The organism is Empedobacter sp. UBA5987, assembly GCF_002429865.1.
Lineage (GTDB): Bacteria > Bacteroidota > Bacteroidia > Flavobacteriales > Weeksellaceae > Empedobacter > Empedobacter falsenii_B.
In genome coordinates, this window is sequence record NZ_DJBB01000031.1 from 57,672 (window position 1) to 115,342 (window position 57,671).

Annotated in this window: 52 protein-coding genes, 1 tRNA gene and 1 pseudogene (1 of these 54 only partly in view); 20 read left to right on the forward strand and 34 right to left on the reverse strand. The window is 30.7% G+C overall.

All coding sequences use genetic code 11. The annotated features are described in order from the left end of the window. Positions 1-361 precede the first annotated feature (361 nt). Positions 362-967: a hypothetical protein gene (locus B3J26_RS05075; protein ID WP_291073563.1), complete on the reverse strand. Its 606-nt coding sequence runs from the start codon at positions 965-967 to the stop codon at positions 362-364. 898 nt (positions 968-1,865) lie between these two features. Here B3J26_RS05075 and B3J26_RS05080 point away from each other — a divergent pair. The 4 genes from B3J26_RS05080 (at position 1,866) to B3J26_RS05095 (ending at position 8,253) form a co-directional block, all read left to right on the forward strand. Then, positions 1,866-4,025: a S9 family peptidase gene (locus B3J26_RS05080; protein ID WP_291073564.1), complete on the forward strand. Its 2,160-nt coding sequence runs from the start codon at positions 1,866-1,868 to the stop codon at positions 4,023-4,025. Between the two features lie 170 nt (positions 4,026-4,195). Next, positions 4,196-5,680, forward strand: a complete 1,485-nt coding sequence (locus B3J26_RS05085) for a peptide MFS transporter (RefSeq protein ID WP_291073565.1) — start codon at positions 4,196-4,198, stop codon at positions 5,678-5,680. 29 nt (positions 5,681-5,709) lie between these two features. After that, positions 5,710-7,794 (forward strand): peptide MFS transporter, encoded by a 2,085-nt coding sequence (locus tag B3J26_RS05090; protein WP_180905446.1) that lies wholly within the window; start codon positions 5,710-5,712, stop codon positions 7,792-7,794. Between the two features lie 15 nt (positions 7,795-7,809). After that, the gene (locus B3J26_RS05095; protein WP_125348917.1) at positions 7,810-8,253 is read left to right on the forward strand and encodes a thioredoxin family protein; all 444 of its coding nucleotides are present in this window, start codon (positions 7,810-7,812) and stop codon (positions 8,251-8,253) included. On the opposite strand, the gene B3J26_RS05100 is transcribed toward B3J26_RS05095, so the two are convergent. Next, the gene (locus B3J26_RS05100; RefSeq protein ID WP_291073566.1) at positions 8,243-10,207 is read right to left on the reverse strand and encodes a ComEC/Rec2 family competence protein; all 1,965 of its coding nucleotides are present in this window, start codon (positions 10,205-10,207) and stop codon (positions 8,243-8,245) included. The two genes, B3J26_RS05095 and B3J26_RS05100, sit on opposite strands and share 11 nt — an antisense overlap. Positions 10,208-10,283: 76 nt before the next feature. On the opposite strand from B3J26_RS05100, the gene B3J26_RS05105 reads away from it, so the two are divergent. Next, on the forward strand, positions 10,284-10,721 hold the full coding sequence (locus B3J26_RS05105; RefSeq protein WP_260391932.1) for a DUF2141 domain-containing protein: 438 nt from the start codon (positions 10,284-10,286) through the stop codon (positions 10,719-10,721). 16 nt (positions 10,722-10,737) lie between these two features. Here the strand turns inward: B3J26_RS05105 and B3J26_RS05110 are convergent, their stop codons facing one another. The 4 genes from B3J26_RS05110 to lpxB all read right to left on the reverse strand — a co-directional run bounded on the left by B3J26_RS05110 (position 10,738) and on the right by lpxB (position 14,444). Further along, the gene (locus B3J26_RS05110; protein WP_291073567.1) at positions 10,738-12,087 is read right to left on the reverse strand and encodes a hypothetical protein; all 1,350 of its coding nucleotides are present in this window, start codon (positions 12,085-12,087) and stop codon (positions 10,738-10,740) included. Next, positions 12,074-12,631: an RNA polymerase sigma factor gene (locus B3J26_RS05115; RefSeq protein ID WP_038333274.1), complete on the reverse strand. Its 558-nt coding sequence runs from the start codon at positions 12,629-12,631 to the stop codon at positions 12,074-12,076. The genes B3J26_RS05110 and B3J26_RS05115 overlap by 14 nt, the downstream gene beginning before the upstream one ends. Positions 12,632-12,644: 13 nt before the next feature. Then, entirely contained in the window at positions 12,645-13,085 is a 441-nt protein-coding gene (locus B3J26_RS05120) for a hypothetical protein (protein WP_180905443.1), read from the reverse strand. A 246-nt stretch (positions 13,086-13,331) separates the two neighbouring features. Further along, the gene (gene lpxB / locus B3J26_RS05125) at positions 13,332-14,444 is read right to left on the reverse strand and encodes a lipid-A-disaccharide synthase (protein WP_291073569.1); all 1,113 of its coding nucleotides are present in this window, start codon (positions 14,442-14,444) and stop codon (positions 13,332-13,334) included. A 100-nt stretch (positions 14,445-14,544) separates the two neighbouring features. On the opposite strand from lpxB, the gene B3J26_RS05130 reads away from it, so the two are divergent. Then, positions 14,545-15,054: a DUF2480 family protein gene (locus B3J26_RS05130; RefSeq protein WP_221855726.1), complete on the forward strand. Its 510-nt coding sequence runs from the start codon at positions 14,545-14,547 to the stop codon at positions 15,052-15,054. A gap of 54 nt (positions 15,055-15,108) precedes the next feature. On the opposite strand, the gene clpB is transcribed toward B3J26_RS05130, so the two are convergent. The 3 genes from clpB to epsC form a co-directional block, all read right to left on the reverse strand. After that, entirely contained in the window at positions 15,109-17,721 is a 2,613-nt protein-coding gene (clpB, locus tag B3J26_RS05135; protein ID WP_180905441.1) for an ATP-dependent chaperone ClpB, read from the reverse strand. Positions 17,722-17,878: 157 nt separating this feature from the next. Then, positions 17,879-18,787, reverse strand: a complete 909-nt coding sequence (gene cysK, locus B3J26_RS05140) for a cysteine synthase A (protein ID WP_038333247.1) — start codon at positions 18,785-18,787, stop codon at positions 17,879-17,881. A gap of 12 nt (positions 18,788-18,799) precedes the next feature. Next, positions 18,800-19,573 (reverse strand): serine O-acetyltransferase EpsC, encoded by a 774-nt coding sequence (gene epsC, locus B3J26_RS05145; protein WP_125348924.1) that lies wholly within the window; start codon positions 19,571-19,573, stop codon positions 18,800-18,802. 332 nt (positions 19,574-19,905) lie between these two features. On the opposite strand from epsC, the gene B3J26_RS05150 reads away from it, so the two are divergent. Both B3J26_RS05150 and B3J26_RS05155 read left to right on the forward strand, forming a co-directional pair. Next, entirely contained in the window at positions 19,906-20,331 is a 426-nt protein-coding gene (locus B3J26_RS05150) for a DUF2147 domain-containing protein (protein ID WP_038333244.1), read from the forward strand. 149 nt (positions 20,332-20,480) lie between these two features. Continuing rightward, complete coding sequence (locus B3J26_RS05155; RefSeq protein ID WP_180905440.1) at positions 20,481-22,313, forward strand: ABC transporter ATP-binding protein; 1,833 nt, start codon at positions 20,481-20,483, stop codon at positions 22,311-22,313. 57 nt (positions 22,314-22,370) lie between these two features. Here the strand turns inward: B3J26_RS05155 and B3J26_RS05160 are convergent, their stop codons facing one another. The 11 genes from B3J26_RS05160 to B3J26_RS05210 all read right to left on the reverse strand — a co-directional run bounded on the left by B3J26_RS05160 (position 22,371) and on the right by B3J26_RS05210 (position 33,853). Then, entirely contained in the window at positions 22,371-23,600 is a 1,230-nt protein-coding gene (locus tag B3J26_RS05160; RefSeq protein ID WP_291073571.1) for a 3-phosphoshikimate 1-carboxyvinyltransferase, read from the reverse strand. A 2-nt stretch (positions 23,601-23,602) separates the two neighbouring features. Further along, positions 23,603-23,929: a nucleotide pyrophosphohydrolase gene (locus tag B3J26_RS05165; RefSeq protein WP_038333238.1), complete on the reverse strand. Its 327-nt coding sequence runs from the start codon at positions 23,927-23,929 to the stop codon at positions 23,603-23,605. A gap of 88 nt (positions 23,930-24,017) precedes the next feature. After that, a complete protein-coding gene (locus B3J26_RS05170) occupies positions 24,018-26,036 on the reverse strand; it encodes a DUF3857 domain-containing protein (protein WP_291073572.1) in 2,019 nt (672 codons plus the stop codon). A 7-nt stretch (positions 26,037-26,043) separates the two neighbouring features. Continuing rightward, the gene (locus B3J26_RS05175; RefSeq protein ID WP_291073574.1) at positions 26,044-27,936 is read right to left on the reverse strand and encodes a DUF3857 domain-containing protein; all 1,893 of its coding nucleotides are present in this window, start codon (positions 27,934-27,936) and stop codon (positions 26,044-26,046) included. A 19-nt stretch (positions 27,937-27,955) separates the two neighbouring features. Further along, positions 27,956-28,405, reverse strand: coding sequence for a D-aminoacyl-tRNA deacylase (gene dtd / locus B3J26_RS05180; protein ID WP_115002146.1), 450 nt, complete (start codon positions 28,403-28,405; stop codon positions 27,956-27,958). Between the two features lie 134 nt (positions 28,406-28,539). Continuing rightward, positions 28,540-28,812 (reverse strand): hypothetical protein, encoded by a 273-nt coding sequence (locus B3J26_RS05185; RefSeq protein WP_221854400.1) that lies wholly within the window; start codon positions 28,810-28,812, stop codon positions 28,540-28,542. 103 nt (positions 28,813-28,915) lie between these two features. Then, complete coding sequence (gene rsgA, locus B3J26_RS05190) at positions 28,916-29,836, reverse strand: ribosome small subunit-dependent GTPase A (RefSeq protein WP_291073576.1); 921 nt, start codon at positions 29,834-29,836, stop codon at positions 28,916-28,918. 6 nt (positions 29,837-29,842) lie between these two features. Beyond that, positions 29,843-30,922: a bifunctional 3-deoxy-7-phosphoheptulonate synthase/chorismate mutase type II gene (locus B3J26_RS05195; RefSeq protein ID WP_115002148.1), complete on the reverse strand. Its 1,080-nt coding sequence runs from the start codon at positions 30,920-30,922 to the stop codon at positions 29,843-29,845. Positions 30,923-31,047: 125 nt separating this feature from the next. Further along, positions 31,048-31,896, reverse strand: a complete 849-nt coding sequence (locus B3J26_RS05200) for a prephenate dehydrogenase (RefSeq protein WP_291073578.1) — start codon at positions 31,894-31,896, stop codon at positions 31,048-31,050. Next, positions 31,893-33,035 carry a pyridoxal phosphate-dependent aminotransferase gene (locus B3J26_RS05205; protein ID WP_291073580.1) on the reverse strand — a complete coding sequence of 381 codons (1,143 nt, stop codon included), beginning with the start codon at positions 33,033-33,035 and terminating at the stop codon, positions 31,893-31,895. The genes B3J26_RS05200 and B3J26_RS05205 overlap by 4 nt, the downstream gene beginning before the upstream one ends. Continuing rightward, positions 33,032-33,853, reverse strand: a complete 822-nt coding sequence (locus tag B3J26_RS05210; RefSeq protein ID WP_291061255.1) for a prephenate dehydratase — start codon at positions 33,851-33,853, stop codon at positions 33,032-33,034. The genes B3J26_RS05205 and B3J26_RS05210 overlap by 4 nt, the downstream gene beginning before the upstream one ends. A 243-nt stretch (positions 33,854-34,096) precedes the next feature. On the opposite strand from B3J26_RS05210, the gene B3J26_RS05215 reads away from it, so the two are divergent. Next, positions 34,097-34,792 (forward strand): ABC transporter ATP-binding protein, encoded by a 696-nt coding sequence (locus tag B3J26_RS05215; RefSeq protein WP_291061257.1) that lies wholly within the window; start codon positions 34,097-34,099, stop codon positions 34,790-34,792. An 877-nt stretch (positions 34,793-35,669) separates the two neighbouring features. After that, a complete protein-coding gene (locus tag B3J26_RS05220) occupies positions 35,670-36,548 on the forward strand; it encodes an IS982 family transposase (RefSeq protein WP_291073582.1) in 879 nt (292 codons plus the stop codon). A gap of 149 nt (positions 36,549-36,697) precedes the next feature. Here B3J26_RS05220 and B3J26_RS05225 read toward each other — a convergent pair whose 3' ends face one another. The 3 genes from B3J26_RS05225 to B3J26_RS05235 all read right to left on the reverse strand — a co-directional run bounded on the left by B3J26_RS05225 (position 36,698) and on the right by B3J26_RS05235 (position 40,515). Then, the gene (locus B3J26_RS05225) at positions 36,698-37,099 is read right to left on the reverse strand and encodes a lipocalin family protein (protein WP_291061501.1); all 402 of its coding nucleotides are present in this window, start codon (positions 37,097-37,099) and stop codon (positions 36,698-36,700) included. Between the two features lie 118 nt (positions 37,100-37,217). Further along, positions 37,218-39,365 (reverse strand): TonB-dependent receptor, encoded by a 2,148-nt coding sequence (locus tag B3J26_RS05230; RefSeq protein WP_291073584.1) that lies wholly within the window; start codon positions 39,363-39,365, stop codon positions 37,218-37,220. 208 nt (positions 39,366-39,573) lie between these two features. After that, the gene (locus tag B3J26_RS05235; RefSeq protein WP_291073586.1) at positions 39,574-40,515 is read right to left on the reverse strand and encodes an endonuclease/exonuclease/phosphatase family protein; all 942 of its coding nucleotides are present in this window, start codon (positions 40,513-40,515) and stop codon (positions 39,574-39,576) included. A gap of 62 nt (positions 40,516-40,577) precedes the next feature. Between B3J26_RS05235 and B3J26_RS05240 the strand changes: the two genes are divergently transcribed. The 3 genes from B3J26_RS05240 to B3J26_RS05250 are packed head-to-tail and all read left to right on the forward strand — an operon-like array spanning position 40,578 to position 42,532. Continuing rightward, positions 40,578-41,708 (forward strand): 5-(carboxyamino)imidazole ribonucleotide synthase, encoded by a 1,131-nt coding sequence (locus B3J26_RS05240; RefSeq protein ID WP_115002166.1) that lies wholly within the window; start codon positions 40,578-40,580, stop codon positions 41,706-41,708. Between the two features lie 5 nt (positions 41,709-41,713). Beyond that, the gene (gene purE / locus B3J26_RS05245) at positions 41,714-42,217 is read left to right on the forward strand and encodes a 5-(carboxyamino)imidazole ribonucleotide mutase (RefSeq protein ID WP_115002168.1); all 504 of its coding nucleotides are present in this window, start codon (positions 41,714-41,716) and stop codon (positions 42,215-42,217) included. A gap of 12 nt (positions 42,218-42,229) precedes the next feature. Beyond that, the gene (locus B3J26_RS05250) at positions 42,230-42,532 is read left to right on the forward strand and encodes a hypothetical protein (RefSeq protein ID WP_115002170.1); all 303 of its coding nucleotides are present in this window, start codon (positions 42,230-42,232) and stop codon (positions 42,530-42,532) included. 119 nt (positions 42,533-42,651) lie between these two features. On the opposite strand, the gene B3J26_RS05255 is transcribed toward B3J26_RS05250, so the two are convergent. The 4 genes from B3J26_RS05255 to B3J26_RS05270 form a co-directional block, all read right to left on the reverse strand. Beyond that, positions 42,652-43,095, reverse strand: coding sequence for a hypothetical protein (locus B3J26_RS05255; protein WP_115002172.1), 444 nt, complete (start codon positions 43,093-43,095; stop codon positions 42,652-42,654). 87 nt (positions 43,096-43,182) lie between these two features. Beyond that, positions 43,183-45,342, reverse strand: coding sequence for a SurA N-terminal domain-containing protein (locus B3J26_RS05260; protein WP_291073591.1), 2,160 nt, complete (start codon positions 45,340-45,342; stop codon positions 43,183-43,185). A 114-nt stretch (positions 45,343-45,456) separates the two neighbouring features. After that, positions 45,457-46,041, reverse strand: a complete 585-nt coding sequence (gene lptC / locus B3J26_RS05265) for an LPS export ABC transporter periplasmic protein LptC (protein ID WP_291073593.1) — start codon at positions 46,039-46,041, stop codon at positions 45,457-45,459. Positions 46,042-46,058: 17 nt separating this feature from the next. Next, positions 46,059-47,342 carry an OmpP1/FadL family transporter gene (locus B3J26_RS05270; protein ID WP_260392519.1) on the reverse strand — a complete coding sequence of 428 codons (1,284 nt, stop codon included), beginning with the start codon at positions 47,340-47,342 and terminating at the stop codon, positions 46,059-46,061. 247 nt (positions 47,343-47,589) lie between these two features. On the opposite strand from B3J26_RS05270, the gene B3J26_RS05275 reads away from it, so the two are divergent. Next, positions 47,590-47,662 (forward strand) — tRNA-Phe (locus B3J26_RS05275). Positions 47,663-47,733: 71 nt separating this feature from the next. Here the strand turns inward: B3J26_RS05275 and B3J26_RS05280 are convergent. The 3 genes from B3J26_RS05280 to B3J26_RS05290 form a co-directional block, all read right to left on the reverse strand. Continuing rightward, positions 47,734-48,525, reverse strand: a complete 792-nt coding sequence (locus B3J26_RS05280) for a T9SS-dependent choice-of-anchor J family protein (protein WP_115002179.1) — start codon at positions 48,523-48,525, stop codon at positions 47,734-47,736. Positions 48,526-48,669: 144 nt separating this feature from the next. Further along, entirely contained in the window at positions 48,670-49,761 is a 1,092-nt protein-coding gene (gene ychF / locus B3J26_RS05285; RefSeq protein ID WP_125348936.1) for a redox-regulated ATPase YchF, read from the reverse strand. A gap of 82 nt (positions 49,762-49,843) precedes the next feature. Next, the gene (locus tag B3J26_RS05290) at positions 49,844-50,245 is read right to left on the reverse strand and encodes a hypothetical protein (RefSeq protein ID WP_280037818.1); all 402 of its coding nucleotides are present in this window, start codon (positions 50,243-50,245) and stop codon (positions 49,844-49,846) included. Between the two features lie 62 nt (positions 50,246-50,307). Between B3J26_RS05290 and B3J26_RS05295 the strand changes: the two genes are divergently transcribed. Beyond that, entirely contained in the window at positions 50,308-50,820 is a 513-nt protein-coding gene (locus B3J26_RS05295) for a thioredoxin family protein (protein ID WP_291073596.1), read from the forward strand. Positions 50,821-50,983: 163 nt separating this feature from the next. On the opposite strand, the pseudogene B3J26_RS14895 reads toward B3J26_RS05295, so the two are convergent. Both B3J26_RS14895 and B3J26_RS05300 read right to left on the reverse strand, forming a co-directional pair. Continuing rightward, positions 50,984-51,072: pseudogene (locus B3J26_RS14895) on the reverse strand (IS982 family transposase); the annotation flags it as partial. 181 nt (positions 51,073-51,253) lie between these two features. Beyond that, positions 51,254-52,099 carry an alpha/beta fold hydrolase gene (locus B3J26_RS05300; RefSeq protein WP_291073598.1) on the reverse strand — a complete coding sequence of 282 codons (846 nt, stop codon included), beginning with the start codon at positions 52,097-52,099 and terminating at the stop codon, positions 51,254-51,256. A gap of 52 nt (positions 52,100-52,151) precedes the next feature. On the opposite strand from B3J26_RS05300, the gene B3J26_RS05305 reads away from it, so the two are divergent. Further along, complete coding sequence (locus B3J26_RS05305) at positions 52,152-52,598, forward strand: lipocalin family protein (RefSeq protein WP_221855703.1); 447 nt, start codon at positions 52,152-52,154, stop codon at positions 52,596-52,598. An 88-nt stretch (positions 52,599-52,686) separates the two neighbouring features. After that, positions 52,687-53,139, forward strand: a complete 453-nt coding sequence (locus B3J26_RS05310) for a lipocalin family protein (RefSeq protein WP_286496161.1) — start codon at positions 52,687-52,689, stop codon at positions 53,137-53,139. Between the two features lie 34 nt (positions 53,140-53,173). On the opposite strand, the gene nth is transcribed toward B3J26_RS05310, so the two are convergent. After that, on the reverse strand, positions 53,174-53,794 hold the full coding sequence (gene nth, locus B3J26_RS05315; protein WP_286496167.1) for an endonuclease III: 621 nt from the start codon (positions 53,792-53,794) through the stop codon (positions 53,174-53,176). Positions 53,795-54,081: 287 nt separating this feature from the next. Between nth and bcp the strand changes: the two genes are divergently transcribed. The 3 genes from bcp to B3J26_RS05330 all read left to right on the forward strand — a co-directional run bounded on the left by bcp (position 54,082) and on the right by B3J26_RS05330 (position 56,557). Then, positions 54,082-54,537, forward strand: a complete 456-nt coding sequence (gene bcp, locus B3J26_RS05320; RefSeq protein WP_286496165.1) for a thioredoxin-dependent thiol peroxidase — start codon at positions 54,082-54,084, stop codon at positions 54,535-54,537. Positions 54,538-54,548: 11 nt separating this feature from the next. Then, entirely contained in the window at positions 54,549-55,598 is a 1,050-nt protein-coding gene (recA, locus tag B3J26_RS05325; RefSeq protein WP_291062172.1) for a recombinase RecA, read from the forward strand. Positions 55,599-55,702: 104 nt separating this feature from the next. Continuing rightward, positions 55,703-56,557 (forward strand): retropepsin-like aspartic protease, encoded by an 855-nt coding sequence (locus tag B3J26_RS05330; RefSeq protein ID WP_291073600.1) that lies wholly within the window; start codon positions 55,703-55,705, stop codon positions 56,555-56,557. A 404-nt stretch (positions 56,558-56,961) separates the two neighbouring features. Here the strand turns inward: B3J26_RS05330 and B3J26_RS05335 are convergent, their stop codons facing one another. Continuing rightward, a protein-coding gene (locus B3J26_RS05335) for a TonB-dependent receptor (protein WP_291062176.1) crosses the window boundary here: on the reverse strand, positions 56,962-57,671 show its 3' end. 733 nt of this gene lie beyond the right edge of the window; 710 of the gene's 1,443 nt are visible here — the last part of the coding sequence; its start codon lies off the right edge, out of view; its stop codon occupies positions 56,962-56,964.

Genomic DNA, 57,671 nt, shown 5'->3' on the forward strand with positions numbered 1-57,671 from the left:
AATATCCACTTCAAAATTGATATTCTAAAATATAAAAAACACCTTTTACTTAACATAAAAGGTGTTATAGATATTTTTTGAATTATTATTAGGTCATTCTACGAAAGGTGAAAAAATAAGATTATTTTTAGTGAAAATATTAAAACAATAAGAAATTATAATATAGAATTAATAGCATTGGCAAGCAATGCTCTATAAATGATCTTTATTACAAAAGATTTTTTTTAAAAAAAAAATAACAGAAATAATAAAAATTATTACACATAAAATTTTTATATATAAATTTTCTCTAAAATTAAAATAAATTAACAATAGTAGAATTGTAGAAGATATAAATTTAGAAATATTATTCAACATAATTTTATCCCAAACATCCTAAAGCTAAAACACCGACAATAGCACCACCTGCTATACCACAGGCAACACACCCAGCACCACCAGCAGCACCTAAAATACCTACGGTTGTAGCGAAATCTCTATTTTGAAAACCATCTCCCATACATTGCCACCAACTTCTTCCATCTCTACTTTGAATTATATTATCCGATTTTTCTAATAGGTTGTAATTTAATACATTATCATTAGAGTCTATATTTTGAACGTACTCTATATACTTCTTTTGGTCTTGATTTTCAACAATTGATAGAAATTGATTTTCATTTTTTAAGTTTTTAAAAGTAGTTACTTTAACTATTGTATTATTAGCATTTTTTAAAATAATCTCTACACCATTATTGTCATATTCGTTTTGATTATTTTTATTAGAAATCTTCTTATTTAAAGAGATAGATTTCTCACTTAATAAAGAAACAGAACCGTTACTTATTTTATCTACAAAAGTTGATGTAGAGAATTCTTTATTTATTATTTCATTTTTTTTAAATGAGTCATCATCATTACTACAAGATGATATAAAAGAACTTGTTGTTAATAATAAAGTAAGACTTAATAAAGTAAATTTTTTCATAGTAATAAATTTTAAAATTGATTTTTAATTGTCCTAACGATTAGGTTCTAACAATGATATAAAGATTTTTTTAAGAAAAAAAACAATAAGTATAAATTAGAAAAATCATCTATTTAAGTAATTAAAAAAGGATAATTTTCTATGTATTTATTAATATAAGACTATTAAACATAATCATTATTATACACCTCTTTTAAATGGCTTAAAACTTTGATATTGTGAGAGTGCAGTTTTGAACAAACAAGTTTGTAATTTAAAATGCTCTGAAAGAAGCATTTAATCGTTGAGTGAAGGTATTCATATCAGACAAAATTATTTTTCTTTCGTACTAATTTTTTACTGCAACGTTATTATTTTTTTTATAACTCTCTATAGAGTTTATTCGTGTTTTCTTCGACAGTTCTTCGACCATTGTCCTCGCAAAGGTGCATTTTTCCGCAAGTTCGTCGAAGGACGGTCGAACAAAGGTCGAACGATGGTCGAACAAGAGTAAAATGAGCTATTTTTCGATATGATGTGAAACATAGATATACAGAGGTTTGTATAGGAGTTTCAATTAACTAAAACATATTGTTGATAAAAATACTGGAGGACAGAAGTGGACAAATGTGGACAAAACCGGACATTTGTGGTCACTTTTTGTGAAAAATGTAATTTGTATTGTTTAAATGATTATATTACAAATATTTGATTATTTTAAATTGTTTTGATTGAATTAATAATATTCTTGATAAAAATGATGAAATACGATTATCTGTAAATTGTTTAAAATATAAAATAGTGAAGAGTTTTTCGTTTATATGAACGATTATAATGGATTATTCGAGGAAATGTGTTATTTGAGAAAATAGAATTGTTTATATTTGATTGTTTGAACTCACATGATTAGAAAATTAATATGAAAAAATTTATTTTAAGTTTGGCTATCCTTGCGATGGGTGCTTATTCTTATGCACAACAAATAACCATTGAAGGGATATATGGCGGAAAATACCGCGAAAATTCTTTGTACGGTGTGAACTCATTGAACGATGGAGAAAATTATACTATTCTGACAAAAGACGGATTGGTAAAACGTTCGTATGAATCGACATTGAAAAAAGGTCAGACTTCTGATGTAGTTGTCGTTCCTGGAAAGTTTGAAGGTTATGAATTTAGTTCTGATGAGCGTTACGTTTTATTGCAAACTAATTCGCACCAAATTTATCGCCATTCGTTTACAGCAAAGTTTGAAGTGTATGATACACAAACAAAATCGAAAGTATTGTTATTTGATGGAAAAGGAATTCAAGAGCCTTTGTTTTCGCCAGATGCTTCTAAGGTAGCTTTTGCTTTTGAGAATAATTTATACATTCAAGACTTAAAATCGAACAAGGTAATTCAAGTTACAACGGATGGTAAAAAGAATAATATTATCAACGGGATCAACGATTGGGTTTATGAAGAAGAGTTTGGTTTCGTAAGAAATTTTGATTGGAATGCTGATGGAACGTCTTTGGCTTATGTTCGTTTTGACGAATCGAAAGTCAAAGAAATTAATATTCCGATTTACCACAATAATCTTTATCCACAAGAATTACGTTACAAATATCCAAAAGCAGGACAAGACAATTCGGAAGTTTCGTTACATGTTTTTGATACGAAGAATAACTCAACTGCAAATGTTAATTTAGGCGGAGTTCAGAATTATTATATTCCTAAAATTAAGTTCTCTACAAAAGCGAATTTATTAACGGTTGTAACGTCTAACCGTCATCAAAATAATGTAGATGTTTCGTTTTATGATATCAACACGAAAAAAGTAAATAAATTATTTACTGAAACAAATAAAGCGTGGATAGAAACGGATAATTTAACGTTAGAGTTTTTAGCAGATAATTCGTTCTTATGGACTTCTGAGCGCGATGGAAATAACCATATTTACCATTATGCAGATAGCGGAAAGCTAATTAACCAAGTGACGAAAGGAGATTGGGAAGTAACGAATTACTACGGATATAATCCTGGTAATAAAACACTTTATTATCAATCTAACTCGAATAATGGAAAACGTATTTCGACAGAAAGACAAATTTCTTCGGTTAGTTTAGATGGTAAGAAAACAACAATGTTGACGAAAAATAATGGAACAAATTCGGCTGCTTTCAGTAAGAATTTTACGTATTTCATTAATACTTTTTCGAATACAACAACTCCAAAAACAATTAGTTTGGTTGAATCTAAATCTGGAAAAGATTTGGGTGTTATCGTTGACAATACTTCTTTAAAAGATAAATTGACTACAGATAATATTGGAACAAAAGAATTATTTGTGTTGAAAACGACAGCAGGAAACGAATTAAATGCTTACGTAATCAAACCAAAAAACTTTGATCCAACCAAAAAATATCCAGTTTTGATGTATCAATATTCTGGACCAGGTTCTCAGAATGTAAATAATGCGTATTTCAACACGAATGATTATTGGCACATGATGTTGGCGCAAGAAGGTTACATTGTTTTCTGTGTTGACGGTCGTGGAACGGGATACAAAGGAGAAGCTTTCAAGAAACAAACGTATTTACAATTAGGAAAATATGAGGTAGAAGATCAAATTGCTGCGGCAAAAGAGATTGGTAAATTACCTTATGTGAACAAATCGCGTATTGGAATTTGGGGTTGGTCTTACGGAGGATTCATGGCTTCGAATGTATTATTCAAAGGAAATGATGTGTTCAAAGCGGCAATTGCAGTTGCTCCTGTAACGAATTGGCGTTATTATGATTCTGTTTATACAGAGCGTTTTATGCGTACTCCAGAAGAAAATGCGGCTGGTTATGACGATAATTCACCAATTAATTATGCAAATGAGTTGAAAGGTAATTTCTTATTAATTTCTGGTTCTGCTGATGATAATGTACATCCACAAAACACATTCGAATTATCGGAAGCGTTGGTACAAGCGAACAAAGATTTTGATATGGCAATTTATACCGATAAAGATCATGGGATTTATGGTGGGAATACGCGTATTCAGCTTTACCGAAAAATGACAAACTTTATCAAGAAGAATTTGTAAGAAAAAAGCTGTATTTATTAGAATACGCCAATGAATAAGATAAAACATTATTCAAATTGAAAAAATCATACATTAAATAAAAAAAACCTCTGCATTGTCGGAGGTTTTTTTTATTTTCGTTGATTGCTAATAAAATCTAAATGATATATTAGTGCTTAGTTAAAGAAATTATGAGTCAAAAATTAACTTTAGAGCAAATTCAAAACTTTGAAGGGAAATACCCAAAACAGCTTTGGCATTTGTTTATGGTAGAAATGTGGGAGCGTTTCTGCTTTTACGGAATGAGAGGAGTTCTTGCCATTTTTATGGTAGATATGTTGGGTTTAACGGATGCTGAATCAAATTTAAAATATGGAGCAATCCAAGCTTTTGTTTACGCATTTACTTTTATTGGAGGTATTTTTGCAGATAGAATCTTAGGGTTCAAAAAATCATTAGTCTTCGGAGGGTTGGTAATGATTGCAGGAAACTTATTAATTGCAACAGATCCTCATCAATTTTTCTTTTACGGAATTACATTAAGTATTATTGGAACAGGTTTTTTCAAACCAAATATTTCTTCGATGGTTGGAGAACTGTACAAAGCAGATGATCCAAGACGTGATGCCGGATTCGGTTTATTTTATTCAGGGATTAACATAGGTGCATTTTTAGGAGGTATCGTATGTGTTTATTTAGGTAAACAAGTTGGTTGGAATTATGCTTTCTTAGCGGCTGGTATCGTAATGATAATTGGAGTTGTTTTATTCTTATTTATCCGTAACGAGTTAGGACCAATCGGAGATTCTCCATTAGAAAAGATGGATCCTAAGAAAAGATTAATTAGAGAAGTAGCTGTATATGTAGGAGCATTGGTTTGTATTCCTTTAATTTTTATCATGATTCATAATACAGCATACACAGATATGTTTATGTTTACTGTAGGACCATTGGCTATTATTTATTATTTAATTCAATTATATAAAATACCAAATTCTAAAGAAAAAAGTAAGTTTATCGCTGCTTTTATCATGATTACTTTCTCTATTTTATTCTTTGCAATTTTTGAGCAAGCAGGAGGTTCTTTAGCTTTGTTTGCAAACAAAAACTTACATTCAACTTTATTTAGCGTTCCATTAGATCCAAATATTGTAAATAATAGTGCAAACTCATTGTATGTTATTATTTTCTCACCTTTATTGGGATTAGTTTGGTTATGGATGGCGAAAAAGAAAATTGAGCCAAATACAGTTGTAAAATTTGGTTTAGCTTTCTTGATGTTAGCAGGGGCTTATTATATCTTCTATTCATTAAGATTCTTTGCTGACGAAAATGGATTATCATCATTAGAAATATTTGCATTAGCATATTTTGCAGTTACAATTGCAGAGTTGTGTTTATCACCAATTGGATTATCAATGGTAACAAAATTATCTCCAAAACACTTAGGAGGAATGATGATGGGATTATGGTTCTTAGCATCTGCTTACGGACAATATCTAGCAGGAATCTTAGGAGCTGGAATGTCAGATCCTAGTCCAACAGCATCTTTAACAGATAAATTAATGGCATATACAGATGGTTATCAACAATTGGCAATTTACTCTTTAGTTGCAGGTGTTATTGTCATCGTATTGTCTCCATTTATTCGCAAATTAATGCAAGACGTAAAATAACTTTTAAGATATACTTTTAACAAACAAACATGAGTTCAAAATCGGAAAATTTCTTTGATTCAAAAGTACTTGGACACCCGTCGGGATTGTTCGTGCTTTTCTTTACAGAGATGTGGGAGCGTTTTTCATTCTACGGAATGCGCGTTTTATTAATTCAGTTTTTAACAGCTGCAGTTATTGGGTTAAATCCAGGTTGGGAATGGTCTATAGAAAAAGCAACCGCTTTATATGGAACATACGCAATGTTACTTTACATTACGCCCATCTTTGGAGGGATTATTGCCGACAAATACATAGGTTATCGTTGGGCAGTAGTAATTGGTGCGATTATTATGACTCTTGGTCACGCATTCATGGCTTTTGATACACCTATCTTTTTATATTTAGGATTGGCGTGTTTGGTTATTGGAACAGGATTCTTCAAACCAAATATGACATCTATCTTATCAGAAATGTACAAAGACTTTCCTGAGAAAAAGGATGGTGCTTATACAATTTTCTACATGGGAGTTAACGCTGGTGCATTCTTCGGAATGATGTTGTGTGGATTCTTAGCAGAAAAAGTAGGATGGCACTGGGGATTCGGTTTAGCTGGTATCTTCATGTTATTAGGTACATTACAATTCTGGTTAGCAAAACCATTATTTGGGCATATTGGTGAGGTTCCTTCTAAAACAGGAAATCAAATTACGGCTGACGATGATACACCAAAATACGAACCAGGAGAAAAACCAAATCCTTTTACAGTTTTAGATCAAATCTTAATCGTTATTATGACGCTTTTAGGATTAGGCTATGCGTTCAATGATCCGTTAAATGCAATTGGTGGAATTAACTTATTCCCATTCTCTATCGGAGGTTTATCAGGACAAAATGTTGTTATTTTAGTAGCATTATTCTTGTTCTTTTTTGTGGTAATTCGTCGTTTGGCAAATTATACAAAAGTAGTTCGTGACCGTATGATTGCGGTAATTATCTTTGCATTCTTCGTTATCTTCTTCTGGATGTCTTTCGAGCAAGGAGCTACATCATTGGTAATCTTTGCGCGTGATAATACAGAACGTAACTTGATTGGAGGTGCTGCAATGGCATTCAATGTTTTCAATACATTATTAACAGTTGTTCCATTATTGTTCATCTCGTATGTATTGATTTTATTAGCAAAACAAACATTTAAAAAAGCGGCTTTATCTAATGTTGTTTTAGCGTTTACTTTCTTAGGAATTTGGGCTGCTGCAATTTGGATGTTAAACTATAACTGGACTTCTCACTCTTACGATGTTTCTTACCAAGCAATTGAAACGGCTAAATTAGACGACTCTGGTAAACAAGTGATGAACGAAGAAGGTCAACCTGTTTTTGATAAAACACCAGTTACGGCTTCTTATGTTGCAAATTCTACAGATAAAATTGTTACTGAAACAATTAATTTAGCTTCTCAAGACGCTTTAACAAAAGGTTCAGATATTAGCATTCACAAAGAAGGAGACAAATTTGTATTAGTTTCTCCAGAAAGTTTAGTGAAATTAGATACTGAATATAAAAATCAAAACAAACCATCTGAAGTTGTTCCTGCGAAAGTAGCAGAGATTAAAGATTCTCAAGTAGAAATTACCGTTTCTTGGTTCTCTACATTAAACTCTTTCTTCATCATTGCATTAGCTTCATTAGTTTCTCGTGTTTGGGATTCTAAATACAACCCATCAGCTTCTGTAAAATATGGTTTAGGATTAATCATTATGGCAATCGGATTCGGATTCTTAGCTTTCGGTTCTTACGGAATTTCAGAAGGCGTTCGCGTTTCTATCATCTGGTTAGTATTAGCTTATTTGTTCCATACATTGGGCGAGCTCTGTTTATCTCCAGTTGGACTTTCGTACGTATCAAAATTAGTTCCAGCACGTATGATTGCATTTATGTTCGGAATGTGGTACCTTGCAATTGCAATTGGTAACAAATTGGCAGCCATTTTAGGAGGTCAAATCGAAAATATTACAAAAGAATATTCGTTATCAACTTTCTTCTTAATTTTTACAATTGTACCAATTGTAGCAGGTTTAATCGTTATCGCATTAAATCCAGTTATGAAGAAATTGATGCACGGAGTTAAATAATAAAGATTGAAATTTATGAAATCAAGCTTAGCAATCGCTGCCCTAATTTTATCATCATTTCTTTTCGGACAAGAAATTAAATGGTTATCATTAGACGAAGCAACAAAGGAAATAAAAGCACATCCAGAAAAACCTGTATTGATTAATTTTTATACAACTTGGTGTGGATTCTGTAAGCGTTTGGACAAAGAAACTTTTACAGATAATAAAGTCGCAGATTATGTAAACAAAAATTATATTGCGGTAAAATTTGATGCAGAAACAAAGGATATGGTAAAATTTATGGGAATTCAGTATACATATATTGCGCCTGCTAAAGCGAATTATATGGCATATGCCTTTACAAACGGACAATTGAGTTATCCTGCAACTGTTTTGATGAACGGAAAAGGAGATATCAACAAAGTCGTTTTGGGTTATCGTAGTTCAACAGATTTCATAAACGATATCAAAATTTAATCGAGAAATAACCTTGTTGAGAGGTTTTCCATAAAACAGAATCAGAAGTTTTTTCGAGTTCTGTAACAATAGAAGGGTAGTTGCTGGCATCAGCAATTACCCTTTTTAAATTTTCATTATTTTCGAAAGGATAAAGCCTTGATTGATGAATTAACACATAAAAAGGAATATCAGAATGTTCTTCATTTAATAAGAGCTTAAATGACTTCGTTTCAATAGAATTTGGATGTTTGATAAAATGTTGATGTTTAAAGTCTGAATCATAAGAGTAGAAACTAACATCTTTTATTCTTTCGTGAATTTTATAAGGTTTAATAGTAAAATTATATGTTTTTTCATCCAAAGGATTTTCACTTAAAATTGCTAAACTTCGTTGATTTCTTATTCCGATAATACTATTTTTATATTGATTAAAAACGATCAATTCATTCGAATGATTGAGTTGATAAACTTGATAATATCGTTCAGATTCAATTAGAAATAAAGAAATTAAACAAACAAATAATGCTAGTTTAGATTTTTTTAGGAATAATGGTTTTGATGCATATAAAATAACGCCAATCAAAATCGCGGTAAATAAACTGATGTAAACATCTTTTGCAATAAACTTGAAGTTCGCTAACCAATAAATATATTGATTTGAGTAATAGATAAAATGATTGAAAATCCACGTATAGATTGGAATATTAAGATCAAAAATGATGAGAAGAATGCTAATTATACCGCCACAAATCATAAAAAAGGAAGCAGGAATCAAGACTAAATTTCCAAATAAAAACAATCCTGAAAATTGATTAAAATACAAGACCGAAATTGGTAAAGTTCCTAATTGAGCAGATAAACTTGTTTCAATCATAATCTTGATTTTCTTCAGGAAACTATTTTTAACTTTCCAATAATACTCAAAAATTGGATTGAGCCAAACAATGAAAAAGACCGCTGAAAAACTCAATTGAAAGCCAACATCAAACAAATAATTAGGTTGAAAAACTAGAATGATAAAAGCAGAAAGTGAAAGTGTGTGGAAAATATTTTTTGGTCGGTTGAGTAATTCGCTAATATAATAAATGGTAATCATCAACGCAGAACGAAAAACTGGCGGTTGTAATTCGACATAAAAAGCAAAGATCCAGATAAATATTAAGCTAATAATTATTCTAATTTTCCGACCTTGTTTTAGCTTTAATAATGGTTGTAAAATGAATTGTAAAATCATGTAAATCATCATCACATGTAAACCAGAAATGGATAAAATATGCACAACTCCTGTTGCTACATAACTTTGATTGAGTTCTTGCGAAAGCTCCGTTCTATCACCCAAAAGCATAGACGAAATAATCGCTCTACTTTCAAGGGAATAACCTTGTTCTGTTAGTTCTTTTCGAATCTTGACTTTCGATTTGGCAACCCAATTTCGAAATCCATTTCCTTCTTTGTGAATAGAAATAATTTCATTTGTAAAGATTTGAGAATAAATTCGTTTTCTGTTTAAGAAACGTTTATAATCAAATTGATATGGATTTAACGGTTTTTGGATTTCTCTTTTTTCTCCTAAAATTATGATTTCATCATTGGGATATAAAATTTGTTGTTGAGGTTTGATATGAAGTAAAATTTGCTCATTCGTTTCAATATCTTTTACAACGTAATTGGTATATTTTTCGGTAGAATTAGAACTATAAACGACTTTTAGTAAATGAATTCTCGAAACAGATTCGAAATCAATTTTTGAATGTCTATTATAATTTTGATGAATATAATAGCCTAAAATCATCGAAATGCCTAAAAAAGTGATTATATTTTGACGATTATTATTTTTTAACAAAGAGATAAAAAGTAGAATAATTAATGAAAAAAATATAATTCGTAAATTTGTAGCAGGAATTAATAATTCGGATAAAATTATTCCGATTGAGAAACAAATTGTTAGGGTAAAAAAGAGATACTTTTTCATCCTAATAATTTATAAATTTTTTTACAAATAGTAGGTTTTAATTATTTGTAAATGAATTGATTAAAAAAATAAAAAAATGAAGAAGATTCTTATATTAATTGTGTTATTTTTTACTCAAATGGCAATGGCTCAAATTGATGTAAAACTATCAATCACAAACCTTAAGAAAATGAAAGGAAATTTGGCTATAGAGTTTTATAGAAATGTAGAAAATTATACAAAAGGTCAAAATGCATTCAAAAAATTGTACGTTCCAGTTGCTGATATAGACAAGTATGAAACGGTTTTTAAAGATATTGAGCCAACATTTTATGCGGTAAAAGTGTATTTGGATACGAACAATAATAAACAGCTTGATAAAAGTTTTTTGGGTGTGCGTAAAGAACCGTATGGTTTTTCTAAGAATTTAGATCCTATTTTGCGTGAGCCAACTTTTGAGGAAGCCAAAGTGGATATGACTGAAGAAAATAATACAATTGTAATCAAATTAAACAATAACAAAGGCGAAGAATAATCTTCGTCTTTTTTTGTTAAAATTTAATTGAAAAACCTATATTCAATCCTAATAAAGAAGGATTTTTAGCATCTACATTTTTCAATGGATTTAGCATATATCTATAATTTGGTTCCAAATTTATACTTGATTTATTTGATAAATTATACTCTAACTTAACTCCAGCGTTAGCGCTATAACTCGAATTATTTAAGTTATTTGCTTCGCCTAATTTATAATTTGATCTTGTATTAGTATCAGCTAATGAAATAGAATTTTTCGTTACAGCAAAATAACTTCCTCCCGCTATTGCTAGAATATTGAATTTATCAAAACTTGCCAGTTTATATTCAATTTCTAATGGAACTTCGATGTAATGAACTTTTTGTTCCATAGTATTGGTTTCAGAAGACAACATGGTCATTGTCGTATGTGATGTATTATCACCTACAACTCGAATATTCGAATGATATGTGATATTGTTAGATGATTTTGGCATGCTTGCAGAAAGTGCATAAACACCTGTATTGATTCCCGAATTTATATTGGTTGTATTTTGTTCCAACTCAACTTTTGCAATTCCCGAACGAACATTTATCTTATCATTTAATCGAACAGAAACTTTTGCGCCATAAGCAACTGTAATGTTATTTTTGATGTTGTAATCATTAAATTCATTTGCTAAAATAGATTTTGATTCTAACACTTTTGTTGGATTGATGTACGAAGAAATCGTCAGAAGTGGAGATTTCTGTTTGATTTCTACTTTCTCTTTCTTTTTTTCCTCTTCTTGAAGAACTAATTCTAATGGTTTTTCTTCTAAAATTTTAGGATTAGTTTCTTTTTCAGAAACTTCATTTTTTGGATTGATTGAAGAATTATTTTGTACAAAATTATCTTTTTGAGTTGAATTCTTTTGAGATAATTCTAGTGTTTTATCTTCTTTTTGATTTGGAATTGTATTCGAAAATAAAGTTGATTCTCCAATTATATTTTCAAAATATGAACTTGAACTTTGAATTGTTTTTTGATTTGATTTAGAAGATTTTTTTACAGAAGAAACAATCTTATTATCAAAAGACTTTTCATTTGTATGTTCAATATTATTCCAATCTTTTTTGATAGATTCTTTAGAAGTCGATTTCGTTTTTACAACTTCATTAGTCGGAGTATGATTAACGTTAATTGTATCATTTTGATTAAAATAATAGATAGAAATTCCCACAACTAAACATGCCGCAGTAGAACCAATCCAATAAAATAAAGGAATGATTCGTTTTTTCTTTTCTTTCTCGTCTAATTTCTCCTGAATATTTTTCCAAGCATCCAAAGGAGGAAGTTGTGGTTGCGAGAGTTTATCTTTAATATGTTGATCAAATTTGTTCATCTTCTGTGACAGTTTTTAATTGATTGAGTTTTTGTTTTAATAAATTTCGTGCTCTTGATAAGTTTGATTTTGAAGTTCCAACCGAAATGGTCAGCATTTCTGCAATTTCTTGGTGCGAATATTCTTCAAAAACGTAGAGGTTAAAAACTTGCCTATATTGTGGTGGAAGATTATGAACGGCTTCTAACAACTGTTGATAATCAAAATCTTCTTCAACTTCGTCGTCATCTTCCTGTGTGATAATGAGATTTTCGAAATCTTCAAAAGGTAAATTATTCTTCTTTTTTAGTTTTTCTAAATTAAGATTTACCATTATCCGTTTCATCCAACCTTCAAAAGATCCTTCGAATTTGAATTGATTTATTTTATTGAAGATATGAATAAAACCCTCTTGAAAAATATCTTGCGCATCTTCATAATTTTCGGCATAACGAAGACAGATCGAGAACAAAACAGGTGAAAACTCAACATAAATTTCTTCTTGAGCTTTTCTATTTTGTTCTTGACATTGCTTGATTAAAATTTCAAGAGAGTCACTATTCAAAACTTATTGGACTTTATTTTTCTTTGATATTTAACACAATTGAGTCATAAATTGGTTCAGTTGAATTTGGTTTATTTCCCGTCCAAAATCTTAATGTGTACTCACCAGCTTCTTTAGGTGTAAACTTCAAAGTTTTTGTTTCGTACGAAGTATTTTGCGTGCAGTTTCCATTACTTTGACTTGCATAAACACCAATGTTGTGTTTAAAAGTTGTACTTCCTTGTAAAGAGCTAAATTGAATAAAATTTTGACAAGAATTTGTTTTTTCGTACGTTACTCGAATATTTGTAGTTTTTCCTACTGGCTGAATAGAGTCTTCATGAACATTAATTGCCGTTGTTGCTAAAAAACCATAATTCATATAATCTGAGTCATCATTATTTAAACAACTAAATGTTGATAAACCTAAAATACCTACCAAAGCAAACATGCTTAATCTTTTCATTAATTTCATTGTATGAGTTTTAATCGTTATAAAAATAAGATATAGATTTTAGAAAAGGTTGCGTGAAAGAATAAGAAATTAATATATAGAATAAGAAAACCCCTTGAAAATCAAGAGGATTACTTTGTTAGAATAGGTGTAAACTTTAATTAAGTCAATCCTGAAACATTTTAATAATTAGATCTGAATGACATCTATAGCTTACAAGATTAAAAAAACAATAAAAGGTTGCGTCAAACTTTTACTTTTTTTTAATTATTTTTTTAAGTCCTCAGTAATTAGTGAAGCGGTTCTTTCTGAAGCGCCAATTCCACCAAGTTTATGATACAATTCTTCGTAGCTTTTCATGATTTTTTCACGTTTAGGAGAATTTAAAATTAAATCTAATTCTCGTTTGATATTTTCGTAAGTTAAATCATATTGAATTAACTCTTTCACTACTTCTTCGTCCATAATCAAGTTTACCAACGAAATAAAACGAATGTTTTTTACAACACGTTTTCCGATTTCGTACGAAATAGCATTTCCTTTGTAACAAACAACTTCTGGAACTTTCAGTAAAGCAGTTTCTAATGTTGCTGTTCCTGATGTAACCAAGGCTGCATGAGAAACTCGTAATAAATCATAGGTTCTATTCTCAACAATTTTCAAGTTGTTGCCTGCAATTTTTTTATAATTTTCGATTGGTTGAGATGGTGCACCAGCCACAACAAATTGATAATCGGGAAAATCTTTTTCCACTGAAAGCATCAAAGGTAATTTGACTTTAATTTCTTGTGTTCGACTTCCGGGAAGTAAAGCAATAATTGGTCTTTCGTCTAAATTATGATCTTTTCTAAATTGTTGTTCATCAATTGGCGGAAGATTATTCAACGAGTCTAATAATGGATTTCCAACAAAATCTACTTTGTAATCGTAACGTTGATAAAATTCTTCTTCGAAAGGAAGAATCACAAACATTTTGTCGACAACTTTTTTGATTTTATGAACTCGACCAGTTTTCCAAGCCCAAATTTGTGGGGAAATATAATAGTAAACTTTAATTCCAAGACCTTTTACAAATTCAGCAATTCTGAGATTAAAACCAGGATAATCAACTAGAATAACGGCATCTGGTTTATAGGTTTCGATATCTTTTTTGGCAACAGAAATATTTCCTAAAATCGTTCTCAAATTCATTACAACTTCAGCAAAACCCATAAACGCCAAATCTCTGTAATGTTTGACCAAAGTTCCGCCTTGCGCTTGCATCAAATCGCCTCCCCAAAATCTGAATTCAGCTTGTGGATCTTTTAATTTTAATTTTTTCATTAAGTTCGATGCGTGCAAATCGCCCGAAGCTTCACCTGCAATGATATAGTATTTCAATGGAAATCATTTTTCTTCTTACAAAGATAGGAGAAATCTATAAGTGGAGTAGATTTCAATGTTTTTTATTGCGTAAATTTACTCTTTCAAACAAAGAAAAATGTCAGACGAAATTATAAATAAAGTTGCCAATAGTAGTTTAGTAACAATTGATTTACAGGATTATTACCCTGATGGAGATCGTGTTGTTTTTGACTTGAAAGATTGGTTATATGAAGAATTGATTCTTAGAGAAAAGGATTTTAGAGAAAATCTGAAAAATCATGATTGGACACAATATCAAGATAAATATGTAGCGTTAACGTGTACTGCGGATGCGATTGTTCCGTCTTGGGCTTATTTGTTGGTCGCAACCTATTTGTCGCCAATTGCGAAACGAATTGTACATGGAAGTTTACAAGATTTGGATACGATTTTGTACACAGAAATTGTAGATCATTTGCCTTATGAAGATTATGTTGATGGAAAAATAATTGTGAAAGGTTGCTCTCACAAACCTGTACCAGAATCAGCTTATATTCAGTTGATTGAACGTTTACAACCAATTGTAAGTTCGTTAATGTTTGGTGAAGCGTGTAGCACTGTTCCGCTTTATAAAAAGAAGAAATAAAAAAATCCGCTCAACGAGCGGATTTTTTTACACATGAATAAAATCGTAATATACTTATTGATTAGTTCTGAAAACTAATTTATTATCTCCAGGTTTTTCTTCGAAATAATCGATTAAAACCGCATCATTATCATTTATTGTTCCTTTTAAAATTTCTTTTGAAAGTTCATTTAATACATCTTGTTGAATAACTCGTTTCAATGGTCGTGCTCCGAATTGTGGATCGTAGCCTTTTCTTGCTAAATAATCGACAGCTTCTGGCGTAATATCTAATGTAATATCACGTTGTGCTAATTTCTTAGCAACTCCGCTTAAATAGATATTCACGATTCCAGAAATTTGATTTTCACTCAATGGACGGAACAAAATAATTTCATCAATACGATTCAAAAATTCTGGTCTAAAGTTTTGTTTCAATTCCTCAAAAACGACATCTTTTGTTTCATCATAAACTTGTGCCACATTATTTTCGTCAATGTTTGAGAATTTATCCAAAATCGTATGAGAACCAAAATTCGATGTCATAATGATAATCGTATTTTTAAAGTTAACCACACGACCTTTGTTGTCTGTCAAACGTCCGTCATCCAAAACTTGTAACAAAATATTGAAAACATCTGGATGTGCCTTCTCAATTTCGTCCAACAAAATAACTGAATAAGGACGGCGACGAACCGCTTCTGTTAACTGACCACCTTCGTCGTAACCAACGTAACCCGGAGGTGCCCCAACCAAGCGAGAAACTGCATGACGCTCCTGATATTCGGACATGTCGATACGAGTCATTGCATTTTCATCATCGAATAAGAACTCGGCTAAGGCTTTTGCCAACTCAGTTTTCCCAACACCAGTTGAACCTAAGAATAAGAACGAACCGATTGGTTTTCCTTCGTCACTAAGACCTGCACGAGAACGACGAATGGCATCAGAAACTGCTATAATTGCTTCTTCTTGACCTAAAACACGTTTGTGTAATTCGTTTTCTAAATTCAATAATTTTTCGCGATCAGATTGCATCATTTTCTGAGCCGGAACTCCTGTCCATTTCGATACAACTTCTGCAATATCATCCGCATCAACAAACTCTTTTACCAGTTTATTTTGTTTATTTTCTTCTAGATTATGTTCAGCTTCTTCTAAATTATTTTTTGCATTAACTAAATCTTCAAACTCTAATTTGGAAGCTTTTGCATAGTCGTAATCTCGTTTTGCACGCTCAATTTCGAATTTGATATTTTCGATAGATTTTCTTAAATCTTGAACTTCATCGGCACGATTTCTTTCCGCTTCCCATTTCGAATTCAATTGATTTCTTTCATCTTGAAGATTAGATAATTCTTCTTTTAAAAGATTCAATTTTTTCTCGTCATTTTCGCGTTTTATCGCTTCAATTTCGATTTCTAATTGAATAATTCTACGATCTAATTTATCTAAATCTTCTGGTTTAGAATTCATTTCCATTCTCAACTTAGAAGCTGCTTCGTCCATCAAATCGATGGCTTTATCTGGTAAAAAACGATCTGTAATATAACGTGTTGATAATTTTACAGCCGCAATAATTGCTTCGTCTTTAATTCCAATTTTATGGTGTTGCTCGTATTTATCTTTGATTCCACGCAAAATAGAAATAGCCGATTCTTCATCTGGTTCTTCTACCATTACTTTCTGGAAACGACGTTCTAAAGCTTTATCTTTTTCAAAATATTTTTGATATTCATTCAAAGTTGTAGCACCAATCGAACGTAATTCGCCACGAGCCAAAGCAGGTTTCAAGATATTTGCAGCATCCATTGCACCTTCTCCGCCGCCGCCAGCACCAACAAGCGTGTGAATCTCATCGATGAACAAAATTATTTCTCCATTCGAAGCGGTTACTTCTTTCACAACGGCTTTCAAACGCTCTTCGAACTCACCTTTGTATTTTGCACCAGCAACCAAAGCTCCCATGTCCAATGAAAAAATTTGTTTATTCAAAAGATTTTCAGGAACATCTCCATTGATGATACGATGTGCTAAACCTTCTGCTATAGCGGTTTTACCAACACCTGGTTCACCAATAAGGATTGGGTTATTTTTTGTACGACGTGATAGAATTTGTAAAACACGACGAATTTCTTCATCACGTCCAATTACAGGATCTAATTTTCCTTCTTTTGCTAAATCTGTTAAGTTTTTAGCGTATTTGTTTAATGAATTATATGTTCCTTCCGCGTTTTCAGAAGTTACTCTTTCTCCGTTTCTCAATTCTGTTACTAATTTTTTTGTGTTGTCGAATGTTACACCTCTATTTTTTAATAATTGACTTACAGGCGATACATTCTTGATTATACCTAATAATAAATGCTCTAAGGTGATAAAATCATCGTTCATCTCTTTTGCAATTTCTTGTGCAGATTGCAAAATTTGGTTAGATGAATTGGAAAGATGATTTCCTTGTTGACCTTCTATTTTTGGATATTTATTGATTTCTAAATCCAACTCAGGTTTCAACATATCCATTTTTACACCTTGTTTTTCTAAGATTAATGATAACACGTTTTCATCAACATCTATCATTCCACCTAAAATATGAGCTGGTTCTATTGCTTGATTTTTTTGTGCAACTGCAATTTGCTGCGCTGCTTGAATCGCTTCACGACCCTTTATTGTAAATTGATTAAAATCCATTGGTTTTTAGTTTTTTATATTGGTTTTGTTTGGTGTATTTCATCAAAAAAAATTCCAAAGTAGAAATAAAACCTAAAAACTGACTTTTTGACTTTGTTGAATAAAAAAAGGAGACATTTTGTCAATATCTCCTTTCGTTTAAAAATTTTTATAGTATTTAAAATAAACCTTCTACTGATAAATAGCGTTCGCCAGTATCGTAGTTGACAGTTAATATTTTCGTGTTTTTGTCTACTTCATTCAAAGTTTTAGCAACTGCAGCCAATGAAGCACCTGTAGAAATTCCGACAAATATACCTTCTACTTTAGCCACTTTTTTTGCAAATTCAAATGCTTCTTCTTTTGTAATCTGAGTAGAAGAATCAACGATTGAAGTATCTAAATTAGTAGGAATAAATCCTGCTCCAATTCCTTGAATCGCGTGTGGACCAGGATTTCCTCCTGAAATGACAGGAGAATCTGTTGGTTCTACAGCGATAACTTTTGTTGAAGAGTTAACTTCTTTTAATGCTTTTCCAATTCCAGAAAGATGTCCGCCTGTTCCAACTCCTGTAATTAAATAATCAACTCCTTGTGGAAAATCTTCAAGGATTTCTTTTGCTGTTGTATTGTAATGGACTGTCGGATTCGAATTATTCTCAAATTGTTGCGGAACCCAAGCGCCTTCTATTGTTTCGGCTAATTCTTGTGCTTTTGCAATAGCGCCTTTCATTCCTAATTCTTTTGGAGTTAAAACAAATTCAGCACCATAAGCTTCCATAATTTTACGACGTTCAATTGACATCGATTCTGGCATTGTGATAATCATTTTGTAACCTTTTACAGCCGCAACAAATGATAAGCCAATTCCTGTATTACCCGAAGTAGGTTCTATAATTGTTCCTCCAGGTTTTAAAATTCCAGCTTTTTCAGCATCTTCAATCATTGCCAAAGCAATACGATCTTTTATTGATCCACCCGGATTTTGTTTTTCTACTTTAATATAAACGTTATGGTTAGGAAATAATTTATTCAGTTTAATAATTGGTGTATTTCCTATGGTTTCTAATACATTATTGTAAATCATTGTTGTAAGGTTTTAGATGATATAATTGATATGTTGTTCTTTTTTTTGTTTTTTTATTTGTGGTTGATTCTCTTGATAGACAACAGAATCTTCTTCTATACTTTCTGTAATCCAAACATTTCCGCCGACTACAGAATTTTTTCCAATAATTGTTGTTCCTCCCAAAATAGTTGCTCCAGCATAAATTGTGACATTATTTTCTATTGTTGGATGACGTTTTTTATTAGCCAAATTCTTCGAAACATAAAACGCTCCTAATGTTACGCCTTGGTAAATTTTCACATTATCACCAATCAATGTTGTTTCTCCAATGACAATTCCTGTACCATGATCGATATAAAAGTTTTTTCCAATTGAAGCACCAGGATGAATATCAATTCCAGTTTTAGAATGTGCATATTCGGAAAAAAAACGAGGAAGAATAGGCGTATTTAAATTGTAGAGAATATGTGCTAAACGATGAATTGCAATTGCAAAAAAACCAGGATAGGCTAAAATGATTTCAATTTCCGATTTAGATGCAGGATCATTTGCATAAAAAACAAAAATTAGTTCCTCTAATTCTTGTCTAAGTTGTGCAAATTGTTCAAAAAAATATAAACTAATTTGATTCGATTTCTCCTCAGGAACAATTTTTAACAAAATAGAATTGAATTGATTGAGTAAATCTTCTTTCTTGTACAAAGGATTTGGTTGTTGAAAAATCTCATCATAAATAATGGATTCTATCAAAGGTTCTACTTCTTGTTTTCTAAATGGTAAACTGTATTTCGTAAGCTGATTCATTCTTCAATCTATAAACTCTATAAAAATAGTAGACAAATGTATTCATTTTTTTATTCTTGAAGAAGAAATTGTCATAAAAATGACAAAAACCATAAAAATGCCTTCGTTTTTATTATTGCTATGTAAGCATAATAATACACTATTTTGACTTTTATGAATAAAATTTATAATTATTTATTTAAAAATATTTATTGAATTAAATGATTGATAATTAATGTTATAAATGAATTTTTATGTTTAAAAGAGATTATTTTTATAAAAAATAAAGCGTAGTGTTTTATTTACACTAAAAAATAGTTATTTTAGTGAAATAAATTTTAAAGGATAAAAATATGAAAAAATCAATTTTATTCGGATTATTCTTTATGTTGACATCTTTAATGTATGCGCAATCACCAATAGGAACTTGGAAAACAATTGATGATGAGACAAAACAGGCGAAGTCTTACGTAGAGATTTTCGAGAAAGATGGAAAACTTTATGGTAAAGTCACTAAGATTTTAACGAAAGGAAAAGAAGATGCAAAATGTACAGATTGTTCAGGAGCATTAAAAAATAAACCAATTTTAGGAATGCAAATTCTTTCTGGTCTTAAAAAAGATGGAAAAGAATGGAATGGTGGAAAAATCATTGATCCTAATAGTGGAAAGGAATACAAAGCAAAAATGTCTCTTAACGGAAATGATAAATTAGACGTAAGAGGTTTTATCGGGATTTCTCTTGTAGGAAGAACGCAAACTTGGCAACGAGTTAAATAAAAATCAAAACAAAAACGAAAAGGTTACTCTGAGTAATCAAACCCACAAAATTTTACTCTATAATGACTATTTCTAAAAGAATAGTCATTATTTTTTTTACGTAAATTTGTAACTTCAAAACTAAGGTTTTGATTTTCTAAAATACATCAATGAGTTTAACTAAAAGAGCGTTCTCGTACGCAAAACCATATAGAACTTCGTTTGTTACAGCGATTATATTCAATTTACTCTATGCACTTTTCAATGTAATTGCATTGGCTTTTATGATGCCAATTTTGAGTGTTTTGTTTGGTGAAAAATCACCTGGAGTTATCGCAAAACCTATTTATTCTGGTGATTTGGGTAATCTGAAACAATTTTTTTCAGATTATTCAGCTTATTATATGAATGAGCTTTCTCAAACTCAAGGACCAGTTTATGTGTTAGCGATTTCGTGTGTGATATTTATTATTGCATTTTTATTTCGAAATATTTTCAGTTTTCTTTCAGAAACTTGTTTGGTAGACTTACGTTCGGGTGTGACACGTGATTTACGTGTTGATATTCATAACAAAATTATTGATTTGCCAGTTGCTTATTTTACTGAAAAACGAAAAGGAGATATGATTAATCGTATTTCAAGCGATGTAAACGAAGTAGAATCTAACATCTTAAATTCAATTGTAGAGATTGTTCGTTCGCCAATTATGATTATTGTTTTCGTTGTAGTATTATTTACAGTTAGCTATCAATTAACAATTTTCGCTATTTTGGTTTTTCCGATTATGGGAACAATTATTTCGTTGATTGGAAAAAGTCTGAAAAAAGCTGCTGCTCATGCGCAAGACGAATTATCTAACATTATTACTTATGTAGACGAGACACTTTCTTCGCTTAAGATTATCAAAATTTTTAACGCAGAAGATCAAGTAAAAGGTCGTTTTGATGAATCGATTAATCGTTATCGTAAATATCTTCAAAAAGTAATGAAAAAACGTGCTTTGGCTTCACCAACAAGTGAATTTTTAGGTGCTGTTACAATTGGATTAATTGTTTTTTTTGGTGGTAAATTATCGTTAGAAGGAAATGGTTTAACAGGGTCACAATTTATTTTTTATATCGCAACATTTTATACATTATTAGATCCGATTAAACGTTTTTCGAAAGCATTATCAGATGTACAAAAAGGAGAAGTTTCTGCAAAGAGAATTTTTGAAGTTTTGGATGCTGATGTTTCGATAAAAGATGTTCCAGATGCTAAAGGAATTGATGCGTTTGAAGATAAAATTGAGTTTAGAAATGTCACATTTGCTTATGGAAAACATAATGTGATCGAGAATTTTAATTTAACAATTAATAAAGGAGAAACCGTTGCTTTAGTTGGGCAATCTGGTTCTGGAAAATCGACTTTGGCGAATTTAATTACTCGTTTTTGGGATGTGAAATCAGGTCAAATTTTGATTGATGGAATTGATATCAAACATATAAAATTAAATGATTATCGCTTGTTATTTGGTTTGGTTACGCAAGATTCTATTTTGTTTAATGATACAATTTTTAATAATATTTCATTAGGTGATAAATCTCCAAATTTGGAAAAAGTAGAATATGCTGCGCAAATTGCAAATGCGGAAGAGTTTATTGTAAAAATGCCAGAAAAATATCAAGAGTCAGTAGGAGAGGGAGGTAGCAAGCTTTCTGGTGGACAAAAACAACGTTTAAGTATTGCGCGTGCGGTTTATAAAAATCCACCGATTATGGTTTTGGATGAAGCAACTTCTGCTTTGGATACGAAATCTGAAAAATTGGTACAAGTTGCCTTGAATAATATGATGCAAAATCGTACTTCTTTGGTTATTGCGCACCGTTTATCAACAATTCAGAATGCGGATAAAATTGTAGTAATGGAAGCAGGTAAAATTATTGAACAAGGAAATCATCATTCACTTATTGAGAAAAAAGGTGTTTATGCCAATTTGGTAAATATGCAGAATTTTGAATAAATGAAGTATATACAAACTAAAAAAAATCCGCTTTTAAGCGGATTTTTTTGTTATATTTTAAATCGATTTAATTTCAAAACCTAATTGTTTCCAGTCTTCCCAAAATGTTGGATAAGATTTTTCTACGACCATTTCATTCTCAATTCGAATTGGGTAAATTTGCGACAAAGGCGCCATACACATTGCCATTCTGTGGTCGTTATATGTTGCTAAAGTAGGCGTTTTTTCAAAATTATTATAACCTTCTATCGTTAATGAATCGTTTGTAATTGTTATAATTGCTCCAAATTTTTCCAACTCATTTTTAAGTGCGATTAAACGGTCGGTTTCCTTGATTTTTAGTGTTTCTAAACCAGTTAAATGACATTTTGTTTTCAATCCCACACAAGTTGCAGCAATTGTCTGTGCAATATCTGGAGTATTGATTAAATTTAATTCGATGATAGATTTTGGTATGAAATTATCTTCATTTTTCAATGTTAAAACTCCATTTTCAAAAGTTGAAATTACACCAAAATTTTCTGCATAAATATGTTGCAAAGCTGAATCTCCTTGTAAAGAATCTTCGAAATAAGTTGAGATTTTGATTTCAGAATTCTGAGATAAAGCAATCAAACTATAATAATATGAAGCTGAACTCCAATCTGATTCTACATGTAAAGTTTGAGCAAAGATGTTTTCAGTGAAAGGAATTTTGATTGTATTTTCTTCGAAAATTGCATTAATTCCGACTTTATTCAACAACTGAATTGTCATTTGAATATAAGGAACAGAAATAATTTTTCCATCAAGATTTATCGTTAATCCATTTTCTAATTTCGTTCCGATCAAACATAAAGCCGAGATATATTGAGAACTAATGTTAGAAGGGATTGTAATAGAATCTTTCGTTATTTTTTTTCCAACAATCGATAAAGGCGGATAACCTTCGTTTTCTTGATACGAAATTTCTGCACCCAACTCATTCAAGGCGTCAACCAAAACTTTTATTGGTCGTTGTTTCATTCTTTCAGAGCCTGTTAACGTTATTTTTCGTCCATCTTGAATAGAAAAATAAGCCGTTAAAAATCGCATTGCAGTTCCCGCATGGTGAATATCAACTAAATCAGTTTTGTTCGCTAACGCTTTTTGCATTAATTGAGAATCTTCTGAATTTGAAACATTTTCTAATGTCAAAACATTCTCAAATAATTGACTTAATAACAACAAACGATTGCTTTCGCTTTTAGAACCTGTGATGGCTAATTGATTATTTATCGGAGATTTTAGAGCAGAAATTTCAATCATATTTATTTTAATTTATCATTATTTTGATGACGATCGTGGTCACGTTTTGTTTTGTAATCTAATTTTTTGTAAAAAGCTGATTCTAAATCAACACCTGTTTGATTCGCCAAACAAAGTGCTACAAAAATAACATCTGCCAATTCTTCGCCAAGATCTTTGTTTTTATCTGATTCTTTCTCCGATTGTTCACCGTAACGACGCGCAATAATACGAGCAACTTCTCCAACCTCTTCGGTTAGTTGTGCCATATTTGTTAACTCGTTAAAATAGCGAACACCATGTTCTTTTATCCAATTATCAACGTCTGTTTGTGCTTGTTTAAGGCTCATCTTATTTTAAATTTTAAAAGTTAAAGGTACAAAAATAAAAAGCCAACTCGTATTTGGAGTTGGCTTTATTCGATGTTTAGAATATTTTTTATTGTTTTACCAAAATCACTTGCTGACTTTCTGCATTAATAATATTTGTTAAAAATTCTTTCAATGGTTTATAGTATTGTGCAGGTAAAATACTGTATGGAATAACTTTTTGGGCTTGAGCGATAATAAAACCATCTTTTTCAATTACTTTATATGCATATCCACCAGCTTGATCGGGCATTGTAAATTGCTTTTCAGTTGGTAAAGATTCGACTTTGTAACCTTCTGGAATTTTAATTTTAACTGTATTTGTATTCGTAGTTGGTGCACCAAACTCAATATTGTAATTACGTTGATCTAGATTTAAATTATGTTTTGTATTCGCAACAAATAAAAATGGATTGAATAATATTTTATTTCCAGCCACATCTACTTTTACATCATCAAATTTGAATTGATGACGAATTACATTTTGTTTGTTATCTTGTGTTTTAAATTCTGAAATTTCAAAATTATAATCTTCTACAAATTCTTTTTCGAACGCTTTTGGATCATCTGCGATTTCACTTTTATCAAACATATAAAAATAATTATCGCGAACATTCGAAAAAATTCCAGTTAATGTTCCGTCTGCTTTTAAATCTGCCGTAATTGATATTTTATCATTGGTCATAACCGAATTACGAAGAGGAACTTCTTTTATTCCTTTGTCATTTACCATAAATCCACGATCGTTAATTGCTCGAATTGGTAATAAATTAATTTGAGCATTTTTATCAGTTGCATCCATTAAATAAAATTCATTATCTATTGTTGCTCCAACAATTACATAATTCAATTTGCTACGTGAAGGAAACGAATAATTGATTAAACCATTTTGCAACGTACTCAAAACAATTGGATTTGCGTCTAATCCGGCTTTACGCAACATAGCTGTTAACATAAGATTGATATCCGCTGAATTTCCAGATTTTTCGTTAAATGCTTTTCGGATTCCTTTATCTGTATATTGACCTAAATAATCATTCCAAGCCATGTTGTTTTTTACATAATTGTAAATTGCTTGAGCTTTTTCAATATTTGTAGATTTTCCAACAATTGTAGCGTTTACAGTTTCATCTAAAAAATTATTCCCATTTAATTGTCGACCAAACTCTTCATGATCCATCAAATCTTTACCAATACGTTCCCATGTTGTAGAAAAATTTTCTGAAGTTCTACCAGGAGCAACAAAAGAAGCCAACTCAAACTGAATACTTGCTAGCATATTTCTTGGATTAAGCACATAAGCTTCGCGAGAATAAGAAGGTAAATTAGTTAATGAATAGGTTTGCGTGTCAATTTTTAATTTGTGGTTACTTGATGTCGCGCCTTGATTTCCCATATTTCCCCCAAAAGATGAAACACCTCTGTTTCCAAAAGAAGTAGTTGAAAAAGTATCATCTTTAGAATTTTTTGTTAATTTTGGAGCAAATGCACCTCTCAAATCTTGTTGATAATTAAAATGTTCTTGATTTTGCATCGTCAAATTACTCGCAACTACAGGAATTGATTGTTGAAAATACCAGGTATCCGTACTTCCATAAAATGGAGAAATAATTTCGTACGTATATTCTAAGATTGATCCATTTTTTACATTTGGAAAAGTAAACGTTTGTTTATCCATAAAACGATGAACTTTATCTAAAAAAATATCTTTTTTCTCGACTTTTTGTTCAACAATTTTTCCGTTTTCAAGGTTATAAGTAACCGCTTTTAATGAAATTAATTTATCTTGATCCGATCCTGAACTTTTGTAAAGAGGAATTTCAACTTTCAAAACATCATCTGGTGTTTTATCTTTATCAAATACAATTACTCTATAAAAAACTTTTTTTGTTTGCTCAACACCGCCTTGATTGGTATTAAAACTAACTTTATAATTTCCGTCAGCATATAAAACTTCTGCTGGAGCATCAGCTTGAATTGTACTTTTTGTTTTCTCGAAATCTTGTTTAGATAGTTTTCCAAATTTTACATCTTGTGCAAAACTCGAAACAGTTGCAACTGTCGCAACAATCGTAAATATTGTTTTCATATTAGTGTTATAATTTTTCTAAAAGTAGTTTTGTGTTGTCGTAACCCGAAATTTGTCTTCTAAATTCTACATATTCGTTGTATTTTTCTTTCGAAAAAGTTCCAGAAAATTGTTTGTAAATACGTTTTATTTCGAATGCATTATTTTCTTTCGGATTGATTTCTAATTGATATTCTCCAAAAGCAGATTTCACGGTTATAGCATCAAATTTTTGTGGTAATTTATAACCAGAAGGAAGTGTCAATGTATACGAAACTTCGTCAACATATCCTGTCTCGATGTTGAAATCAAACTTTCTATCTTTCATTTTTTTGACAGAAGTCTCTTCTTTATTCACTGGAATAATATTCAGAATGATGTTATTTCCTTGAATTTTAGCATAATTTGGTGCTGAAAACTCGAAATTTGAAGTAAAAACAGCATTTTTCCAATCATTATTAAATTCTTTCTTTTTGAATGATATTCCTTGTAAGTAAGAAAATCGATTTTTTAAACGAACATCAAGATCTTTTTCGCTTAATTGATTAAATCTTGCAAAATTCTCATAAATCAAACCTTTGGAAGTTTCAGAAAAATCAAAATTTAATGTTCCATCTGCTAAAAGTGTTGCATTTCCATTGACGAATAATTGATTATCTTCTGTTTTGAATTGTTGCGAAGGAATAATTTTTCCGCCTTTTTCATCAACAATTAATACTTTTCTATTTCCTGCAAAATCACCTAAATAATTATAAGGAGCTGTTTGACTTGTTGCTTCTAACCAAATATCTTTTCCATTTAGAGGTATATAAACAATCATGTGATTTCCTTGTTGATACATCATTTGTTCATCAATATCAATTGGATTTCCAGCAAATAATATGGTGTGATACGATTTGATATTCACTGCATCTAACATTCCAATCATATAATTAGATAAGGCTTTGCAATCGCCATAACTTTTGCTCTCAACATAAGAATTTGGAAAAGGCGAAAGTCCTCCAATTCCCAGTTGTACGCCAATATATCGAACTTTATTTTGCAAATGTTTGTACAAAATCTGAACTTTTTCTTCGTCCGATTTTGCATCTTTGACCATATTTTGAAAAGTTAATTTTTGAGATGGAGTAAAATCTAATTTTGTACGAATTAAATTATCAAAAGTCCATTTTCCGTAATCATTCCAATTGTCAAAATTTCCTTTAACACCATCGATATTGATTTGATTTGAAGCTAAAATAGCGCGAGGAAATATTTTTTGACTTCCAACCATTTGATCTTCTTCATTAAATGCCAAAACATTGTTTAATGAATAGCTCAAATTATTGTTATTTCCTGTTTTTGCAATGTCAAAACCTTTAAAATTATCTTCTTTCAATCGAATGGTTGAAGATGTTTTATTGACAAATTGATAAGACGATTTTTCGATTGATAAATTTGCTGCTCGTATAGGTGACCAACGCGGAATCCAAAGTGTATTTTTGTTCGTTGTAACAATTTTATAATGTATCGTGTAAGGATAATTTGTTGGAGTATAATTTAAATATTTGATGCGATCATCCGTGTACATTTGTCCACCTGTTACATAACTTTGGTCACCAAAATCTTTGGTCTTGAATTTTTTAATTTCTTTTCCATTTGCATCATACAAAGTTGCCTCGAATAAGTCAATTTTTGTATTTGCATCATAATTCGCTTGCGCACCAACATAATTATCGCCTGCTTTACTCAAAACTGTTACGACAACGTCTTCCGTATATTTTAATTCATCAACTTTTAGAAGTTCTATTTTTTCTTCATTTTTTCGTACAACAGCATAAGCATCTTTTATCAAATCGGCTGGAATTTGATCGACTGCATAGTTTTGCGCAAAAGAAAATGAACTAATCAAAAAAGTTAAAAAAAGTAGAGTTTGTTTCATTCAATATCTATTAATCAAGTTATTCTTTATTTTTTGAATCGATAAAAATGGTTACAGGACCATCATTCAACAATTCGACTTTCATATCTGCACCAAAAATTCCTCTTTGTACAGGTTTGAAATTTGATTCTAAAACGTTCAAAAATGTTTCATATTGTACGTTTGCTATGTCCGGTTTTGACGCTTTGATATATGACGGACGATTTCCTTTTTTCGTAGACGCATGCAACGTAAATTGAGACACAACCAAAATATCTCCATTTGTTTGCTGTACATCCAAATTCATCACATCATTTTCATCATTGAAAATTCGGAGTTTAATTATTTTTTTCGAAATCCATTCAAAATCTTCCTTCGTATCATCAGGTTCAAAACCAACCAAGGCCAAAATTCCGCTTTCAATTTTTCCTGTTATTTCTCCATCTACCATTACAGAAGCATGTTGCACACGCTGTAAAATCACTCGCATAATTCTAGTTTTATTGATTTAAAATCGATTTGAATTTAAGAAATTATTAACAAATAAAAAAACGTTACAACTCATCTTTTAAATGTGTTATAACGTTTGTTGTAATTTAAGTTTAGAAAGCAATCGCTATAGGTTTAAGTTAGTTGGTTAAAATAGATTTCCTCATCTGCAATTATCGCATAATATAACTCATAGAGCTTTGACATTTTTTTTGCATTGATGATTTCTTGTTCTATATTTTTTATTCTGTTTTCTTTATTTTCAGAATTATCAAATTCAGCAATCCACAATTTATTTGGATTTAATGGTTTCCAATTTAAATCTTCTAAATGCAATAAAAATCTTTCTTTTTGTTCCTTTGTACATTCCTCAAAATCTAAAGCGATTTTTACGGATAAATTGCTCATTCAATTAATTTTAACAAAAATAAAATGAGAAATTGAATTATTTTTACGTGAAACCGTAATTTGAGAAAATAAAAAAGCCATTTCATAAGAAACGGCTTTTTTATTATTTTTCGGTATAAATATCTTCTTCTAAAAAAGTGAGATAATTTTCGTAGCGAGAAACTGCGATTTCACCAATTTCTACTGCATAACGTACAGCACATTTTGGCTCGTTAACGTGAATACAATTATCAAATTTACAATTGTGTTTCAGTTCTAAAATTTCAGGAAAATAACCTTGTAATTCGGTTTTGTCGATATGAACCAAACCAAATTCTTTAATTCCAGGCGTATCGATAATAAAACCTCCAAAAGGCCATTCGTACATCTGTGCAAAAGTTGTGGTATGTTGTCCTTTGCTATTAAAATCAGAAACTTCGTGCGTTTTTAAGTTTAAATCAGGATTTAAAGTATTCAACAACGTTGATTTTCCAACGCCAGAATGTCCCGAAACCAAACTTACTTTATCTTTCATTCGATCTTTTACAAGATCTAAATTTAGACCAGTTTCAGCCGAAATATCTAGACTTTCGTAACCGATAGAATTGTAAATTGATTTATAAATTTCTAACTCAGCCATTTCATTTTCTGTGTACGAATCCATTTTGTTGAATAAAATTACAACAGGAATATGATAAGCTTCGGCAGTAATCAAAAAACGGTCAATAAAACCAAACGAAGTTTTGGGATTAGAAAGCGTTACAACCAAAAAAGCAACATCAATGTTAGAGGCAATAATATGCGTTTTTTTGGATAGATTAACAGATTTTCGTATGATGTAATTTTTGCGATCATGAATTTTTGTAACGACTGCAATATCATCTTTGTCAATCTCAAACTCAACCTCATCTCCAACAGCAATTGGATTAGTATGTTTGATATTGGCTATTCTAAATTTTCCCCTAATTCTTGCCTGATAGGTTGTACCATCTTCGGTTAAAAGATGATACCAACTACCAGTAGATTTTATGACAATTCCTTTCAATATTGTTTAAATTTTTTCTTCTTTTTTAACCATAATTTGGTTTTGTTGCGCAACAGATTCTTGGTGAATTGCTTGCAATAATTTGTCAACAAAATCTTCAGATAAACCTAAAGAAACTCCTGCTTTTACAGAATTATCTTTGATTTGTTTCCAACGATCTGGCTGAAAAACTGCCACATTATGTTCTTTTTTCAATTCTCCGATAGAGTTTGCAACTTTCATACGTTGAGCAATTGCATCTAAAATAGAGTTATCTAATTCATCAATTTGATGACGTAAATTCTGAATTCCAGTTTTGTAAATTGCATCTGGATCATCAGAAACACGAATTTCTAAATCTTTTAAGATTTCTAATAAACGAGCTGGTGTTACTTGTTGAGCTGCATCAGACCAAGCTTCATCAGGATTATTGTGCGTTTCGATCATCAATCCATTGTATTCAAAGTTGAAGGCTTGCTGTGCAACATCAAATAATCCTGTTCTGTTTCCGCAAATGTGTGATGGGTCACAAATAATTGGCACGTTTGGTAATTTGTTTTTGAAATCTAACGCAATTTGCCATTGTGGATTGTTACGGTATTTTGTCTTTTTGTACGTTGAAAAACCACGGTGAATAGCACCTAAGTTTTTGATTCCTTGACCTTCTAAACGCTCCAAAGCACCAATCCATAAATCTAAATCTGGATTTACAGGATTTTTAACCAAAACTGTTTTATCTGTATCACGTAAAGCTTCAGCAATTTCTTGTACTGTAAAAGGGTTTACCGTAGAACGAGCACCAATCCATAAAACGTCAACATCATATTCTAACGCTAATTTTGCGTGATTTGCATTGGCGATTTCAGTTGCGATTTTCATTCCGAATTCGTCTTTTACTTTTTTCAACCAGTTTAATCCGATTGCACCAACTCCTTCGAAACAGTTTGGTTTAGTACGAGGCTTCCAAATTCCCGCACGGAAAACTTGCACATAATCTTTGTCCAAATCTTCAGCGATTGTCATCATTTGTTTTTCACTTTCTGCACTACAAGGTCCAGCGATAATCATTGGTTTATCGTATTCTTTTATCCAGTTATTGTTTTCCATAACATTTACAAATTTAAGATTTAATATTTATTTTATTTGAGAGTAATTATTTCTATTTTCTTGTCAAACTTAATTTAGTTCAACTTTTATTTTTGATTTGATTCTGAAACAAGTTCAGAATGACTTTATTTATTTAATATTCGACGTATGTCGTTTGTGTTTTTTAAATATTGATGAATATCTTCGGCGTCTTTTTCTTCGATCATTTTTCTGATTTTCGAAATTTGTGTTTGATAAGCATCAATAGCATTGAGTAAATTTTCTCGATTCTGAATCAAAATTGGTGTCCACATATCAGGAGAACTTTTTGCTAAACGAACCGTAGATTCGAAACCAGATCCAGCCATGTCAAAAATTGCATCTTCATTCTTTTCTTCTTCCAAAACTGTTTGTCCTAAGGCGAAAGAAGTAATGTGCGAAAGATGAGAAACGTACGCAATGTGCGCATCATGCGCTTCCGAAGTCATTGTTTTAACATTCATCCAGAGCGATTGATAAATTTTTCTTACTTTTTTTACTGCTTCTTTTTCGCTTTCTTCAATATCACACAAAATCGCAACTTTGTTTAAAAACAACTCAGGAAAAGCAGCTTTTGGTCCAGAATTTTCCGTTCCTGCGATTGGGTGTGTGGCAACAAATTGTTTTCTTTTGGGATGACTTAAAACTTTTTTACAAATTCCAGCTTTTGTTGATCCCATATCCATTACAATTGTTTTATCATTAATTTGATCTAAAATCTCTGGTAAAACTTTTTGAATTGAATTAATTGGAACCGCAATCACTACTAAATCTGATTGAGAAAGTGCTTCATTCAAAGGAGCGATTTCATCCACAATTCCTAATTCTAAAGCTTGAATTTGATGTTCAATATTTTGATCAACACCGATTATTTTTTCGGCAACACCAACTTTTTTTAGTGCTAAAGCAAACGAACCTCCGATTAATCCTAAACCGATTACTGAAATTGTTTTCATGCTTCTAATCTTTTCTTTACTTCAATCAACTTCTCAACAGGTGCGCAAAGTGAAAATCTTATAAATCCTTCACCATTACTTCCGAAAATACTTCCTGGCGTGATAAATACTTTTTTATCGTATAAAATGTCATCAATAAATTCTTTATCATCTTTTCCTTCCGGAAGTTTAGCCCAAATAAACATTCCTGCTGCATTGGGATTATATTTTACATTTAAGATATCAGCGATTTCCCAAATAATTTTTCGTCTTTCTGCATAAACTTTTGTCAACTCATCGTACCAAGAATCATCAACTAAAAGAGCTTTTGTCGCGGCTTTTTGTATCGCAAAATTCATTCCCGAATCCATATTTGATTTCACTTTTAGAATAGAATTGATAAAACTTTCTTTTCCAATCACCATTCCTACTCGCCAACCTGCAATATTAAAGGTTTTGCTTAATGAATTCAATTCAATGCAAACATCTTTTGCACCATCTATTTCTAAAATACTTGTCGGCTCATCGTTCAAAATAAAACTATAAGGATTATCATTAATGATTAAAATATTGTGACGAGTTGCAAACTCTACTAATTTTCTAAGAACGTCTTTTGGAGCTTTAGCTCCTGTCGGCATATGTGGATAATTAAGCCACATAATTTTTGGTTTTTGCTCAGCTAATTTTTCTAATTGATCAAAATCTGGAAGCCAATCATTTTCATTTTTCAAATCGTAAAACAACGGTTCTGCTTGAACTAATTCTGTAACCGATGAATAGGTTGGATAGCCAGGATTTGGAATTAAAACTTTATCACCTTCATTCAAAAATGCCATCGAAATGTGCATAATTCCTTCTTTAGATCCCATTAATGGTAAAATTTCAGTTGAAGGATTGGCGTCTACATCAAATTTGTTTTTGTAAAAACTTGCCATAGCTTCGCGCATTTCTGGAACTCCACGATAACTTTGATAGCCATTAATTCCGTTTCGTGAACTTTTGATTAATTCCTCAATCACATCTAGATGAGGTTGTAAATCTGGACTTCCAATTCCTAATGAAATGATTGGAATATCGGTTTTCATGTTCGCTATTTCTTGTAATTTTTTCGAGAAATAGTATTCTTGAACACTTTGTAATCGTTGGGCTTCTGCTATCATTTTTTCCCCAGTTTATATTCGCCTAATATTTCTAAATCCGTTAATTTTCGTGCAATTTTTCCAAGCAATTCATAATATTGTTCTTTTTGCTCGAACGTAATATCAATGTGGAAAGAGTATTCCCAAGGTTTTTCAATAATCGGAACAGATTGTATTTTGTCCATATTTATTCCACATTCTGCAATTTGATTTAACACGTCAACCAAAGCACCAGACTGGTGTGGAACAGAAAAACGCATCGAAACTTTGTTGAAATCTTCGTAATCGTTATGCTCGCGTTGCAATACAAAAAAGCGAGTAAAATTATCTTGAAACGTCTGAATACTCGAAGCTAAAATGTCTAATTCATATACTTCTGCCGCTTTTCTCGACGCAATTGCTGCAACATCATTCAAATCTTGTTCTACAATATCTTTGGCTGTTAATGCGGTGTCGATATCATTTACAACTCGCCATGTTGGATGTTTTTCAAGGAACTTATCACATTGTAACAATGCCATTTGGTGCGAACGAACTTCTTTTACATCGTCTAAAGTTTTTCCTTTTTTGACCATCAATTGATGTTGGATTGATAAATAAATTTCTCCAACAACTTTCAGATTGTATTTCGTTAGCAACGCATAGTTTGGTAAAATTGCTCCAGCAATTGTGTTTTCAATTGCCATGATTGCTTTGTCAACTTTTCCCTTTGCAAGTGACTTTGCTAAAGTTTTGAATGTGTCGCATTCTACAATTTCGATGTCATTTCCTAAATAATTATTGGCAGCTTCGTGATGATATGAACCAATGTAACCTTGTATTGCAACTCTTTCTTTCATTTTTTTCCACAAAAAAAGTCCCACAAATTGCGGGACTTTATATTATCTTATTATGAATGTTAACAATCAATTTTGACAACGCAGTCCCTGCTCTCCTGGATAATATCCAAAAAAGTAAAAAAAGAATGCGTTAAAATAATTGAATGTTGCCATTTCGTTTTTCTAATTGTTCTACAAATCTAAAAAATAATTTATCAGTTATCAAAATCTTTTTTGCTAATTTTATCGAAAATTTTTCATCAAATGGGAATAATCATTACAGATTTAGTAAAAAAATACGGTGAACAGGTGGCTTTAGACAAAGTTTCGTTTTTTATAAATAATGGCGAAGTTGTTGGTTTACTTGGACCAAATGGAGCAGGAAAATCTACTTTGATGAAAAGTATTACCAATGCAATAAATGCAGATTCTGGTGAAATTTCTGTGAATGATTTTAATGTTTCGACGCAACCAATTGAATCGAAAAAATTGATTGGATTTTTGCAAGAAAATAATCCATTGTACATGGATATGTATGTAAGAGAGTATTTGGAATTTGTAACAAATATTAGAAATGTGCCTAAATCAAAAATTGATGAAGTCATTGAAAAAGTAGGTTTATCACCAGAAAAACATAAGAAAATTCATCAATTATCAAAAGGCTATAAACAACGTGTTGGATTGGCGCAAGCGATTATTTCGAGTCCAGAAATTTTGATTTTAGATGAGCCTACAAATGGTTTGGATCCAAATCAAATTATTGAAATTAGAGAAGTAATTAAAGAAATTGGAAAAGAAAAAACAGTCATTCTCTCTACTCATATTATGCAAGAAGTGGAAGCGCTTTGTTCACGTGTAATCCTCTTGAATAAAGGAAAAATTGTTGCAGATCAGTCGATAGAAGAATTTAAAGGACAATATAAAAACTTGGAAGAAGCTTTTCATGTTTTAACACAATAGAAAAGGTACTATTTAAATAAAGAACTATTTTAGACCAAAATTTTATCTTTACAAAAATTAAAGGAGTTTTACTTTGTTAAAGAATCTTGTGTAGCCTCAGTTTTTACTGAGGTTATTTTATTATAATCTGTATCAAAAATTGTATAATTCCCATTAAATATAAATTCAAACTAACAGTTTTTGCTGACTTGGCCTATCATTTTTGATGTATTTTTCTCATTTATTTTGGTATAAACTTCCTTCATTATTGGGTTAAATCTACAAGCTACCATAAATGGAAAATATATGGTATTACGGATATATCTGTTGCCTTTTTTTAGATATTTTTGTTTGCTCTTTTACTGATGTTCCTAATTCTCTTCTCATAAAATTATAATCTACAAAACTCGAAAATTGCTTTATTTTTTTAAACATTTAAAACACATCGTTTCAGTAAGCATCGTTCCGATAGTCATTAATCCAGTACCTTTAATGGTTAGTAGTTTTGAACTTTATTATTCAGATATTCATCCGATTTATAAGTTTTTCTATTCTTAATTTACAATGAGTAATTTGTTTATTTAATTAAGGAATTAGTTGTTTATTACTCTTTTAGAATAAGCTCCCGTAATTTCCTTAAGAAATACTAATTCAGCTTTCTTAATTATTGAGTATTCACCCATCTTAAAAACTTATTAAAACCCAGTTTATCATGAGAAAAGGTAACATTTTTAGAAAACTCGAATTCTCCTAATACTATAAATCCTTGACTTGCGTCATGGAAAATTGTTCCTTTGTCCTTTAATAGTAAAACCCGTTGTGCATTTTGATTACTAAATAATAAAGTTGTTCATTTGATTGAAAATCAGTAAATTGCTTTAACTACAAAACATTTACAATGAACAACTTACTTGCAAATTACGAAAGAATATTGGAAGTTCTACGAAAAATATCAACAGATACACTTTTAATTTATCAACGTAGAAGACCTAAACTTTTTGATTTAGAACTCATAAGTCTTGTTTTAACAGCTGAATTTATGGGTATTGATAGTGAAAATCATTTATTTCGAAATCTTCCTAAAGCGCTAAGTTGTAAAATTGAGCGTAGTATTTACAATCGTAGAAAACGTAGATTATCAGAGCAAATTAATAGTATTCGACTTAAATTAGCGAAAGAATTTAATGAATTTGAAAATTGTTTTATTGTTGATAGTATGCCGTTGGAGGTGTGTAAAATAGCAAGAATTAATCGCTCTAAAATTTGCAAAGAACATCAGTATAGCGCACCAAATAGAGGTTTTTGTGCTTCTCAGCAAATGTCTTTTTATGGCTATAAACTTCATGCTGTTTGTTCTTTAAATGGTGTTTTCCAGAGTATTGATATCAGTCCCGCATCTGTTCATGATATTCATTTTTTGAAAGATATAAAATCTCAACTATCAGATTGTGTGCTACTTGGTGACAGAGGCTATTTGTCGCAAACAATTCAAATTGACTTATTTAATGAAGCTAATATTCGATTAGAAACACCGAAAAGATCCAATCAAAAAGAGTATAAACCTCTGTTTTATCCATTCAAAAAGTATCGAAAAAGAATTGAAACTTTATTTTCTCAACTATGCGATCAGTTTATGATTAGACGAAATTATGCAAAGACTTTTGAAGGGTTTAAAACCAGAATTCTAGCTAAAATTACTGCACTTACTGTGGTTCAGTACATTAATAAAACATACTTTAATCGAAATATTAATAAGCTAAAAACCAAAATTATTTAAAATGCACAACGGGTTAGTAAATATATTGTTTTATCTCCTTCTTTAGATATTTAATTTAAATGCAAAATCATATTTTACTCTTCTTTTTATAAAAATACCCCCAAATTGTTTCTAACTTTTTGGGGGTAGTGTTAAATTATTGAGCTTTTTTATTTTATAAAAGTAACAATAACTTTAGAATCAACTTTCTCATCTAAATCTACATCTTCTTCAAGAAGTAAAACCATTTTATTAGATGAAATTTCTTGAATTTTAAAAATAGTTTCGTCATCTATTATGTGTAAGTTTCCTTTTTCTATTTTATATATACCTCCATAAACCTCATTGATACATTTATCAGTTTGATAATCGGTATAATACTCATCACTTTTATAAGTATTGTGTTTATTAAAAGTTGTTGTAGACTTTTTAGCACAATCATCAGGATATTCTACTTCATCTGGTGTACCTGTCTCCTGATAAACTGTTTTTTCAAGTTTGCAGATTCCGACAATTTTATCATCTAAAGATTTTCTTGAGTCATCATCATCTTTACAACTAAAGAAGTTCAATGATAAAGCTCCTATTGTTAAAAGACAATAATTTTTTCATATTATTTAAATTTACATTGTTAATTAAGAAAAATATAATTATTATCTAAAAAAAACAATAACTATTAAAAGAAAACTACTACAAACGAATTCCAACTCCACCCAAAACATTAATTCCAGCTTGTGGAAAATAAAATGCTTTTCCGTAATAATAACCGTTTGATTCATATTCTACATCAAATAAATTATTAATCAAGAATGAAAATTCAAGGTTTTTAATTCCTTTTACTTTTGGCGAATATCGAATCAAAAGATCCGAAACCAAATAACTATCTAATTTTCCATCTACTGGTTCTGTATTTGATAAATATTGTTCACCAATATATTTATTCGTCAAATTAATCAACACATTTTTGAAAGGAATAACTTCAAAACCAAAAGCAGAAATCACATCAGGTGACATCGAAATTTTTGTTTTTCCGTATTCTTTTACAGAAGAGCTTCCATCAACATCCCAAACTTCCTCTTTGTAATTATTATGTTTGTTTTCGCTAAACGTAATATTTCCAAAAACATTCAAACGATTTGGAATAATCTTATAATTTGCATCAAATTCGACTCCTCGTCTAAAACTTTTTCCTGAATTAATTCTTTTTCGACTTCCTACATCATTCAATTCTCCAGTTGGCACCAATTGATCACGGTAATCCATATAATACAAATTCGCACTCAAAGCAAGACGACCACTTTTTCTGTAACCCAATTCGTAATCTTGTAAAAATTCGGCTTTTGGTTTTTTATCTTTATCATTCAAACCTGCATAATCAATACGCAAAGGTTCACGTTGAGAAATTCCGTACGAAGCATACAATACATTTGAAGAATTGATTTTAAAATTTATTCCAGCTTTTGGATTCACAAAATTGAATGTATCCGAAAATGGTCTGAAATCTTCCTCATCATTTTTCCCATTTGGCAAATATTTCGCATCATATTCAACATAACGGTATTGCAAATCACCAAACAATTCAAATTTATTCAATTGATACAATACTTTTGCATAAGCAGCCAATTGCTTTTTCACAGAACGATTGTTGTAATATTTGAAATCTTTATCCTTAAAATCTGTGCCTTTTACCCATAAGACATTTCCATAATGATCGCCATCATATTCGTTTGCAGATAATCCGAAAAATACTTTAAAATCGTTTAATTTTTGATTTTCAACTTCAAGATTAAAACCATAAAAATCATTATCAAGATATTCACGATTAATTAAATTTCTTTTTTCTGAAGTTAAATAATCCAATTTATAACGTTTCAAACTGCGATTATTTTTATAGCTCTCGTAATAACCTTTACCTTTTGTGTAATGAAGTGTTAAATTTGATTTCCAATTATTCCCAAAATCTTGTAACCACGAAAGAAAATAATGATTTTGACGGTAATTATCGGTGTGATTTTTATAAAAACCTTCAACTTTTCCATTTTCGTCTAAAATTTCTCCTTCAAAATTATATGTTCTATCTTTTTTTAAAGTTTCAGCATCTACACCACTCCATGCCTGATACGTTTGTTCTTTTCCAAACATATTCTGAAATCTAAACTTTGTTTTTTCATTCAATTCATATAAGGCAGTAAAATCATAAGAGATTAAATCTGACCAAGATCTGTCTACATATCCATCCGAATTTATCTTAGAAAAACGTCCATCAATACTCAACTTATTATTTAGTATTTTTCCCGTACCAGCCTGAACTGTATATTTTTGCGTTTTATAATTTCCGAAAGAAACATTTGCTTCTGCAAAAGGAACGGTAGACGGATTTTGAGATTCGATATTAACACTTGCTCCGAAAGAAGCCATCCCGTTTGATGAAGTTCCAACTCCTCTCTGAATTATCATAGAGCTTGTAGATGAAGCCAAGTCTGGCATATTCACCCAAAAAACACCTTGAGACTCAGGATTATTAAGCGGAATTCCATTTAATGTAACGTTGATTGATTGTTCATTAAGTCCACGAATTTTGATAGACGAATAACCAATTCCTGTTCCTGTATCAGAAGTTATAGAAACAGACGTAGCAGAATTTAACAAAGTTGGAATATCTTGTCCCAAATTCTTCTTTTGTAACATTTTATCAGTTACCTTTTCAACTGTAATCGGAAGTTTTTCGACAATTGAAACTTCTCCTAATTGAATTTCTTCTTTTTGAATAGAATCTTTTTCTTGTGCATAAAGAATAGATGCACCAAATAATGACAATAAAAAAATCGACCTTTTCATAATTAATTTTAAAAAATATTATGAAAGGAGCCATCTTACACTTTTATAATTTACGCGCGAATGTAATTTGGTGAAGTACCAGTTCCCTTAGCAGCATTACCTGCCCAGGTTCTTTGGGTATAATCTCAGCCTCTTGTAAAGAAGCACCCCTTTCGATTGAACTTCAAAGGTAATCTTTTTTTTGAAATTTAAAAATTAACCCAAATTCTTAATCTATTTTCAGTTCTGCAACAATCGGAAAATGATCTGATTTTATATCATCTCCACGATAAAAATTGGTCACTTTTATTTTCTTCGAAACCCAACATTGGTCAATATTTGTGCGGAAAATTGGAATAAAAGCATTCCAAGAATTATTCAATCCAAAACCAGAACGAGCATCTTTCATTTTATCCGATTGCACCAATTTGAAGTTCGGAGAATAAACTGTTGAATTCAAATCGCCAACTAAAATGATATTTTCATTCGGTAAAGCATCAATTTCTTGCTTCATCAATTCGTATTGTTTATTTCGTCTTTCAAAACGAGCCTGATTTGGTAAAGGCGGAACAGGATGCGTTGCCAAAATACTTAATGGTTTAGCGTCTACAATAATTTCCGCTAAAATAGACGGATGCATCTCATCAATATAATTTTTTGTAGACACTTTAGAGAATGGAATTTTAGAATAAATCGCAATTCCAAAATTGTTACTTCTTACTTCTTCTTTATAATATGGATATTCTTTTCGGATAAACTCTACATGTTTTTGCCAAGCTGGCGTTAATTCTTGTAAAACAATTACATCACTTTTATCTTTAGTCAAATAATCTTTTAGATGTTGAAATTCTTCATTCTGAGAAAAAATATTGATTGATGTAATTTTAAAATTAGATTTTTCTCCTTTCGCATTTTCTCCAAAATAGAAATTTCCTAAGTTTTTGTACGTAATAATTGGAATCGCAACCAAAGGAATCAACCATAAAATATTTTTCTTTTCTTCTTTTCGAATTGAATAATTGTAAATCAAACACAAGAAAAAAGCAATAATCAGCGCATAAATAGAATATTGCACCAACATATCGAATACAAAATATTGATAAAAACTCTTGCTCGTTAAATAAATTCCAGCAAATACAAAAAATAAAATTCTACTCCATTTTGTTAACATCTCGTCAATACTTTTTTAATTCTCGTAAAAATAGAAATTATATTATTCATTAACTTCGCAATATGATAAAAATCGGAATTTTAGGAGGAGGACAATTGGGATATATGTTTTTGCAAAATGCATTGCAATATCCTTGCGAGATTAGTATTTTAGATCCAGCTGCTGATGCACCTTGCGCACCACATGCACATCATTTTGTACAAGGCGATTTCAAAGATTATGAAACGGTTGTTGCATTTGGAAAAGGTTTAGATGCTATCGGAATAGAAATTGAGCATGTAAATGTTGAGGCGTTACGTTATCTAAAATCAATTGGAAAACGCGTTGTTCCAGATCCTGAAGCTTTAGCGATTATTCAAGACAAAGGAGTTCAGAAAGAATTTTATGTCAAAAATAATATTCCGACTGCGCCTTATTTTGGATTAGATGATTGGAAAGATTTAAAATCGAAACAAGATATCAATTATCCGATTTTTCAAAAATCTCGAAAAGATGGTTATGATGGAAAAGGTGTTCAGTTCCTAAAATCTGAAGTTGATTTAGACAAAATGCTTCAAGCTCCTTCAATTTTCGAAACGCCAGCCGATTTAGATCGTGAAATTGCGGTTGTTACGGTTGCCGATCATTTAGGAAATATTGTCACTTATCCAACGGTAGAATTTGTCATCAACGAAGAATATAATTTGTTAGATTATTTATTGATGCCTTCTACACTTCCGAAAGAAATCACTGATCGAGCTGAACAAATTGCGAGTGATGTTGTAAAAGCATTGAAATCTCCAGGAGTTTTCGCAGTTGAATTATTCTTGAACAAAGATCAATCGATTTGGGTAAACGAAACCGCTTCTCGTGTTCACAATTCTGGACATTCAACAATTGAAGCAGCTTATTCATCACAATTTGATCAAATGTTAAGAACCTTAATGCAATTGCCACTTGGCTCTACAAAATTGTTTACAACTTCTGCAATGGTCAATTTGATTGGAGCTGAAGGACAAACTGGACAAGCAGAAATCGAAAATATTGAAGAATTATTGACGATTCCAGGAACATTTTTGCATTGGTACGCAAAAACTATCACAAAACCAGGTCGAAAAATGGGGCATGTGACATTGGTGAATGATGATTTAGAACAATTAAAACAAAACATAAAACAAGTTAATGCAACGGTGAAAGTCGTAGCAAAAAAGTAACAACTATGGTAGGAATTATAATGGGAAGTGATAGCGATTTGCCTATCATGAAACAAGCTGCTGATCTATTAACAGAATTAAATATCCCTTTCGAATTAACAATTGTTTCGGCACATCGTACGCCACAACGTATGTTTGATTATGCAAAAACAGCACACGAACGTGGAATAAATGTCATTATAGCTGGTGCTGGTGGCGCTGCACATTTACCAGGAATGGTTGCGTCTATTACGCCGCTTCCTGTGGTTGGTGTTCCAATTAAATCGTCAAATTCGATTGATGGTTGGGATTCTATTTTATCTATTTTGCAAATGCCAAATGGGATTCCGGTTGCGACTGTTGCTGTGAATGCGGCGAAGAATGCAGGAATTTTGGCAGCGCGTATTTTAGGTGCGACTAATCCTACTTTGCAAGAAAGATTAATCAAATATCAAGAAGATTTACAAAAAGCTGTAGAAGCGAAAATAGAGCTTGTAAAAGGCGAATATCCGAATGGGTTTGATAAGTAAAAACTAATTTGTATGATCGAAAACTACATCCAATACTTAGAAGGCTATAATAAAGATAATATTACATTTTCTGATATTGAGAAAGCTATAATAGAAATTAATGAAACAGATGATGAACATAGCGTATTTTGGGTTTCGGTAATTTCTGATGATGATTTTGAAAATGTTATAGAGGCTTCAAAATCATTAGATTTAATTATAACATTTGATAAAATAAGTACTAAGTATAAAGCTAAAGGCTGGAATGAAGTTAAGGAATTATACAAACTACTTTTAGAAGAAAAGTTTGACTTAATAAAAGCTCAAATTAAATAAAACCAAAAACTCCCAAACTTTACAGCTTGGGAGTTTTTTTATGGTAATTTGTTAATATGCTTAAAAATTGTATCGAGAATAAGAATTTTAAATTGATGCTTTTATCATTTATAAAAATTTTATTCATCTAAAATAATTTTCATACTGTCACGCTTAAGTTTATTATCCAGTAGAATAACTTTTTTATTTTTTTCTTTCTCTACAATCAAATTCACTTTAGGACATTTAAAACCACAAGGAATTAATATTGTCCTAGTTTTGAAGAAGCCATTTTTATCTGTAAATAATACTTTTGGTTTATAGTATTCTCCCATTGCATTAATATAGAAATCGTCTTTAATACCATTTTTTCTTAATTTTTCTCTTTCTTCTGATAAAATTGTATCCAACTCAAATCCTACTTTTTTTATAGTATCATTTTTTCTCAATAATACGGTTATCTTAGCATCAGAAATAGGTTCATTTTCGGAATTATAAACATTACCATTAAATCTTATAAATGATTCACAAGAAATTAATGATATTAATCCAAATAAATATAGAATATATTTTGCGTTTATCATAAAGCTATTTTATCCTTAAATATAAAACAAAAACCGCCAGAAGAATTCTTCTGGCGGTTTTATTTATTATAAGAAATTTTTTAAATCTTAACGTAAAGCTCTATCGCGGTTATCAACCACATCAGCAGCTTGAATCAATGATTGTAACAATGTTTGTTGGAAACGTCCTTGTAATTGACGGTTTAAATTATCCAAAATCATTGAACCTTTTTGATTCTTTTGAATTTGTTGGTTTGAAGGAATAATGTAGAAAACTCCAGCATTTCCTGCAATCGCTTTAGAAGATTGATTTGGTTTTACACCAAACGCAGCTCCTACAACTTTAGGCTCTAAACCAATTCCAGTTAAATTAGAATTAGAGAAGTTAACCGTAGCATTTCCTTTTTTCGCTCCGAATTTAGATGCAAAAGCATTCAATCCACCGTTTGCAACTTGCTCATCAACCAATTTAGCAATTTTTTCGTGCATCAAAACTGGCTCTACATATTGACGAACAACACTTGGATGTGCTAAACCTTTGTCAAATTTTTCAACTAAATGAACAACGATGTAATCTCCTGTAGAAGATGTAAACAAGTTTGTTGCTCCTTTATCTGTTTTCTTGTCAAAAGCCCATTTTAAGATATCTCCGTCCTGATCGTTTGGAATATCTTGACCAATTGCAGCATAACGCTCAATTCCTTCTGTTGTATTATTTAAATAACCACCTTTTTTCGCAGTATTTTTGAAATCATTCAATGATTTTCCTTCAACATTCTGAACATATGTTCTAGCATTTGTAAATGCTTTTTCTGTTGTCGCTTTAGAAGGCTCGATCGTTTTTACAATGTTTGCAACTTGATAAGCTGTTTTGTTTTTCGCATCATCAACTTTAATAATGTGATATCCGAATTGAGATTCTACCAAATCAACAGTTCCAACTGGTTTAGAGAAAATAAATCCGTTATAAGTTTGGTCTAATTGATTGTTTTTTCCAACCCAACCAATGCTTCCTTTTTGTACAGCAGATGATTTATCATCCGATTTTGTTGAAGCAACTTCTCCAAAAGAAGCTGGATTAGCTTTTACTTCAGCTAAAATTTGTTCAGCTAATTTTTTTGCTTCGTCTTTTGTACGTTTTACTCCGTTTCCAGCAGCGCTTCCTGTATAAGAAACTAAGATATGGCTAGATTTTACAGAATCTTTTACTTCTTTCGATTTCGAAAGTTTGTATAATTGGTATGTATTTCCAATTTTGAAAGGTCCACCAATTTGTCCAACTGTTGCAGTTTTCAAGAAGTTTGTTGCTTCTGGTCCTAATTGAGCTTGTTCTAATTCTGCTTTTGTAAAATAATTTGGAATAAATGGTTTCTCAGAATTTTGAGTCACATAAACCGAATCACTTTTTGCAGAACCAAATGCCGCAATTGTATCTGTAACATTGTTCACTTCGTCATGAACAATTTGAGTCGACAAATACTTTTTGATATTTGCTAAAGCAACAGCGTCATCAGCAGTCGAAGCTCCAGCAGGGAAATAAGTATAACTTAATTTTACTAAACCTTCTGCTTTGAACAATTTTGGATATTTCGCTTCGTAAGCAGAAATTTCTTCGTCTGTTACTTTTACATTTAATTTTTTAGCTAAAGTTGCGTAATCTACAAAGGCGTACTGAATGTTTGCATTCGAAATATTGTATCCTTGTTGGATATCCGCTTCTTTACCTGTAACTGCTGTACCAGCCATTACATAACCAAAATATTTTTGAGATAAAATCTGTAACTTTATTTGTTCAGCAGTTTGCAACCAACCTCTATATTGTTGTTGCGCTTCTGGACTTGATGCCGCATTTGCTTCTAATTGAGCAATCTGTTGTTGTGCTTCTGCACCAGATGCCATTCCGAAGTTTTGAGCTGTATAGCTCCAAAATTCATCATCAGAAACTTTTAAACCTAATTTTTCAGCATGTTGTTTCAACACTTTCTGACTAACTAAGCTGTTCCAAGTTTGTTGAGCAATTTGATTTGGAGTTGCAGTTTGACCTTGATTTTCGTACATCTTTTGTGTTTGATCGTACGCACTCTGATATTCTGCAATACCAATAGGTTCTCCGTTCACTGTACCAACTACAGACGGATCTCCAGTAAATAATTGTTTTATTTTTGAATTCTCTCCGAATAAATCTCCTGCAACGAAAGCTAACATTGCAACTCCGATTACCACGAAGATCAGCCAAGTTTTTTTACGAATTTCTCCTAAAACTGCCATTGTTTTATTTTAATGTTATTTCTATAATAGGTGGCGAAAATACGACAATACATTGAATAATAAAATAGAAGAAGCGACAAGTATGCGCTTTTTTGTTAATTTTTTTAACGCTCTTTAGAATTTTTGATTATCATCAACATACTTAAATCCTTGATTATTGAATAAAGTATAGGTTTCTAAATCGTCAGTAGCTTGCAAACCGTTTTTCGCTGTTAACGAATCGCCTTCCTTGCTAATTAAGTAAACTTCTTTCGATGTATAAACTGTTTTATTTTTCTTATTCCAAAATAATTGCTCGCTTTTCAACGAATCACCTTTCTCATTTACGATAATTACATTTCCTCTACATTCGTAGATTCCTGTTACATCACTTAATCTTCCCCAATCTGCCTGAAAATAACCTGGTTTCACACTTCCTTTTTGATAAAAGTCAAGGTTTAAACCTTTTCTAAAAATCGTGTAAGGAGAATCTACGGTTGTATATTCTTCGATTAATGGTGAACGCAAATTACCCGAAATTCTTCCAGAATCTTTGTTGATAATATTTGCATTGATAAGTGTGCGTGTTGGGAATTCTACCTTCTTTCTACTGATAGGAGGAAGTTCTTTTTTACAAGAAAAAAGCAAAACGAAAACGCTAATCAGACCAAATACAATACTCGGTTTAATTAAAACTTTTTCGTTTGCTTTTTTATACAATTTTTGTTTGTCCAAAATTAGTCAATAACTCTTTTTCTAAACCAAATATCGTTAATATCAAATCCAACTTTAACTCCTAAATAATTTTCTTTGATTAAGTTGTTTGTTGTTTTTCCTTTTTGTCCGTACTCTAACGAAATATTCATCATAGAGCCATCATTTTGTTTTCCAATTGGAAATCCAAAACCTAAAGTTGCTCCATAAGCATCAATATCTGTTCCGTGAATAGAATACTGAGCTGATTGATAATACATCCCAGCGCGATACGTTACACGATTAAAATAACTTTTGTAACTGTTATAATCTGGAATCCAATATCCTCCAACTGCCAAACGTACATTGTTTTTGTAATCTACTGCAGAAGACATTGTAGTATTTTGACCTTCTAATGGTTGAGAGAAATCTTTCCAATTATTATATTTCGCTTCTACAGCTAACGACCACGTATTATCTTTAGAATATGATGCTCCTAAAGTAAATTGTTGTGGAATCTTAGTTTTTCCATTATCAATTCTAATAATAGAAATTGTATCTACAGAAGATTGTGTTGTTCCGATATATGTGTAAGAAGTTGTAAGATCTGTCACATCTGTTCTTAACTTAGTTCCTAATGTATAAGTAGCACCAATGTTTAAATTGTTATTTTTTCCAATTTTCTTCGTATACATAGATCCTAACGTAAATTGAGCACCACGATAGTTCGATTTATCGCTATAATCTACAGCTAAACTTGCTCCATCTACAGCTAAAATCTCGTTACGTTGCAACTCTCCGAAAAGATAATTAACACGCAAACCTAAAGAAAATCCTTTTGAAAGATTTCTTGAATAAAAAGCATGAAGACTATTTAACCCTCCATCACCTTTCATCTGTACAGTTTGTTTGATATTATTTTTCTCAGAAGTATTCATAATATCATATCCCAACGCTGTGTAAGGTTGAAAACCAACTCCGAAACTTCCTTTTTCACCAACTGGAAAAGCCAATGAAATATTAGAAACATTGAAACGACCTGCATTTTCTTTATCTGTTCCAGATTTGAAATTATAATTAGTTCCACTTCCACTTGCATTGAAAGTTGTCATACGCAAGTTTTGGTTTGCTGCAGGATTCGAAAAATTCGCACTTTGTCCAAAAGGATTCGTAGGAACCGTTGAGATACCGCCCATACCAGCTTGTTCAGTATTATTATCAAACAATTGCTCCCCTACTCCGTATGCCGAATAAGGTGAAACTGATATTGACTGAGCTTTTATTGTTACCACGCTAAATAGTGATAAACTACAAATAATCCACTTCATTATGAATGTATAATAGAATTCTAAGACGCAAATATGATGATTTGTTGCGAATTGTAAAAATTAGATTGCAAAAATGAGTTGTTAAATCTCTATTAAAATATTAAAACCACTCATTTTTTGCAAAGATAAAAATATTTTAAAATTTATTTCTCGGTAAATGAACAAGATAGCTTTTTCGTCTAAAAAATATTTTAAATAATGTTTGGTAGAACGGATTTTCGCTCTATATTTGCATCACAATTAAGGCGGTGCCTTAGCTCAGTTGGTAGAGCAAAGGACTGAAAATCCTTGTGTCCCTGGTTCGATTCCTGGAGGCACCACTGCTTAAAACCTCAATCAAATGATTGAGGTTTTTTTTGTTTTAGTATTTCAAATGTTAATAATATCTTAATTATTTTTTTAGTATTTTTCTTGAGATTACTTCATTATTAGTATAGAAATTAACAATATATTGTCCTTTTGGTAAATTAGCTATATTTATTTGGTCGCCTTTTACTTCTTTAAGAATTCTACCTGTAAAATCCAGAACACGAATTTTTTCTACTTTCTCTAAACCTTTTATGTAAATAATATCCGAAGTTGGATTTGGATAAACTGATACTTGTTTTTTATTCGCTTCGTATGTTCCTAATGTTAATGCTTCTACTTTTACATTACCCAATTTTAGTATCATAGATTCTTTATAATCAGTCTTATAATGCCTGAAAACTATTTTTACTTTTTGACCAACATACTCATCTATTGACAAATTAATATCTTTTGGAACTTCTGAATAATCTTGATCGAGCTTTTCAGTAAAAATAGGGTTTTCATTACCTGTAAACGTAGAAGTAGAAGGTAATATATAAACACTATAATTCTCTTTTGCTAATTCTAGCGACATATTAGAAATGCTAAAAGATAGTTTTAAATTCTTTTCAGAAGGCAATGTTATTTCAGGACTAACTAGAATATTATCAGTATTTATAGGCATAAAAACTATATTAGATATAGAAATAGCACAAGAGCCAAATGGTGTTGCATCATTATAAAATTCCCACATAAAACCATCACCATCTAGTTCTGACCTTGTCCATAAATTTCTTGTTCCTTCTGGAGAAAAATTTTCTTCGAAAATAATAGTATTTTGCGCATTAGCAAATCCTAATATAAATGTAGTAAGTAGTAAAAAGTTTTTTTTCATATTGAATTAATTATTAATGATTTAAAAATACAATTATTTCACTAACAAACATTAGTTTTAAAAACAAATCTATAAAAGCTTATTTAAATAAAAAAAGCATCAATATTTATTGATGCTTTTAGTAAAATATTCTAAAATAACTGTTTACACATTAAACAAGAAATGCATAATATCACCATCTTGTACGATGTACGCTTTTCCTTCTACGTTTAATTTTCCTGCTTCACGACATTTAGATTCTGATCCGTATGTAATAAAATCCTCAAATTTGATTACCTCTGCACGAATAAATCCTTTCTCGAAATCGGTATGAATAACTCCAGCCGCTTGTGGTCCTGTAGAACCTTTTTTGATTGTCCAAGCACGAACTTCTTTTACACCTGCTGTGAAATATGTCTCTAAATCTAACAATGTATAAGCAGAACGAATCAAACGATTAACTCCTGGCTCTTCTAATCCTAATTCTTCCAAGAAAATTTGACGCTCATCAAACGTTTCTAACTCGTTGATATCAGCTTCTATTTGTGCCGCTAAAATTAACACTTCTGCGTGTTCATCTTTTACAGCTTCTTTCACTTTTTCTACCCATTCGTTTCCGTCTTTTGCAGCAGACTCGTCTACATTACATAAGTACAAAACTGGTTTAGAAGTAATCAATTGTAACGAATCTACAATTTCTTGCTCTTTTTCGTCCAAATCCATTTCACGAACATTTTTCAACTCTTCTAAATGAGCGATTACAGCTGTTAAAACTTCTACAACTTTTTGTTCGTCTTTATTTCCCGCTTTTGCTGCTTTTTTAGATTTATCGATACGTTTTGTAACTGTATCCAAATCTTTCAATTGCAACTCAATATCAATTGTTTCTTTATCACGCAATGGATTAATAGAACCATCAACATGTGTAATATTTTCGTTTTCGAAACAACGTAAAACGTGAATAATTGCATTACACTCGCGGATATTTCCTAAAAATTGATTTCCTAAACCTTCTCCCTTACTTGCTCCTTTTACTAAACCAGCAATATCTACAATTTCTACAACCGCAGGCACAACGCGCTCTGGATTTACAATTGCTTCTAACTGATTTAGACGAGTATCTGGTACAGAAACTGTTCCTACATTTGGTTCAATTGTACAGAAAGGATAATTCGCCGATTGCGCTTTTGCATTCGACAAACAGTTAAATAAAGTAGATTTACCAACATTAGGCAATCCAACAATTCCACATTTCATATATGTTGTCTCTTTTTTTAATGATTGAATATTAGAACGATGTTCTAATAATTTTGTGCAAAGATAATGATTTCCATTAAATTTATTTAACCGAAGAAACTCTGTTCAATTTTATATTTAATACATTTCCAGAATATGATTTCATTTCACCATAAAAACAATCGCAAGTCGCATTATAAGTTAAATCATAATAATTAGAAGTTTTATCAAGATTTATTTTTCTGAATTTGAGTTGAGGAAAATTAAACACAACAGAATCTGTCACATCTTTTTCATAATCGTCATGAAAATCAAATTCTATTTTTAATTTTGATTTATTTCTTGAAACATCCATAATCGCATCACTTTTCGACAAAGGAACTTCTACCACTTTCGATTTATAATCCAAAAAATCTTGTTTCCATTTTCCTTCAATTGTTTTTATGTTATTGGGTACGCAACTTGTGAGAAATAGCAAAAAGATAAATACTAAAAAATGTTTCATAAGTGTTAATTTTTTATTGAAAATACAATTATTTATTTACATTTACTTAAATACTTATTACAATGAAATTAAAAGCCTTAATCGTAAGTTTTATGATTGCTTTCGCAGGAATCGTAAACGCGCAAACAGCAACAGAAATATTAACAAAAGCTCAAAATCAAGCGAAGGTTGAAAATAAAAATGTCTTTTTAATTTTTCATGCTTCTTGGTGCGGATGGTGTAAAAAGATGGAAAAAAATATGGACGATCCAGCTGTGAAACCATATTTTGATGCGAATTATGTCAAAACATTTATTACTGTACAAGAACGTGCAGAGAAGAAAAATTTAGAAACTCCTGGTGGAGATGCTGTCAATGAGAAATTAGGAGGAAAAAATCAAGGTTTGCCTTTTTGGGTAATTTTAGATTCGACTGGAAAAGTTTTAGAAGATTCTCGCGTAAATGGAGAAAATCTTGGTGGTCCAGCTTCTGAAGAAGAAGTAAATCATTTGATTGCAAAACTTGAAAAAACATCGAAAAACGATAAAGTTGATCCAGAAAAAATCAAAGAAGTTTTTATCTTGAAAAAGAAATAGATGACTAGTCCTAAAATAATATTTAAGCCCGAAGGAATATGTTTTTTTCAGTTTTTTTATATTTTTTTTGGAGTCTTATTTTTAAGACTCAAGAGAGATCTTAGACTGTTATAGAGATAAACACTTTGTTTAAACATATTACTTTAGTTCATCTATATTTTCAGGTTTTCCTATCAAGAATTCTTGTTTTAAAACATTAAAATATTTTGTGTAATTTCGTCTTACCATAAATTGGTCACACATTTGAGAAAATTATGTCTCAATTCATTTTCTAGAATTTCTCAGTAAAGTGAATTGAGATTCAAATTGTTTTAGATTATTTTAATTATAAAAATCATAATGCACAACATATTGTTATAGTGAGTTAAGAAAGGGTTTGAGCTCATTATTATAATAATTAATTTTTAATCTGTTCAAATTTCTCGAACTTTTTTTATTCTTCAATATAATCAAGAGGAATATGCCAAATTTCGGTTTTATTTTTTTCTCGAAAGAAGTCTAAATGTCCAATTTCATTCAATCCATATTCTTTTGGAATGATATTTAAACGTTTTTTCTTCGCATTTTTCAAAACAAATTGCGCAAATAAATCTACAGATTTTGGCGTTGCCATAAAATCATCATCCAAACTAATGATTAAAACAGGTTTTGTAATTTCATCATACAAATTTTGAGTTTCATCTGCATAACCTAAAATAGAAGTTTCATTCAGAATTAACTTTCGCCAATCTTTTGCAATTCCGATTGGAATTGGTTCACCCATTCCAACTTTTTGAGAAGGAAAAAATCCATAAAAAGCGGATAAAATAGGAATCGCAATACGAAAAAAGAAATTCACTTTTGGCTTATCTTTTTGATGAAAGTTTTTGATATAGCCATATTGAGAACCAATCGTTACAATTTTATCATAAACTTTGTAAGCACGTGTCAAGCCAATCATAATTCCACCGATACTATGACCAATTAAAAATTTTTCGTGATTGGGATAAAATTCTTCGATATATTGTGTCAAACCTAAAAAATCTTTGTTTGCCCAATCTGTAAAATGCGCTTCAAAATCTTTTAATTTTTTTGGTTTAGAGTCGCCAATCCCGCGATAATCATACGTGAAAACCAAATATCCTTTGTTAGCTAAATACGTTGCATATTTGGCATAAAAAGTTTGTTTAACACCAATTGCAGACGAAATGACAATGATTTTTTTGGTTGCGTTGTTTTCGCCAAAAGAGGTTACGGCAATTGGATATTTGTCGGAAGTTTCTAGTATGAATTTTTTCATTCTTTTTATTTGATAAGGTAAAAAATATACCTTTACAAGGTAAATCAATCTTATGAAAAAAATTATTTTAATTCTATTAATCTTATTCTCTTCAAAAATGTTTTCTCAACAATTAAAACCTGATAATGTGATTGGTTTTTGGAAATTACAAGAATCGGGCTTTTATGAAAATGGCAAAAAAGTGTCTAAAGAATTTGATGATTGTCGGTTAATGAGAAATTATACAATTTGGGATAATGGATATGCTATTTATAACTATGTAGAAGGAAGTAATGGCAATTGTTTTCCTAGTGAGCCTCGATTAACATTGTGGCGAATTGTTGATAATAGAATTCAATTTTACATTGATGATTATATTTTTGAGGATAGAATTGTGAAAATTAATCAAGATAAAACGATAACTTTTGAAACATATATTGATAAAAAAATTGTAGATTCTGATAAGAAATTTGAGAAAATAGCAAATACAATCAGTTATGATATTTTACGTAAACAATAAATAAAGAAAATAAGTTTTCAGGTTTATTTTTTATATTCACTTTACGTCATTCAAAATCTTTATTTTTACCACATAATTATTGAACCGAATGAAAAATATATTCAGCCTATTTTTAGCATCAATTTTATTGCTTTCAGTTTTTTCGTGCAAAGAAGACGATTCGTTGGCAATATCGCAAGATCAATTGTTGCGATCTGGAAAATGGCAATTGAAAGAAATTAGAAAAACGAAAGGGAATATAACGGAAACAGACAAGTTGTTGGCTTGTGAGCGACAGTCTACATTAGATTTTTCGGATGTTACGAATTATAATTCTAACATGTATAAAACCGAAAAAGGAAATTGTGTACAAGAACAAACGATAGGAACGTATGTGTATAATACGTCTAAAACAAAACGTTTGTTAACGATGTCTCTGAATGATACAACGTACAATTATTATGTGAAGCAGTTAGATCCAAAATATTTGATTTTGCAAGATACGTTGAGTAAAGTAGATACGATAAAGCTTCGTTTGCAAGTTTTTGAAATTGTAAAATAATAATGAAAATACCTTCAATCTTGGAAGGTATTTTTTATTCGAACATTTTTCGTGTAATAAAATCTTTGTCTAAACTCCAAGCGCGTGCAGGAGAATATTCACGTCCATAATAAATGATTTGAATATGTAATTTATTCCACAATTCTTTTGGAAATATTTTCTTCGCATCCTTTTCTGTTTCTCCAACATTTTTCCCTTTTGTCAATTTCCATAATTTCATCAAACGATGAATATGTGTGTCGACAGGAAAAGCTGGATGACCAAACCATTGTGACATCACAACCGAAGCAGTTTTGTGTCCAACGCCAGGTAATTCTTCTAATTCATCAAAACCTTCTGGAACTTCTCCATCGTATTTTTCGATTAAAATTTCGGATAATCGTTTGATGTTTTTGGCTTTTGTATTTGATAAACCAATTTCGCGGATATAATATTTTATTTCATCTACTTCTAATAACGACATTGCTTTTGCATTAGCAGCTTTCGCAAATAATTCGGGCGTTACTTGATTCACTTTTTTATCTGTTGTTTGGGCAGATAATAAAACGGCAATCAATAATGTAAAAGCATCTTGATGATCTAATGGAATAGGTGGAACTGGATATAATTTTTCCAATTCATCAATCACAAATTGGACGCGTTCTTTCTTTAACATCATAAGTTCTGAGACTTTTTGTGTAAAAATAATGAAACATCTTTAATTATGCTTTATGTATTACGAAATGCGAAGTTCGCTATTAGAAAATTGAAGTTCGAATATTTTTCGTAAGTTTTTAAATAACAGCTTTTCCTTTTTTTACCTTCATTTTAAAAAGTAAAGTTTAAGCGACTTATTTTGGCGTTATATAACATTACATTTGTAGTATAAATAAAAGATTAATTAGTTAAATCAGTTACGATTCAAGATTTAATCATTATTTTTACGAGAAGTTCTAAAGACAAATCAAGATGTTAAAAATAGGAGATAAAGTTCCAGATTTTAAAGGAATTGATCAAGATGGAAACGAAGTTTCGTACCATGATTTTGCAGGAAAAAAATTAGTCGTTTTCTTTTATCCAAAAGCAAGTACGCCTGGTTGTACAGCAGAAGCATGTGATTTGCGCGATAACGAAAATGCGTTGAAAGCTCAAGGTTATCATTTGGTTGGAATAAGTGCAGATTCTGTGAAAAGACAAAAGAATTTTGCAGAGAAAAACAATTTACTTTTTCCTTTGCTTGCAGACGAAAATCACGAAATTTTGAATGCTTTCGGCGTTTGGGGACCAAAGAAATTTATGGGACGCGAATTTGATGGAATTCATCGTACAACTTTCATCATTGATGAAAAAGGAGTGATTACAGATGTAATCGAAAAAGTGAAAACAAAAGAACACGCAAAACAAATTTTAGAAAAATAAAAAATAATATAATGAGCGATTTAGACAATAAAAAGAAAGCGTTACAGCTAATCTTAGATAAGATGGACAAAGCTTACGGGAAAGGAACTGTAATGCGTATGGGAGATTCGGCTGTTGATGATAAAATAGAAGTAATTCCTTCTGGATCTTTGGGATTAGATTTAGCGTTAGGAGTAGGAGGTTATCCTCGCGGACGTGTTATAGAAATCTACGGACCTGAATCTTCAGGTAAAACAACATTAACGTTACACGCTATTGCTGAAGCGCAAAAAGCTGGTGGTATCGCTGCTTTTATTGATGCTGAGCATGCATTTGACCGTTATTATGCAGCGAAATTGGGTGTTGATGTAGAAAACTTAATTATTTCTCAACCAGATAATGGTGAGCAAGCATTAGAAATTGCAGATAACTTAATTCGTTCGGGAGCGATAGATATTATCGTAATTGATTCTGTTGCGGCACTTACTCCAAAAGCGGAGATTGAAGGTGAAATGGGAGATTCTCGTATGGGATTACAAGCGCGTTTGATGTCTCAAGCTTTACGTAAATTGACAGGTACAATTAATAAAACGAAATGTACAGCGATTTTCATTAATCAATTACGTGAAAAGATTGGGGTAATGTTTGGAAATCCAGAAACAACAACTGGTGGTAACGCCTTAAAATTCTACGCATCTGTACGTTTGGATATCCGTCGTTCAACTCAAATCAAAAATGGAGATGAGGTAATCGGAAATCATTCGAAAGTAAAAGTGGTTAAAAATAAAGTTGCTCCTCCATTCCGTCAAGCAGAATTTGATATTATGTATGGTGAAGGAATTTCTAAAGTTGGAGAAATTTTGGATATGGGTGTTGAGAAAGGAATTGTAAACAAATCTGGTTCTTGGTATTCATACAATGATAGCAAATTAGGACAAGGTCGCGATGCTGTAAAAGAAGTATTGAAAGATAATCCTGAATTATGTGAAGAAATTGAAGCAAAAATTGTTGCTTTAATTAAAGGTGAACCTGTTACGGGTGAAGTTTCTGTTGATGATCCAGCTGATTTATTAGAAGATTAAGATTAATTCGAAAGAATTTTTATATAATGATTTTTAAGCTCTGAGGAAACTCGGAGCTTTTTTTGTAACTTTTCAGATTACTTTGAGTCTTTAAATAAAACAAAATGAAATATTTTCCATTGATATTAATCTTTTTTAGCACAATGCTTTTAGCTCAAACTAAAAAATCATTTCTTAAAATGAATCAATCAATTGATTTAGTAAATTTAGAATACATAAATAATTTACCTTTTATAAAAGTTTCGATTAATAATAAAGAGTATAATTTTTTGGTAGATACTGGAGCGTTGACATTTATTTCAACGTCAATTCAGAAAGATTTAAATTTAAAAGTACAATCTTCATCTAGTATAAGGGACTCACAAAACAATCGTGAAATCATTAATAATACCTTTGTTTCAGAAATTAAAATAGGAAAATCCTCTTTTTATAATATAGAAGCACATATTTATGATTTTAAAGGTTTTGAATTTGATTGTCTAAATATTGATGGAATTATAGGGGAAAATTTAATGGCTTTAGCACTTTGGAATATTGACTATTTAAAAAGAAATATTACTATAACAGAAGATTTAAATAATTTTGATTTATCAACGTATTTTTTAAAAATTCCTTTTTCAACAGATGGACAAAATACACCATTACTTCCAATAACAATAAAAAATCATGTTTTCAACTTTAAATTAGACACAGGTTCTAACGGAGGCTTTTCTATTGATAGAAATTTAATATCAGTAAAAGATTCTCAAAAAGTTAATGTAAAAGGTATTTCATCAATCGGTGCTTTTAATAAAAGTAAAATATCCGAAAACTATTATTTTAAATTAGATACTTTTGAGATTGGAAAAAAAGTTTTTAGTGATCATATTTTTATGTCTGGAGAAAAAAACTTAATTGGAAATAAGTTTTTAGAAAATTTTGGAGTAATAATAGATTGGAGCAACAAGTACATTTATTAAAAAAACGAACCAATAGATTTTAATAAAAAATCTTTAGATTCTTTTGGTTTTGGCTATTCATTTGAAAATAATAAACCATATATTAAACTATTATTTGAAGATGAAGGTAATCTTGAGTTAGGTGATGAAATTCTTAGTATTGAAGAAATGGATTTTACTAATTTGAGTAAAGAAAATATTTGTAAATATTTTCAGAACGATATTTTAAAGAATAAATCAAAAATAAATATTAGTATTAAAAGAAATGATAATATTAAAGACTTTATCTTAGAAAAGAAGAGATATTTAGAATAAAAATAAAAAACCACTTCTGCAGAAGTGGTTTTTCATGTTGAATTTATTTCAACATCGCATATTGTTTATGATGAGAATTTGAAACGAGTTTAGATTGATATACTAAAAATTTATTCTAAAATATATTTCAACTTGTAGCCAAACATTCCACGATCTTTAATAATATCAGCAACACCTTCTGGACATTCATTTTCCCAATCTTGTTCAGCGTTAGCAATTTTTTCTAAAATTCGGCGCGAATAAGAATCTAAATAACCTCTATTGTAATTCAAAATATCTTGAATTCTTCCGTTATACAAGAAATATTTGTACAATTCGTGCACACTATCACTTACTTGTAGATTTTTCGACGTCAACAAAATATCTTTTTCTTTGTCTAAATATGGATACAGATAAACTTTTACATTTTTCTTGAATAATTTTCCGAAAGCTTCCATAATTCCGCCTGGTAAATCGGCATAATATTGCTCATTGAAAATTTCGACTAAATTATTAACACCCATTGCTAAACCAACTTTGGTTTGATTTCGAGTGAATTTTGAGAAATAATCAACCAATTTATAATATTCAGAAAAGTTAGAAATGATTACATTGTAACCTAAACTACCAATAATATCAGCCCGATCTAAGAAATCTCGTTCATTCAATTCGCCTTCAAAACCAGAAGCAATCAAGTTAGAAAGCGTAATCTCGAATAAAATTTCGGTATTATCTGTTCGAACATCATCTTCCTGTTTGAAAATTTCTAAACCACCTTTGAACATGTCCATATTTACATTCATAAAAGGCCGGAAAGAACCACGAACAGCGAAGATATTTT

Bases quoted from the DNA above. Each gene is read 5' to 3' on its own strand.
- B3J26_RS05085 (WP_291073565.1), top strand. From the start codon at position 4,196: ATGAGTCAAAAATTAACTTTAGAGCAAATTCAAAACTTTGAAGGGAAA.
- B3J26_RS05300 (WP_291073598.1), bottom strand. From the start codon at position 52,099: ATGAAAAAATTCATACTAGAAACTTCCGACAAATATCCAATTGCCGTA.
- B3J26_RS05310 (WP_286496161.1), top strand. From the start codon at position 52,687: ATGAAAAATATATTCAGCCTATTTTTAGCATCAATTTTATTGCTTTCA.
- B3J26_RS05240 (WP_115002166.1), top strand. From the start codon at position 40,578: ATGATAAAAATCGGAATTTTAGGAGGAGGACAATTGGGATATATGTTT.
- B3J26_RS05250 (WP_115002170.1), top strand. From the start codon at position 42,230: ATGATCGAAAACTACATCCAATACTTAGAAGGCTATAATAAAGATAAT.
- B3J26_RS05075 (WP_291073563.1), bottom strand. From the start codon at position 967: ATGAAAAAATTTACTTTATTAAGTCTTACTTTATTATTAACAACAAGT.
- B3J26_RS05210 (WP_291061255.1), bottom strand. From the start codon at position 33,853: ATGAAAGAAAGAGTTGCAATACAAGGTTACATTGGTTCATATCATCAC.
- dtd (WP_115002146.1), bottom strand. From the start codon at position 28,405: ATGCGAGTGATTTTACAGCGTGTGCAACATGCTTCTGTAATGGTAGAT.
- B3J26_RS05110 (WP_291073567.1), bottom strand. From the start codon at position 12,087: ATGAACAAATTTGATCAACATATTAAAGATAAACTCTCGCAACCACAA.
- B3J26_RS05280 (WP_115002179.1), bottom strand. From the start codon at position 48,525: ATGAAAAAAAACTTTTTACTACTTACTACATTTATATTAGGATTTGCT.
- B3J26_RS05080 (WP_291073564.1), top strand. From the start codon at position 1,866: ATGAAAAAATTTATTTTAAGTTTGGCTATCCTTGCGATGGGTGCTTAT.
- B3J26_RS05155 (WP_180905440.1), top strand. From the start codon at position 20,481: ATGAGTTTAACTAAAAGAGCGTTCTCGTACGCAAAACCATATAGAACT.
- B3J26_RS05260 (WP_291073591.1), bottom strand. From the start codon at position 45,342: ATGGCAGTTTTAGGAGAAATTCGTAAAAAAACTTGGCTGATCTTCGTG.
- B3J26_RS05100 (WP_291073566.1), bottom strand. From the start codon at position 10,207: ATGAAAAAGTATCTCTTTTTTACCCTAACAATTTGTTTCTCAATCGGA.
- B3J26_RS05160 (WP_291073571.1), bottom strand. From the start codon at position 23,600: ATGATTGAAATTTCTGCTCTAAAATCTCCGATAAATAATCAATTAGCC.
- B3J26_RS05235 (WP_291073586.1), bottom strand. From the start codon at position 40,515: ATGTTAACAAAATGGAGTAGAATTTTATTTTTTGTATTTGCTGGAATT.
- B3J26_RS05105 (WP_260391932.1), top strand. From the start codon at position 10,284: ATGAAGAAGATTCTTATATTAATTGTGTTATTTTTTACTCAAATGGCA.
- B3J26_RS05150 (WP_038333244.1), top strand. From the start codon at position 19,906: ATGAAAAAATCAATTTTATTCGGATTATTCTTTATGTTGACATCTTTA.
- B3J26_RS05290 (WP_280037818.1), bottom strand. From the start codon at position 50,245: ATGAAACATTTTTTAGTATTTATCTTTTTGCTATTTCTCACAAGTTGC.
- B3J26_RS05185 (WP_221854400.1), bottom strand. From the start codon at position 28,812: ATGAGCAATTTATCCGTAAAAATCGCTTTAGATTTTGAGGAATGTACA.
- purE (WP_115002168.1), top strand. From the start codon at position 41,714: ATGGTAGGAATTATAATGGGAAGTGATAGCGATTTGCCTATCATGAAA.
- B3J26_RS05195 (WP_115002148.1), bottom strand. From the start codon at position 30,922: ATGGAAAACAATAACTGGATAAAAGAATACGATAAACCAATGATTATC.
- B3J26_RS05095 (WP_125348917.1), top strand. From the start codon at position 7,810: ATGAAATCAAGCTTAGCAATCGCTGCCCTAATTTTATCATCATTTCTT.
- B3J26_RS05270 (WP_260392519.1), bottom strand. From the start codon at position 47,342: ATGAAGTGGATTATTTGTAGTTTATCACTATTTAGCGTGGTAACAATA.
- B3J26_RS05220 (WP_291073582.1), top strand. From the start codon at position 35,670: ATGAACAACTTACTTGCAAATTACGAAAGAATATTGGAAGTTCTACGA.
- B3J26_RS05215 (WP_291061257.1), top strand. From the start codon at position 34,097: ATGGGAATAATCATTACAGATTTAGTAAAAAAATACGGTGAACAGGTG.
- B3J26_RS05130 (WP_221855726.1), top strand. From the start codon at position 14,545: ATGTCAGACGAAATTATAAATAAAGTTGCCAATAGTAGTTTAGTAACA.
- B3J26_RS05090 (WP_180905446.1), top strand. From the start codon at position 5,710: ATGAGTTCAAAATCGGAAAATTTCTTTGATTCAAAAGTACTTGGACAC.
- B3J26_RS05330 (WP_291073600.1), top strand. From the start codon at position 55,703: ATGAAATATTTTCCATTGATATTAATCTTTTTTAGCACAATGCTTTTA.
- B3J26_RS05295 (WP_291073596.1), top strand. From the start codon at position 50,308: ATGAAATTAAAAGCCTTAATCGTAAGTTTTATGATTGCTTTCGCAGGA.
- nth (WP_286496167.1), bottom strand. From the start codon at position 53,794: ATGTTAAAGAAAGAACGCGTCCAATTTGTGATTGATGAATTGGAAAAA.
- cysK (WP_038333247.1), bottom strand. From the start codon at position 18,787: ATGATTTACAATAATGTATTAGAAACCATAGGAAATACACCAATTATT.
- clpB (WP_180905441.1), bottom strand. From the start codon at position 17,721: ATGGATTTTAATCAATTTACAATAAAGGGTCGTGAAGCGATTCAAGCA.
- B3J26_RS05120 (WP_180905443.1), bottom strand. From the start codon at position 13,085: ATGAAATTAATGAAAAGATTAAGCATGTTTGCTTTGGTAGGTATTTTA.
- B3J26_RS05255 (WP_115002172.1), bottom strand. From the start codon at position 43,095: ATGATAAACGCAAAATATATTCTATATTTATTTGGATTAATATCATTA.
- B3J26_RS05200 (WP_291073578.1), bottom strand. From the start codon at position 31,896: ATGAAAACAATTTCAGTAATCGGTTTAGGATTAATCGGAGGTTCGTTT.
- B3J26_RS05175 (WP_291073574.1), bottom strand. From the start codon at position 27,936: ATGAAACAAACTCTACTTTTTTTAACTTTTTTGATTAGTTCATTTTCT.
- epsC (WP_125348924.1), bottom strand. From the start codon at position 19,573: ATGAATCAGCTTACGAAATACAGTTTACCATTTAGAAAACAAGAAGTA.
- B3J26_RS05230 (WP_291073584.1), bottom strand. From the start codon at position 39,365: ATGAAAAGGTCGATTTTTTTATTGTCATTATTTGGTGCATCTATTCTT.
- B3J26_RS05165 (WP_038333238.1), bottom strand. From the start codon at position 23,929: ATGAGCCTTAAACAAGCACAAACAGACGTTGATAATTGGATAAAAGAA.
- B3J26_RS05170 (WP_291073572.1), bottom strand. From the start codon at position 26,036: ATGAAAACAATATTTACGATTGTTGCGACAGTTGCAACTGTTTCGAGT.
- B3J26_RS05305 (WP_221855703.1), top strand. From the start codon at position 52,152: ATGAAAAAAATTATTTTAATTCTATTAATCTTATTCTCTTCAAAAATG.
- ychF (WP_125348936.1), bottom strand. From the start codon at position 49,761: ATGAAATGTGGAATTGTTGGATTGCCTAATGTTGGTAAATCTACTTTA.
- B3J26_RS05205 (WP_291073580.1), bottom strand. From the start codon at position 33,035: ATGATAGCAGAAGCCCAACGATTACAAAGTGTTCAAGAATACTATTTC.
- recA (WP_291062172.1), top strand. From the start codon at position 54,549: ATGAGCGATTTAGACAATAAAAAGAAAGCGTTACAGCTAATCTTAGAT.